The sequence below is a fragment of the Kitasatospora sp. CB02891 genome (assembly GCF_002803145.1).
GTDB lineage: Bacteria > Actinomycetota > Actinomycetes > Streptomycetales > Streptomycetaceae > Kitasatospora > Kitasatospora griseola.
In genome coordinates, this window is sequence record NZ_NNBO01000010.1 from 115344 (window position 1) to 172449 (window position 57106).

At 72.6% G+C, this 57106-nt stretch carries 53 protein-coding genes (2 of these 53 only partly in view); 13 read left to right on the forward strand and 40 right to left on the reverse strand.

The window, feature by feature from the left end; all coding sequences use genetic code 11:
• A protein-coding gene (locus CG736_RS22355) for an AIM24 family protein (protein WP_100587982.1) crosses the window boundary here: on the forward strand, nt 1–165 show its 3' end. Its footprint begins 615 nt before the window's first position; only the last 165 of its 780 coding nucleotides appear in the window; its start codon lies off the left edge, out of view; its stop codon occupies nt 163–165.
• Between the two features lie 162 nt (nt 166–327).
• Here CG736_RS22355 and CG736_RS22360 read toward each other — a convergent pair whose 3' ends face one another.
• Genes CG736_RS22360 through CG736_RS22385 form a run of 6 tightly spaced genes read right to left on the reverse strand, consistent with a single transcriptional unit; the run spans nt 328 to nt 5374 of the window.
• A complete protein-coding gene (locus CG736_RS22360; RefSeq protein ID WP_100587983.1) occupies nt 328–1503 on the reverse strand; it encodes a cytochrome P450 in 1176 nt (391 codons plus the stop codon).
• Entirely contained in the window at nt 1500–2117 is a 618-nt protein-coding gene (locus CG736_RS22365; protein WP_100587984.1) for an ATP/GTP-binding protein, read from the reverse strand. Before CG736_RS22365 ends, CG736_RS22360 begins: the two co-directional genes overlap by 4 nt.
• Nucleotides 2095–2454, reverse strand: a complete 360-nt coding sequence (locus CG736_RS22370) for a DUF742 domain-containing protein (RefSeq protein WP_043916061.1) — start codon at nt 2452–2454, stop codon at nt 2095–2097. Before CG736_RS22370 ends, CG736_RS22365 begins: the two co-directional genes overlap by 23 nt.
• Nucleotides 2451–2870 carry a roadblock/LC7 domain-containing protein gene (locus CG736_RS22375; RefSeq protein ID WP_043916060.1) on the reverse strand — a complete coding sequence of 140 codons (420 nt, stop codon included), beginning with the start codon at nt 2868–2870 and terminating at the stop codon, nt 2451–2453. The genes CG736_RS22370 and CG736_RS22375 overlap by 4 nt, the downstream gene beginning before the upstream one ends.
• Entirely contained in the window at nt 2867–4339 is a 1473-nt protein-coding gene (locus tag CG736_RS22380; protein ID WP_157815691.1) for an ATP-binding protein, read from the reverse strand. Before CG736_RS22380 ends, CG736_RS22375 begins: the two co-directional genes overlap by 4 nt.
• Before the next feature lie 42 nt (nt 4340–4381).
• A complete protein-coding gene (locus tag CG736_RS22385) occupies nt 4382–5374 on the reverse strand; it encodes an MBL fold metallo-hydrolase (protein ID WP_100587986.1) in 993 nt (330 codons plus the stop codon).
• Between the two features lie 193 nt (nt 5375–5567).
• On the opposite strand from CG736_RS22385, the gene CG736_RS22390 reads away from it, so the two are divergent.
• Nucleotides 5568–6083: a MarR family winged helix-turn-helix transcriptional regulator gene (locus tag CG736_RS22390; protein ID WP_100587987.1), complete on the forward strand. Its 516-nt coding sequence runs from the start codon at nt 5568–5570 to the stop codon at nt 6081–6083.
• Nucleotides 6084–6093: 10 nt separating this feature from the next.
• Here CG736_RS22390 and meaB read toward each other — a convergent pair whose 3' ends face one another.
• Together meaB and CG736_RS22400 are read right to left on the reverse strand one after the other, a co-directional pair.
• On the reverse strand, nt 6094–7047 hold the full coding sequence (gene meaB / locus CG736_RS22395) for a methylmalonyl Co-A mutase-associated GTPase MeaB (RefSeq protein ID WP_100587988.1): 954 nt from the start codon (nt 7045–7047) through the stop codon (nt 6094–6096).
• 77 nt (nt 7048–7124) lie between these two features.
• Nucleotides 7125–8315, reverse strand: a complete 1191-nt coding sequence (locus tag CG736_RS22400) for an acetyl-CoA C-acetyltransferase (RefSeq protein WP_100587989.1) — start codon at nt 8313–8315, stop codon at nt 7125–7127.
• 252 nt (nt 8316–8567) lie between these two features.
• Here CG736_RS22400 and mce point away from each other — a divergent pair, with 252 nt between their 5' ends.
• The 3 genes from mce to CG736_RS22415 all read left to right on the forward strand — a co-directional run bounded on the left by mce (nt 8568) and on the right by CG736_RS22415 (nt 15331).
• Nucleotides 8568–9002: a methylmalonyl-CoA epimerase gene (gene mce, locus CG736_RS22405; protein ID WP_100587990.1), complete on the forward strand. Its 435-nt coding sequence runs from the start codon at nt 8568–8570 to the stop codon at nt 9000–9002.
• A gap of 365 nt (nt 9003–9367) precedes the next feature.
• Nucleotides 9368–14293 (forward strand): hypothetical protein, encoded by a 4926-nt coding sequence (locus CG736_RS22410; RefSeq protein ID WP_100587991.1) that lies wholly within the window; start codon nt 9368–9370, stop codon nt 14291–14293.
• A gap of 108 nt (nt 14294–14401) precedes the next feature.
• Nucleotides 14402–15331, forward strand: a complete 930-nt coding sequence (locus CG736_RS22415) for a cellulose-binding protein (protein WP_043916053.1) — start codon at nt 14402–14404, stop codon at nt 15329–15331.
• 75 nt (nt 15332–15406) lie between these two features.
• Here CG736_RS22415 and CG736_RS22420 read toward each other — a convergent pair whose 3' ends face one another.
• Entirely contained in the window at nt 15407–16210 is an 804-nt protein-coding gene (locus CG736_RS22420; protein WP_100587992.1) for an alpha/beta fold hydrolase, read from the reverse strand.
• Between the two features lie 96 nt (nt 16211–16306).
• Here CG736_RS22420 and CG736_RS22425 point away from each other — a divergent pair, with 96 nt between their 5' ends.
• Complete coding sequence (locus CG736_RS22425) at nt 16307–17314, forward strand: ABC transporter ATP-binding protein (RefSeq protein ID WP_100587993.1); 1008 nt, start codon at nt 16307–16309, stop codon at nt 17312–17314.
• A 1-nt stretch (nt 17315) separates the two neighbouring features.
• A complete protein-coding gene (locus tag CG736_RS22430; protein ID WP_100587994.1) occupies nt 17316–18083 on the forward strand; it encodes an ABC transporter permease subunit in 768 nt (255 codons plus the stop codon).
• A 7-nt stretch (nt 18084–18090) separates the two neighbouring features.
• Here the strand turns inward: CG736_RS22430 and CG736_RS22435 are convergent, their stop codons facing one another.
• Entirely contained in the window at nt 18091–18405 is a 315-nt protein-coding gene (locus CG736_RS22435; protein ID WP_043916049.1) for a hypothetical protein, read from the reverse strand.
• Between the two features lie 402 nt (nt 18406–18807).
• Between CG736_RS22435 and CG736_RS22440 the strand changes: the two genes are divergently transcribed.
• Nucleotides 18808–19932 carry an LLM class flavin-dependent oxidoreductase gene (locus CG736_RS22440; RefSeq protein ID WP_100588115.1) on the forward strand — a complete coding sequence of 375 codons (1125 nt, stop codon included), beginning with the start codon at nt 18808–18810 and terminating at the stop codon, nt 19930–19932.
• Nucleotides 19933–20003: 71 nt separating this feature from the next.
• Here the strand turns inward: CG736_RS22440 and CG736_RS22445 are convergent, their stop codons facing one another.
• Nucleotides 20004–20396 carry an SCO5389 family protein gene (locus CG736_RS22445; RefSeq protein WP_043916048.1) on the reverse strand — a complete coding sequence of 131 codons (393 nt, stop codon included), beginning with the start codon at nt 20394–20396 and terminating at the stop codon, nt 20004–20006.
• Between the two features lie 533 nt (nt 20397–20929).
• On the opposite strand from CG736_RS22445, the gene nucS reads away from it, so the two are divergent.
• The 4 genes from nucS to CG736_RS22465 all read left to right on the forward strand — a co-directional run bounded on the left by nucS (nt 20930) and on the right by CG736_RS22465 (nt 24277).
• Nucleotides 20930–21589 (forward strand): endonuclease NucS, encoded by a 660-nt coding sequence (gene nucS, locus CG736_RS22450; RefSeq protein ID WP_043916047.1) that lies wholly within the window; start codon nt 20930–20932, stop codon nt 21587–21589.
• Between the two features lie 72 nt (nt 21590–21661).
• On the forward strand, nt 21662–22309 hold the full coding sequence (locus CG736_RS22455) for a hypothetical protein (protein ID WP_100587995.1): 648 nt from the start codon (nt 21662–21664) through the stop codon (nt 22307–22309).
• 13 nt (nt 22310–22322) lie between these two features.
• The gene (locus CG736_RS22460) at nt 22323–23513 is read left to right on the forward strand and encodes a nucleotidyl transferase AbiEii/AbiGii toxin family protein (protein ID WP_100587996.1); all 1191 of its coding nucleotides are present in this window, start codon (nt 22323–22325) and stop codon (nt 23511–23513) included.
• A 122-nt stretch (nt 23514–23635) separates the two neighbouring features.
• Nucleotides 23636–24277 (forward strand): hypothetical protein, encoded by a 642-nt coding sequence (locus tag CG736_RS22465; RefSeq protein ID WP_100587997.1) that lies wholly within the window; start codon nt 23636–23638, stop codon nt 24275–24277.
• On the opposite strand, the gene CG736_RS36410 is transcribed toward CG736_RS22465, so the two are convergent.
• From CG736_RS36410 to CG736_RS22490, 4 genes are all read right to left on the reverse strand, one after another.
• The gene (locus CG736_RS36410; protein ID WP_157815692.1) at nt 24274–26475 is read right to left on the reverse strand and encodes an ATP-binding protein; all 2202 of its coding nucleotides are present in this window, start codon (nt 26473–26475) and stop codon (nt 24274–24276) included. The genes CG736_RS22465 and CG736_RS36410 overlap by 4 nt on opposite strands.
• Nucleotides 26476–26581: 106 nt before the next feature.
• Nucleotides 26582–26917, reverse strand: coding sequence for an STAS domain-containing protein (locus CG736_RS22480; RefSeq protein ID WP_043916044.1), 336 nt, complete (start codon nt 26915–26917; stop codon nt 26582–26584).
• Nucleotides 26918–27423: 506 nt separating this feature from the next.
• Entirely contained in the window at nt 27424–28080 is a 657-nt protein-coding gene (locus CG736_RS22485; RefSeq protein WP_100587998.1) for a response regulator transcription factor, read from the reverse strand.
• Nucleotides 28077–29267 carry a sensor histidine kinase gene (locus tag CG736_RS22490; RefSeq protein WP_100587999.1) on the reverse strand — a complete coding sequence of 397 codons (1191 nt, stop codon included), beginning with the start codon at nt 29265–29267 and terminating at the stop codon, nt 28077–28079. Before CG736_RS22490 ends, CG736_RS22485 begins: the two co-directional genes overlap by 4 nt.
• Before the next feature lie 123 nt (nt 29268–29390).
• Here CG736_RS22490 and CG736_RS22495 point away from each other — a divergent pair, with 123 nt between their 5' ends.
• Complete coding sequence (locus tag CG736_RS22495) at nt 29391–29921, forward strand: hypothetical protein (protein WP_100588000.1); 531 nt, start codon at nt 29391–29393, stop codon at nt 29919–29921.
• A 7-nt stretch (nt 29922–29928) separates the two neighbouring features.
• Here CG736_RS22495 and CG736_RS22500 read toward each other — a convergent pair whose 3' ends face one another.
• From CG736_RS22500 to argS, 25 genes are all read right to left on the reverse strand, one after another.
• Nucleotides 29929–30501 (reverse strand): cob(I)yrinic acid a,c-diamide adenosyltransferase, encoded by a 573-nt coding sequence (locus CG736_RS22500; protein WP_100588001.1) that lies wholly within the window; start codon nt 30499–30501, stop codon nt 29929–29931.
• Between the two features lie 165 nt (nt 30502–30666).
• On the reverse strand, nt 30667–31167 hold the full coding sequence (locus CG736_RS22505; protein ID WP_035866161.1) for a DUF2550 domain-containing protein: 501 nt from the start codon (nt 31165–31167) through the stop codon (nt 30667–30669).
• Between the two features lie 127 nt (nt 31168–31294).
• Nucleotides 31295–31678 (reverse strand): F0F1 ATP synthase subunit epsilon, encoded by a 384-nt coding sequence (locus CG736_RS22510; RefSeq protein ID WP_100588003.1) that lies wholly within the window; start codon nt 31676–31678, stop codon nt 31295–31297.
• Between the two features lie 219 nt (nt 31679–31897).
• Complete coding sequence (gene atpD, locus CG736_RS22515; RefSeq protein WP_100588004.1) at nt 31898–33343, reverse strand: F0F1 ATP synthase subunit beta; 1446 nt, start codon at nt 33341–33343, stop codon at nt 31898–31900.
• A 2-nt stretch (nt 33344–33345) separates the two neighbouring features.
• Complete coding sequence (locus tag CG736_RS22520) at nt 33346–34260, reverse strand: F0F1 ATP synthase subunit gamma (RefSeq protein ID WP_100588005.1); 915 nt, start codon at nt 34258–34260, stop codon at nt 33346–33348.
• A 32-nt stretch (nt 34261–34292) separates the two neighbouring features.
• The gene (atpA, locus tag CG736_RS22525) at nt 34293–35867 is read right to left on the reverse strand and encodes a F0F1 ATP synthase subunit alpha (protein WP_043916035.1); all 1575 of its coding nucleotides are present in this window, start codon (nt 35865–35867) and stop codon (nt 34293–34295) included.
• A gap of 154 nt (nt 35868–36021) precedes the next feature.
• Nucleotides 36022–36837, reverse strand: a complete 816-nt coding sequence (locus CG736_RS22530; RefSeq protein WP_100588006.1) for a F0F1 ATP synthase subunit delta — start codon at nt 36835–36837, stop codon at nt 36022–36024.
• A complete protein-coding gene (locus CG736_RS22535) occupies nt 36834–37391 on the reverse strand; it encodes a F0F1 ATP synthase subunit B (protein ID WP_043916033.1) in 558 nt (185 codons plus the stop codon). The genes CG736_RS22530 and CG736_RS22535 overlap by 4 nt, the downstream gene beginning before the upstream one ends.
• A 41-nt stretch (nt 37392–37432) precedes the next feature.
• A complete protein-coding gene (gene atpE / locus CG736_RS22540; RefSeq protein ID WP_100588007.1) occupies nt 37433–37663 on the reverse strand; it encodes an ATP synthase F0 subunit C in 231 nt (76 codons plus the stop codon).
• An 80-nt stretch (nt 37664–37743) separates the two neighbouring features.
• Nucleotides 37744–38556 carry a F0F1 ATP synthase subunit A gene (gene atpB, locus CG736_RS22545; protein WP_369880280.1) on the reverse strand — a complete coding sequence of 271 codons (813 nt, stop codon included), beginning with the start codon at nt 38554–38556 and terminating at the stop codon, nt 37744–37746.
• A gap of 279 nt (nt 38557–38835) precedes the next feature.
• Nucleotides 38836–39258, reverse strand: coding sequence for a hypothetical protein (locus CG736_RS22550; protein WP_043916030.1), 423 nt, complete (start codon nt 39256–39258; stop codon nt 38836–38838).
• A gap of 280 nt (nt 39259–39538) precedes the next feature.
• Complete coding sequence (locus tag CG736_RS22555) at nt 39539–40870, reverse strand: glycosyltransferase family 4 protein (RefSeq protein WP_100588008.1); 1332 nt, start codon at nt 40868–40870, stop codon at nt 39539–39541.
• Between the two features lie 150 nt (nt 40871–41020).
• Nucleotides 41021–42283: a serine hydroxymethyltransferase gene (gene glyA / locus CG736_RS22560; protein WP_100588009.1), complete on the reverse strand. Its 1263-nt coding sequence runs from the start codon at nt 42281–42283 to the stop codon at nt 41021–41023.
• Nucleotides 42284–42490: 207 nt separating this feature from the next.
• Nucleotides 42491–43126, reverse strand: coding sequence for a protein-tyrosine-phosphatase (locus CG736_RS22565; RefSeq protein WP_100588116.1), 636 nt, complete (start codon nt 43124–43126; stop codon nt 42491–42493).
• A 32-nt stretch (nt 43127–43158) separates the two neighbouring features.
• Nucleotides 43159–43806: an L-threonylcarbamoyladenylate synthase gene (locus CG736_RS22570; protein ID WP_043916028.1), complete on the reverse strand. Its 648-nt coding sequence runs from the start codon at nt 43804–43806 to the stop codon at nt 43159–43161.
• A 240-nt stretch (nt 43807–44046) separates the two neighbouring features.
• On the reverse strand, nt 44047–44913 hold the full coding sequence (prmC, locus tag CG736_RS22575; protein ID WP_100588010.1) for a peptide chain release factor N(5)-glutamine methyltransferase: 867 nt from the start codon (nt 44911–44913) through the stop codon (nt 44047–44049).
• An 18-nt stretch (nt 44914–44931) separates the two neighbouring features.
• A complete protein-coding gene (prfA, locus tag CG736_RS22580; protein WP_100588011.1) occupies nt 44932–46008 on the reverse strand; it encodes a peptide chain release factor 1 in 1077 nt (358 codons plus the stop codon).
• Between the two features lie 134 nt (nt 46009–46142).
• The gene (gene rpmE, locus CG736_RS22585) at nt 46143–46370 is read right to left on the reverse strand and encodes a 50S ribosomal protein L31 (protein WP_035866123.1); all 228 of its coding nucleotides are present in this window, start codon (nt 46368–46370) and stop codon (nt 46143–46145) included.
• Nucleotides 46371–46495: 125 nt separating this feature from the next.
• A complete protein-coding gene (locus tag CG736_RS22590) occupies nt 46496–47608 on the reverse strand; it encodes an LCP family protein (RefSeq protein ID WP_100588012.1) in 1113 nt (370 codons plus the stop codon).
• 142 nt (nt 47609–47750) lie between these two features.
• On the reverse strand, nt 47751–49892 hold the full coding sequence (gene rho / locus CG736_RS22595; RefSeq protein ID WP_100588013.1) for a transcription termination factor Rho: 2142 nt from the start codon (nt 49890–49892) through the stop codon (nt 47751–47753).
• 503 nt (nt 49893–50395) lie between these two features.
• Nucleotides 50396–51313 (reverse strand): homoserine kinase, encoded by a 918-nt coding sequence (gene thrB, locus CG736_RS22600; protein WP_100588014.1) that lies wholly within the window; start codon nt 51311–51313, stop codon nt 50396–50398.
• Between the two features lie 282 nt (nt 51314–51595).
• A complete protein-coding gene (gene thrC / locus CG736_RS22605) occupies nt 51596–52693 on the reverse strand; it encodes a threonine synthase (RefSeq protein ID WP_100588015.1) in 1098 nt (365 codons plus the stop codon).
• An 8-nt stretch (nt 52694–52701) separates the two neighbouring features.
• Nucleotides 52702–53994: a homoserine dehydrogenase gene (locus CG736_RS22610; RefSeq protein ID WP_100588016.1), complete on the reverse strand. Its 1293-nt coding sequence runs from the start codon at nt 53992–53994 to the stop codon at nt 52702–52704.
• A 132-nt stretch (nt 53995–54126) separates the two neighbouring features.
• Nucleotides 54127–55518 carry a diaminopimelate decarboxylase gene (lysA, locus tag CG736_RS22615; protein ID WP_100588017.1) on the reverse strand — a complete coding sequence of 464 codons (1392 nt, stop codon included), beginning with the start codon at nt 55516–55518 and terminating at the stop codon, nt 54127–54129.
• A 97-nt stretch (nt 55519–55615) separates the two neighbouring features.
• On the reverse strand, nt 55616–57106 hold the 3' portion of the coding sequence (gene argS / locus CG736_RS22620) for an arginine--tRNA ligase (RefSeq protein ID WP_100588018.1). The gene runs 165 nt beyond the window's last position; only the last 1491 of its 1656 coding nucleotides appear in the window; its start codon lies off the right edge, out of view — the gene reads right to left on this strand; the stop codon is at nt 55616–55618.

Consider the following 57106-nt stretch of genomic DNA (forward strand, 5'->3'; position numbering starts at 1 on the left):
CAGTTCGAGTTCATCGGCGCGGGGCAGGTGCTGATGCAGTCGTCCGAGACGGTGCTGGCGGAGAAGTCGGTCGGCGTCGTCGGCGAGAGCAGCGTTCCGCACCAGCAGCCGACCACGCAGGCGATTCCGGGTCTTGGGGAGCTGGGACGACGGTTCGGGCTGTAAGCGAGACCTGGCGAGCAGACAGGGGCGCGGGGAACTGCGCGAAGCGGAAGGCACCCGCCGCAAGATCGCGACGCAGGACAATGACTTGCACTTGATCGCGACCTTGCGGACGTGATGTGCGCTTGTCGCGCAGCTCCCCGCGCCCCTGGTGGTGCATCCCCCTCACAGGGCCGTGAATGTCACCGGGAGGGAGACGAGCGCCCGGTGGACCGGGCCCTGGCGCCAGCGGATCCGGTCGGTGGGGACGGCCAGGCGGAGGTCGGTGAGGCGGCTGATGAGGTATTCGATCGCGGTGACGGCCATCAGGACGGCGGGCTGGCGGGCGGGGCAGCGGTGCGGGCCGGCGCCCCACGCGAGGTGGGCGTAGGAGCCGCCGAGGGACTCGCTCTCGGAGGCGGGGAGCGCGGCCTGCGCGTTCGCGGAGGCGTAGGAGATCAGCACGGGCTGGTCGGGGGCGATGGCGGTGCCGTGGAAGACGATGTCGTGCCGGGCGTAGTGCGGGGCGAAGTTGGACAGCGGCGGGTCGGTCCAGAGCACCTCGTTGACGGCGTCGTGCGCGCTGAGCGCGCCGCTGTGCAGGGAGCCGGCGTAGCGGTCGTCGGAGAGCATCCGCAGCAGCGCGTTGGCGGCGAGGTTGGCGGTGGGTTCGTGGCCGGCCATCAGGGTCAGGGTGATGTGCCGGACGACCTCGTCGTCGGCGAGTCGCGCCGGGTGGTTGATGAAGGCGGAGATCAGGTCGTGCCGGGGTGCGGTGCGGCGTTCGGCGACCAGGCCGGTGACGACGGCGACCAGGTCGGCGTACGCGGCGATGGCGCCGGTGGAGGACTCGAAGGAGCGGTTCATCGCGGCGCTGATCCGGTCGAGGTCCTGGTCGGGGATGCCGTACCAGGAGCAGAGGATCAGCAGCGGCAGCCGGTAGGCGTACTGGGCGAGGATGTCGGCCTTGCCGGCGTGCGCGAATTCGGCGATGAGCTGTTCGGCGACGGCGGTGGTGTCGCGTTGCAGCAGGTGGGGTTCGATGATGCCGACGCTGTCGGTGATGACCTGCCGGTAGCGGGCGTGGACGGCGCCGTCGTTGAAGAGTGCGGTGGGGCGCCAGCCGAGCATCGGCATGATCGGGGAGTCGGCGGGCTGGGTGGCCTGCCAGACGCGGGAGTCGCGGGTCCAGGTCTCGGTGTCGCGGAGGACTTCCAGGGCGACGTGGTAATCGGTGACCAGCCAGGCGTCGATGCCGGGGGCGAGTTCGACGGGGGCGAGCGGTCCGCGGTCGCGCAGCCGGGCGTAGTGGGCGTGCGGCTGGGCGGCGAACTGCGGGCCGTAGAGGGCGGTGCGGGTCATGGGGCGGTCTCCTGGGGGAGGCGGTCCAGGACGTGCTCGGTGAGGGCGATCAGCGCGTCCAGGCAGCCTGCGCGTTCCCGGGCGTCGCACTCGATCAGCGGCGTGGCGGGGTCGAGGTCGAGTGCGGCGCGGATCTTGTCGAGCTCGATCGGCGGGGTGTCGGGGAAGCGGTTGACGGCGACCGTGTAGGGCAGTCCGGCTTCCTCGATGAGGTCCATGGCGTCGAAGGCGTCGGCGAGGCGGCGGGTGTCGGCGAGGATCAGCGCGCCGAGGGCGCCGCGGGCGAGGTCTTCCCAGAGCGGCAGGAAGCGGCGCTGGCCGGGGGTGCCGAACAGGTAGAGGACGAGGTCGCCGGCGGGCAGGGTGAGCCGTCCGAAGTCGACGGCGACGGTGGTGGCGGTCTTGCCCGGGGTCCGGCTGATGTCGTCGACGGGGACGCCGTGGGCGGTCATGGTCTCCTCGGTGTGCAGTGTCGGGATCTCCGACAGCGAGCGCACGAAGGTGGTCTTCCCGACCCCGAACGGCCCGGTGACCATGAGTTTCATCAGGATCGGGTCGGTGGCGGGGAGGTACACGGGGCTGCTGCCCGTGCTACTTGAGGGCGCGGAGTCCACTGAGGAGCCTTTCGGCGAGGTCCCGGTTGACCGGCTGGGCGGAGGGGATCGGCGCGCGCACCTTGAGGGCGCCGCGCTCGGCCAGGTCGGCGGCGATGAAGACGGTGGCGCTGACCGGGAGCCTGAGGTGGGCGGCCGCCTCGGCGACGGTCAGTGCGCCGGGGCGGACCAGCTCCCATAACTGGCGGTGTTCGCCGCCGAGTCCGGCGGGCAGGTCGGCGGCGGCGTGCAGGATGCTGAGCCGGTCGAGGCTGTGCCGGCCGGCGGCGGCGGTGCGGCCCTGGGTGGCGAGGTAGGCCGGGACGAGCCGGCGACGGGGCCCGCTGGGTGTGGTCATGTCCCGCTCGCCTCCCGGGCGGGGCTGGCGAGGGCTCTGGCGAGCGCGGCGACCTGGACCTGCATCTGGTAGGCGATGGTGCCGAGGTCGGCGCCGGGGAGGGCGAACACCGCGAGCGAGGAGTTGGCGCCGGCCGGGGTGACCACGGCGTAGCCGAGGTCGGACTCGACGACGGTCTGGGTGAGCCGGACCTGCTCGGCCTCGGTGAAGGCGACGGTGAACGCGCGGGCGGCGGCGTGCAGCGAGGCGGTCATCGCGGCGACCCGGTCGGCGTTGTCCCGGCCGAGGTCGGCGGAGTGGCCGGTGACCAGGCCGTCGCCGGTGGCGATGACGGCGTTCTGCACGCCGGGCAGGTCGAGCAGCGGGGTGAGGACCCAGGAGAGGTCCTCGGTGTGGCGGCGGAGCTGGGTGGTCACGGGGTTTCGACTCCTTCGGGTGCGGCGGGTCCGTCGGGGCCCGGGCTGTGGTGGACGGCGCTGCGGCCGGCGAGGGTGCCGGACTGCAGGGCCGACCACGCGGAGCGGGCCCGGTCGGGGGTGCTGCCTGCCGGGGACGGGAGGGCGGGCGGCGCGTCCTGCTGCGGGACGCGCGGGCTGCGGCGCTTGCGGGTGGGCAGCGCGTCGCCCTCGTCGAACACCGGTGTGGTCTGGGTGATCGGGCGGGGGGCGAGCGCGGAGAGCGGGGCGGCCGGGTCGGTCAGCGTGAGCAGGTCGGCGGGCAGCCGCAGGATGGCGCGCACGCCGCCGTACGGGGACGGCTCGACCCGGCAGCCGAAGCCGAACTGCCGGCAGAGCAGGCCGATCACGGCGAAGCCGGCCTGCGGCGGGTCGCCGAGTTCGGTGAGCAGCACCTCGGCCTGGCCGCCGAGCAGGTCGCCGGCCCGTTCCAGCTGGTCGGGTTCCATGCCGACTCCCATGTCGTCGACCACCACCAGGGCGCCGGAGCTGCCCTGTTCGATGGAGACCACCACCCGGGTCTCGGGGTGCGAGTAGGCGGCGGCGTTGCCGAGGATCTCGGCGAGCGCGATGGCGACGGGTTCGGCGGCCCGGGCGGCCACCGCGAGGCGCGGTTCGCGCAGGTGGTTGGTGATCTCGATGCGGGCGTAGCCGGCCACCCGGGACTGTGCGCCGACGCAGAGTTCGGCGAGCGGCGAGTCCTCCCGGGTCATGCCGGGCCAGGCGCCGGAGAGCACCGCGAGGGACTGGACCCGGCGCAGCGTCAGTTCGTTGCGGAAGTCGAGCGCCAGCAGTCGCGGGTCGTCGACGCTGAGCTGGATCTCCTCCAGCAGCGAGCGGACCTGGATCAGCAGGGCCTGGATCTTGGACGCGGCGCCGCGCAGCGCGGCCCGGGCGGCGGCGTCGGTGCGGTCGCGTTCGGCGAGCACGGCGCGGACGGCGGCGGTGAGCGCGCTCTCCAGGGCGTGCTGGAGTTCCTCGGTGCCGCCGGTGACGTCGAGCGGCCCGGGGACGGGCGTCCTGGGGTGGGTGAGCGCGGTGGTGGCGGCGGGCAGCCGCTCGTGCGCGAGGTGGCCGAGTTCGCGCACCGCGGCGGCGTACCGGGCGTCGGCGACGGTGCGGTGGGCCTCCGCGGTGCGGGCCGCGATGTCGGCGGCGTGGGTGCGTTCCTCGGCCGCGTCGGCCCGGGCGGAGGCCGCGCCGGCGCGGTCCTCCGCGGCCCGGGCGGTCGCCTCCGCCGCGCGGGCCGTGCCGTCGGCGGCGCGGGAGCGCTGCTCGGCCGCGTCGGCGCGGGCGCCCGCGGCGCGGGCCGAGGTCTCGGCGTCGCCGGCGCGCAGTTCGGCGGCCCGGGTGGCCCGGACGGCGCGGCGGAGGAGCCACAGCAGGGGCGCTGCGGCCGCGGCTGCGCCGGCCAGGACGTACACGATCACGACCATCGGATCCTCGGGGGTGTCGTCGTCGCGGGTCGGGGGTCAGGCGGTGCTGGCGGCGGTCTCGGCGCCGCGCTGCCGGGCGAGGCCGGCCATCCGGCCGAAGACCTCCATCATGGCGGGCGGCTCGCTGCCGTCGAGGTGCCGGTACTCGGTCGCGATGGTGATCAGCAGCCGCTCGGGCAGGCCGAGTTCGGGGTAGCGGCGTTCGTCGATGACGGTGCGCGCGGCCTCGGCAGCCGGGACGCCGGCGGCGTGCAGGGCGTGCGCGCGGTCGCGGACGTGGCCGAGGTACTCGGCGTGGGCGCGCAGGTCGTGCCGGGTGAGCAGCGGGCCGTGGCCGGGGACGATCTTCTCGGCGCCGGTGGCGAGGATGCGTTCGACGGCGTCGATGACGTTGCCGAGCGGGCCGGCCCAGTGCACGGCGTGGTCGCCGGGGCGGTCGGCGGTGGAGCCGAAGACGATGTCGCCGGTGAACACGGTGGAGCGGGTGGGCAGGTGGACCATCAGGTCGCCGCTGGTGTGGGCCGGCGGGAGACTGCTGACCTGCACCGGGATGTCGCCGACGCGCAGTTCGAGTTCGCCGGTGAAGACGGTGTCGGGCCGGATCGGCGGGGTGTCGGCCCAGTCGAAGCACCCGAAGTGCTCGTGCAGGTAGGAGCCGGTGTCGGTGGCCGGGTCGAGGCTCTGCAGCAGGGCGTGCTGTTCCTCGGGGGTCGGCTCGTAGGCGATGTGGTGCAGCGCCTCGTGGGTGGTGATGAGTTCGGCGTCGGGCAGGACGCCCGCGCCCCACATGTGGTCGCCGTTGGCGTGGGTGACGACGATCCGGTCGACGGTGACGCCGCGCGGGAGGACGGCGCGGGTGCGGTCGAGGAACTGGCCGGCCAGCGTGCGGTCGTACGGAGTGTCGATCCACAGTGCGGCGTTGCCGGAGGCGACCAGGCCGCAGTTGGCCAGGCCCCATCCGCGCTGCTCCGGCTGCCAGGCGTACACGCCGTCGGCTATCGAATGGAAGTTCGCGCTCCGCGTCGTCATGGGCGCGATTATGCCTAACATACCGTCACCGGCCGAGTGCGCCCCGAGAATTGAACATGCTCGTTTCAATTCGGCCAGGCGGGAGGGCGGTTGTGCGGGTACGGAGCATTCCGATCTTCGAAACGGCGACCATACACCGGCCCGCCCGTGTGAACTTGTACAAGATTGAACAACACGAGCTATACTCGGTCCCATGGATACACCTGTGACCGGAGCGCCGGCGGTCTCCCTCTCCCCCGCCGAGGAGGACACTCCGTGGCTCGACACGCGTGAGCAGCGGTTCTGGCGCGCCCACCTGGAGGTCGGGAAGCTGCTCGAACACCAGTTGAGCCGGGAACTGCAGGCGCACAACCTCGCCATCAACGACTACGAGATCCTCGTGGTGCTCTCCGAGTCCCCCGAGCGCCGGATGCGGATGACCGACCTGGCCGCCGCCACCATGCAGTCCAAGAGCCGCCTCTCCCACCAGATCACCCGGATGGAGACGGCCGGCCTGGTGCTGCGCCAGGAGTGTCCCGGCGACCGCCGCGGCCTCTACGCGCACCTGACCGACTTCGGCTGGGAGACGCTGCGCAAGGTCGCCCCCGACCATGTGCGCAGCGTCCGCGAGCACTTCGTCGACCGCCTCACCGACGAGCAGCTGGACGCCATGTACGACGCCCTCGCCCCGATCGCCGAGCACCTGCGGGCGCTGCGCGGCCGGAGCTGAACACCGCCGCTCAGCCGGTGAGTTCGGCCACCAGCCGGTCGGCGGCCGTGTACGGGTCGAGGGTGCCCTCGGCGACCTGACCGGCCAGCGCGTCCAGGTGGCGGTCGCCGCGCAGGTCCCCGATCCGGGCGCGCAGCGCGGCCAGCGTGATCGCCTCGACCTCCTGGGCGGCCCGGCGCCGGCGGCGGGCCGCCAGCTCGCCGGTCTCGGCCAGCCAGCCGTGGTGCTTCTCCAGCGCGTCGACCAGCTCGTCCACGCCTTCGCCGCGGGCGGCCACGGTCTTCACGATCGGCGGCCGCCAGTCGCCGGGCTGCCGGGACTCGCCGAGGCCGAGCATGTGGTTGAGCTCCCGGGCGGTGGCGTCCGCGCCGTCCCGGTCGGCCTTGTTGACCACGAACACGTCGCCGATCTCCAGGATGCCCGCCTTCGCGGCCTGGATGCCGTCGCCCATGCCGGGCGCGAGCAGCACCACCGAGGTGTCGGCCTGCGCGGCGATCTCCACCTCGGACTGGCCGACGCCGACGGTCTCCACCAGGATCACGTCGCAGCCCGCCCCGTCCAGCACCCGCAGCGCCTGCGGGGCCGCCCAGGACAGGCCGCCCAGGTGGCCGCGGGTGGCCATCGAGCGGATGAACACCTCCGGGTCGGTGGCGTGCTCCTGCATCCGCACCCGGTCGCCGAGCAGCGCCCCGCCGGAGAACGGCGAGGACGGGTCGACGGCGAGCACCCCGACCCGCTTGCCGAGCCGGCGGTAGGCGGTCACCAGCGCGGAGGTCGAGGTGGACTTGCCCACCCCGGGCGAGCCGGTCAGGCCCACCGTGTACGCCCGCCCGCTGTACGGGGCCAGCGCGGCCATCACCTCGCGCAGCTCGGGGGCGGCGTTCTCCACCAGGGTGATCAGCCGGGCCACCGCCCGGGGGCGGCCCTGCCGGGCCTGCTCGACCAGCGTCGCCACATCGGCCATCGGGTTGCTCCTCGCAGCAGAAAAGACGGGATCCCCGTGAGGCGGCGGCTGCCGCCTCACGGGGACTTGACGATCGGTCAGCCCTGCGCGGGGACCTTGACGATCAGGGCGTCGCCCTGGCCGCCGCCGCCGCACAGCGCGGCCGCGCCGACGCCGCCGCCGCGGCGCTGCAGCTCCAGCGCCAGGTGCAGCACCACGCGGGCGCCGGACATGCCGATCGGGTGACCCAGCGCGATCGCGCCGCCGTTGACGTTGACGATCCCGTCGCTGACGCCGAGGTCCTTCATCGACTGGTGGGCGACGGCGGCGAACGCCTCGTTGATCTCGATCAGGTCGAGGTCGGCGACCTCCAGGCCCTCCTTGGCGAGGGCGTGCTTGATCGCGTTGGACGGCTGCGACTGCAGCGAGTTGTCCGGGCCCGCGACGTTGCCGTGGGCGCCGATCTCGGCGATCCAGCTCAGGCCCAGCTCCTCGGCCTTGGCCTTGCTCATCACCACGACCGCGGCGGCGCCGTCGGAGATCTGCGAGGAGGTGCCGGCCGTGATCGTGCCGTCCTTGGTGAAGGCGGGGCGCAGCCGGGCCAGGCCCTCGGCCGTGGTGTCGGCCCGGATGCCCTCGTCCTGGCTGAACAGCACCGGGTCGCCCTTGCGCTGCGGAATCGCGACGGGGACGATCTCGGCCTCGAACACGCCGTCGGCCTGCGCCTTGGCGGCCCGCTGGTGGGAGGCGGCGGCGATGGCGTCCTGCACCTCGCGGCCGATGCCCAGACGGGTGTTGTGCTTCTCGGTGGACTCGCCCATCGGGATGTTCTCGTAGGCGTCGGTCAGACCGTCGTGCGCCATCGCGTCGAGCATCTCGATCGCGCCGTACTTGAAGCCCTCGCGGGACTTCGGCAGCAGGTGCGGGGCGTTGGTCATGGACTCCTGGCCGCCGGCCACCACGATGTCGAACTCGCCGGCCCGGATCAGCTGGTCGGCCAGGGCGATGGCGTCCAGGCCGGACAGACAGACCTTGTTGATGCTGAGCGCGGGCACGCTCATCGGGATGCCGGCCTTCACGGCGGCCTGCCGGGCCGGCATCTGGCCGACGCCGGCCTGCAGCACCTGGCCCATGATCACGTACTGGACCTGCTCGCCGGTCACACCGGCCCGCTCCAGTGCCGCCTTGATCGCGAAGCCGCCCAGCTCCGCGCCGGAGAAACTCTTGAGCGAGCCGAGCAGCCGACCCATCGGCGTGCGCGCACCTGCGACGATCACAGAAGTAGTCATGGACGAGCCCCTTCGCGCGTCGGACCAGAGGGTATGGGGATGCGGTCAATGTACTGATCGGTCACCTCCGCGTCACCGCCGCGAGGATGTGATCAGCGCTACTGGCACCTTCAAGTGAACACCGTGCCAGTTCCGGGAAGTTCCACCACGGGAAACTCCGATGTGAGCAGACTCGCAAGGCGTGCCGCTGGCGTGCGGTCGCCGCGATGCGCTGCACTGAGTGCCACCCTTCACACGCCTTCGGAGGCCCCCGTGCTGACCCGCATCGACCACATCGGCATCGCCTGCTTCGACCTGGACCGGACCGTCGAGTTCTACCGGAACACGTACGGGTTCGAGGTGTTCCACTCGGAGGTCAACGAGGAGCAGGGCGTCCGCGAGGCCATGCTGAAGATCAACGACACCGGGGACGGCGGCGCGTCCTACCTGCAGCTGCTGGAGCCCACCCGGGAGGACTCCACGGTCGCCAAGTGGCTGGCCAAGAACGGCGAGGGCGTGCACCACATCGCCTTTGGAACCGCGGACGTCGACGGGGACGCCGCGGCGATCCGGGGCAAGGGCGTACGGGTGCTGTACGACGAGCCCCGGCGCGGTTCGATGGGCTCGCGGATCACCTTCCTGCACCCCAAGGACTGCGGCGGCGTGCTGACCGAGCTGGTCACCGCCGCGGAGCCGGGCGAGCACTGACCGCAGGCCGTACGGGCCCCGGTCGGGGCCGGTACGGGGCCTGGCCGGGGGGCGAACAAGCAGTAACGAACCGGTCGGTAACTTCCGAAAAGGACCTCGCCCCCATTCCCCCCGGCACGGCTCCCACTACAATGCCCAGGTGCGCAGGTACCTCCGGTCCGCGCACCGCAGGGGAGTCCACGACGCGGGCACGGCCGAACGGTCGCCGTTCGGATCTGTCACCATTCTCCAGAGGCAACAGATCGCTCAGGAGTCCACCCGGACGGCGGAGCGATGGCAAGGACCGCCCGGTCCGGCCCCGGCACCTGCCCGGGAGCGGAACGGACCGGTCGAGGACGCGACCAGGAGATGGGCGGGACCGCGGAGTGCGGGGCTACGACCGCGTTGAGGATCACCTCTCCAAGTTCGAGGCCGAGCTGGAGAAGGCCCGCAAGGAGCGGGACAAGACGATCGAGCACGCCGACGACCTCGCCTACCAGGTGGAGGTGCTCCGGGCCAAGCTCCACGAGGCCCGTCGGCAACTCGCCCAGCCGCGAGCCTTCGACTCCGTCTCCGGCCAGGCCGAACAGCTGCTGCGGAACGCCGAGATGCAGGCCGAGGCGCTGCGCGCCGACGCCGAGCGCCAGCTCCGCGAATCGCAGGCCGCCACCCAGCGGATGATGGCCGAGGCCGCCGAGCGCACGGCCCAGCTGGAAGCCGAATTCAACGCCAGGCGCCGCCGGTTGGAGGAGGAACTCGCCGAGTTCCGGGCCGCCGCCGAACGCCACGTCAACGAAAACGTCAACTGGGCGGAGCAGACCCGCGCCGGAACCGAGCAGGAGGCCCAGCGCCTGCTCCAGGAGGCCCGCGCCGAGGCCGACCGGATGATGGCCGCCGTCCGCGCCGAGGCCACCGCGCTCGCCGACCAGGCCCGCGCGCAGACCGCCGCCGACGTCGACGCCGCCCGCGGCGAGGCCCAGGCCCGCGCCGAGGCCGCCCTGCTGCGCGCCCAGTCCGACGCCGAGCGCCTGCTGCGCGCCGCGTCCGAGCAGGCCCAGCAGACCGGCGCCCAGGCCGAGGAACAGCGCGTCGCCGCCACCGCCGCCGCCCAGCAGCAGCTGGCCGAGGCGCACGCCGCCGCCGAGCAGAAGCTCGCCGCCGCCGAAGCCGAGATCACCGCCCTCAAGCGGCAGGCCCTCGCCGACCAGGAGCGCGCCGAGGCCGCCCTGGTCGGCGCCCAGGCCGAGATAGAGCGGCTGCGCGCCGAGGCCCTCGCCGAGGCCGAGCGGGCCCGCACCGAGGCCGCCCGGATGCGCGAGGAGGCCCTCGCCGCCGCCGAACGCCTCCAGTCCGAGGCCACCGCCGAGGCCGAGCGCAAGGTCGCCGACGGCGACGCCGCCAGCGAACAGCGCTCGCAGACCGCCAAGGCCGAGATCGCCAAGATGGTGGCCGCCGCCACCCGCGAGGCCGAGCTGATCAAGGCCGCCGCGTCCACCGCCCAGGCCGAGGCGGACGCCGCGAAGGCCGCCGCCGCCGAGGAGAGCGAACGCCTGCGCGGCGCCGCCGAGTCGGTCGCCAACGAGCTGCGCGCCGACGCCGAGAAGGAGATCGCCGAGCACTGGACGGCCGCCGAGCGCAAGGCCGTCGAGCTCCACGAGCAGGCCGCCGCCGAAGCCGAACGCCTGCGCGCCGAGGCCGCCGAGACCGGCCGCGCCGAGGGGGCCAAGGACGCCGCGCTGCGCCTGGCCCGGGCCGCCAAGCAGGCCGAGGAGGTGCTCGCCCGCGCGACCACCGACGCCGAGGCCACCCGCGGCGAGGCCGCCGCCGAGGCCGAGCGGCGGGTCGAGCACGCCAAGTCCGAGGCCGGCACGCTGCTGGAGCAGGCCCGCCAGGCCGTCGAGCAGGCGCAGAACGCCGCCATGGAGGACGCCGCCTCGATCCGCGAGCAGCTGGAGCGGATGCAGGCCGAGGCCGCCCGGGCCCGCGAGCAGGCCGAGGAGCACCGCTCCGCCGCCGCCGCCGAGGCCGAACGGGTCCGCTCCGAGGCCCGCCGGCAGGCCGCCGTGCAGATCGAGGAGTCCGCCAAGCAGGCCGAGGAACTGCTGACGGGCGCCAAGACCGACGCGGACGCGCTGCGCTCCGGCGCCGCCGACGAGGTCCAACGGCTGCGCACCGAGACCCGCGAGCAGGCCGCCGCCGTCCAGGGCCGGGCCGAGCAGACCCTGACCCGGGCCCGCACCGAGGCCGAGAAGCTCACCTCCTCCGCCGCGCAGGCCCGCGACGAGGTGCTGGCCGCCGCGAAGACCGCCGCCGAGGCCACCCGCGCCGACGCCGAACGGGACGCCGCCCAGACCCGCGAGCAGGCCGAGGCCGCCGCCGCGACCGTCCGCGCCGAGGCCGACGCCACCGCCGAGGCCACCCGCGCCGACGCCACCCACTGGGCCGAACAGCACCGCGACGAGACCGAGGACGCCTGCCGGGCCGTGCGCGAGGCGGCCGAGCAGGTCGCCCGTACCGTCACCGAGCAGGCCGAGGCCGCCGCCCAGGCGCTGCGCGACGAGGCCACCGCCGCCCGCGAGGCGGCCCGCGGCGACCTGGAGCGCGACCGGGCGCTGACCGCCGAGAAGCTGACCGAGGCCACCACGATCCGGGAGGCCGCCGACGGCGAGGCCGCCTCCGTCCGCAAGGCCGCCGCGCAGGACGCCCAGCGGGTCCGCGCCGAGGCCGACCAGCAGCTCACCGCCGCCCGCACCGAGGCCGGGACGCTGGCCGCCGAAGCCGCCGCCGACCGGGCCGAGGCCACGCAGCTGCGCGAGGACGCCGACGCCTACGACCGCGAGCTGCGGGAGACCGCGGACCGCGACACCGCGGAGCTCCGCGCCACCGCCGAGCAGGAGGTGGCCGAACTCCGCGCCGTCGCGGACCGGGAGACGGCCGAGCTGCGCGCTGTCGCGGAGCAGGAGACCACCGAACTGCGCGAGCAGGCCGCCGTCTTCGACCGCGAACTGCGGGAGAGCGCGACCGTCTTCGACCGCGAACTGCGCGCCATCACCGAGCAGGAGACGGCCGAACTCCGGACCGTCACCGAGCAGGAGGTGGCCGAGCTCCGGGCCGGCGCCGAGCGGGACACCGCCGAACTGCGCGCCGTCGCCGAGCAGGAGGTGGCCGAGCTCCGGGCCGGCGCCGAGCGGGACACCGCCGAACTGCGCGCCGTCGCCGAGCAGGAGACGGCCGAGCTCCGCGCCACCGCCGAGCGGGACACCGCCGAACTGCGCGCCGTCGCCGACCGCGAGACCACCGAACTGCGCGAGCAGGCCGACGCCTACGACCGCGAACTGCGGGAGACCGCCGACCGCGACACCGCGGAGATCCGCGCCACCGCCGAGCAGGAGGTCGCCGAACTCCGCGCCACCGCCCAGCGCGAGACCACCGAGCTGCGCCGGGACGCCGCACAGGCCTCCGAGGAGTTGCGGGCCGAGGGTGCGACGCAGGCCGCCGAGCTGGTCGCACAGGCCGAGCAGGACGCCGCCGAGGTCCGGCAGTCCGTCGCGGGCCTGCACGAGACGGCGACCAAGCAGATCACCGCACTGCGCGCCACCGCCGAGCAGGAGGTCGCCGAACTCCGCGCCACCGCCGACCGCGAGACCGCAGAGCTGCGCGAGGCCGCGACCACGTACGACCGCGAACTGCGGGAGACCGCCGACCGCGACACCGCCGAGCTGCGCGCCGTCGCGGACCGGGAGACGGCCGAGCTGCGCGCCACCGCCGAGCAGGAGGTCGCCCAGCTCCGCGCCACCGCCGACCGCGAGACCACCGAACTGCGCGAGCAGGCCGCCGCGTTCGACCGGGAGCTGCGCGAGACCGCGGCCGCCTACGACCGCGAGCTGCGGGAGACCGCGGACCGCGACACCGCGGAGATCCGGGCCGTCGTCGCGCAGGAGGTCGCCGAGCTCCGCGCGACCGCCGACCGCGAGATCGCCGAACTGCACGCCGCGGCGGCCGAGTTCGCCGAGCAGCAGCGGGCCGCGGCGGAGGCCGGGGCGCAGCGCACGCTGGCCGAGGCGGACGAGCTGGCGGCGGCCGCACTGGCGGACGCCGAGGAGCGGTCGACGGCGCTGCGCGGCGACGCCGAGGAGTACGCGCTGGCGACCCGCACGCTGGCGGAGGAGTTCGACGCGGACATCCGGTCCCGTGCGGAGTCCTTCGACGCGGAGCTGCGGGAGGCCGCCGAGGCGTACGACAAGGCGACCCGCGAGCAGGCCAAGTCGGTGCTGGAGAAGGCGTTCACGGACGCCGAGCAGCTCGCCGAGCAGGCCCAGTCGGAGGCGCTGGCGGCGGCCGCGGCGGCCGAGGAGCAGGCCGACGCGCTGGTGACGGCGGCCCGCAAGGAGGCCGAGCGGCTGGTCGCGATCGCCGACGCGCAGGGCAAGGCCGAGGTGGAGAAGGCGCGTTCGGACGCGGACGCGCTGCTGAAGGAGGCCCGTCGGGACTCGACGGCGATCCGGGACCGCGCGGAGGAGCTGCGCGAGCGCACCGATTCCGAGATCGAGGCGCTGCACGAGCGGGCCCGCAAGGAGAACGCGCAGGCGATGAAGTCCGCCGGCGAGCGGGTGGACGCGCTGGTGACGGCGGCCCAGGAGCAGCTGACCGAGGCCGAGGAGCAGGCGCAGGCGCAGGTCGCGGAGGCCGAGGAGCGGGCGGCGAAGCTGATCGAGGCGGCCGAGACCCGGGCCTCGGACCTGACGTCGGAGGCGTCGGCGGAGGCCGGCCGGGTGCGGATCTCGGCGGTGCGCAAGGCCGAGACGCTGCTGAAGGAGGCGGAGAACAAGCTCGCCGACTCCACCACCCGGGCCGAGGCGCTGATCATCAAGGCGGAGGCGAAGCTCAAGGCCGCCGAGATGGAGTCCGAGGAGAAGCTGGAGGCGGCGGCCGACGAGGCCTCGTCCCGGCTCAAGCGCGCCGACGACGAGTCGGAGAAGCGGATCCGGCGGGCCGGTTCGGACGCCGAGGAGCAGCTGCGGCTGGCCGCCGAGGAGGCGGAGCGACTGCTCGCGGAGGCAAAGGCCGAGGCGAAGCGCGTGACCGACGAGGGCCAGCGGGAGTTGGACGAGTTGGTGCGCCGCCGCAAGGACATCAACACCGAGATCTCTCGGGTCCAGGACGTGCTGTCGGCGTTGGAGGCGTTCGAGGCGCCCGCGCCGGTGGCTCAGAGCAACGGGGGCAGTAAGAAGGACGGAGGGCCCAAGGCCGGTGCCGGGGTGGGCTCTCCACGATCGGGAGGCAATCGCTCCGGGGGCGCGCCACCCGATTGAGCGGACATTGTCCGCGAACCAACGGCGTTTCGTCGTTGACACTCCGGTACCGTGTCAGGATTCCCTCAACCATCTCAGCGGTTTGACGACAGGAAGCCCAGAAATCCCATGAGCGACAGTCACTCCCCGCACGGCTTCGACCTGGTACGCCGTGGGTACGAGCGCGCCCAGGTCGACGAGCGGATCGCCAAGCTGGTGGCCGACCGAGACAGCGCGCTTTCCCGGATCAGCGCGCTGGAGAAGCGCATCGAGGAGCTCCACCTCGAGACCCAGACCGCGCAGGCCGCGGTCACCGAGGCGGAGCCGTCGTACGCCGGCCTCGGCGCCCGCGTCGAGAAGATCCTCCGCCTCGCCGAGGAGGAGGCGAAGGACCTGCGCGACGAGGCGCACCGCGCCGCCGAGCAGCACCGCGAGCTGGCCGAGGCCGCGGCGCAGCAGGTCCGCACCGAGGCCGAGAACTACGCCAAGGACCGCAAGGCCAAGGCGGAGGACGAGGGCCTGCGGATCGTCGACAAGGCCAAGTCGGACGCGGCGCAGCTGCGCGCCGAGGCCAACAAGGACGCGCAGAACAAGCGCGAGGAGGCGGACGCCCTCTTCGAGGAGACCCGCACCAAGGCCGCGCAGGCCGCGCTGGAGTTCGAGACCAACCTGGCCAAGCGCCGGGAGCAGTCCGAGCGCGACCTGGCGGCCCGTCAGGCCAAGGCGGAGAAGCGCCTCGCCGAGATCGAGCACCGCGCCGAGCAGCTCCGCCTGGAGGCGGAGAAGCTGCGCACCGACGCGGAGCGCCGTTCCCGCCAGACCATCGAGACCGCGCAGCGCCAGGCGGAGGACATCGTGGCCGACGCGAACGCGAAGGCCGACCGGGTCCGCAGCGAGTCGGAGCGCGAGCTGGCGGCGCTCACCAACCGCCGCGACTCGATCAACGCGCAGCTGACCAACGTCCGCGAGATGCTGGCCACCCTGACCGGTGCGGCGGTCGCCGCGGCCACGCTGCCGACCGACGACTCGCTGGGCGTCCCGGCGCAGCAGTCGCGCTGACGTCCCGTCGGGGCCGCTGGGGTCCGACCGACCGTGAAGGGCCCGGAGCCTGCTGCTCCGGGCCCTTTCGGCGCATCAGGAGCTGTGCTGCTTCAGGCGCTTGAGGAAGGCCCGGACGGCGGCGTTGAAGGTCTCCGGGGCCTCCAGCGAGGAGAGGTGGCCGACCGCCGGAATGACCGTCAGCTCGGCGTCCTGCAGGGCGTCGGCCATCATCCGGGCCTCGCCGAGCGGGGTGACGGTGTCGAGCTCGCCGACGATGACCGCGGCGGGCACGTCCAGCGCGGCCAGCGCCTCCAGCGAGTCGGGGCGGGCGGCCATCGCGCGCTGCGCCCAGGCGACTGCGGCCGGGTCCGCCTCGGCGATCATCCGGCGGACGGTGTCGACGAGTTCGGGATCGGTTCCGGGGGCGAGCAGGTTCTTCGCGGTGTTCTCCTCGATCAGCAGGTCGACGCTGCCGTGTTCGAGGACGGCGGCGGCGATGCGTTCGCGGTTGGCGCGGGCGGCGTCGGTGTCGGGGGTGGCCCTGGTGTCGGCGAGGACCAGGCCGGCCAGCCGTTCGGGGTGGCGGCGGGCGAAGGCCATCGCCACGTACCCGCCCATGGACAGGCCGCCGAGCACGGCCTGTTCGATGCCGAGGTCGTCCAGCAGGTGCGCCAGGTCGTCGGCGGCGGTGTCCAGGGACGGCGGCTCCTCGCCGAGCGGGGCGGCGCCGAAGCCGCGCAGGTCCGGCGCGACCACCCGGGCATCGTCCCCGGCCGGACCGGGTACGCGTTCCAGTTGTCCCTCCCACATGCGCGCGGAGAGTGGGAAGGCGTGCAGCAGGACGAGCGGGGTGCCGGTGCCGTTCTCGCGGACGACCGGTGCGCTGGGGGAGGTCATGGCTCCACCGTAGGGCCCGGGGGCCGCGCCCCGGACGACGATCGTCCAAATCATCCGTTTTTTGTCCTACCCTGGCGGCAGACCTAGGAGTGGCACATGATCGAGTTGCACCATCTGACGAAGCGTTACGGCGACAAGTTGGCCGTGGACGACCTGAGTTTCCGGATTCCGGAGGGCGTGGTCACCGGCTTCCTCGGTCCGAACGGCGCCGGCAAGTCCACCACCATGCGGATGATCCTCGACCTGGACCGGCCGACGGCCGGCAAGGTGACCATCGACGGCCGCAGTTACGCCTCCGTCCAGGACCCGCTGCGCGAGATCGGCGCGCTGCTGGAGGCGAAGGGCGTGCACCCGGGGCGGACCGCCTACGACCACCTGCTGTGGATGGCGCAGTCGAACCGGATCCCGCGCGAGCGGGTCGACCAGGTGCTCGAAGTGGTCGGCCTGACCGCGGTCGCGAAGAAGCGCGCCCGGGGCTTCTCGCTGGGCATGGGGCAGCGGCTGGGCATCGCCTCGGCGCTGCTCGGCGATCCGAAGATCCTGATGTTCGACGAGCCGGTGAACGGGCTCGACCCCGAGGGCATCGTCTGGATCCGGAAGTTGATGAAGGCGCTCGCCGCCGAGGGCCGCACGGTGTTCGTCTCCTCGCACCTGATGAGCGAGATGGCGCTGACCGCCGACCACCTGGTGGTGATCGGCCGCGGCCGGCTGCTGGCGGACCTGCCGATGGCCGAGTTCATCCGGCAGAACTCGCGCTCCGCGGTGCGGCTGCGCACCCCGCAGCCGGAGCAGCTGCTGGACGCGCTGCGCGGCGCCGGCCTGACCGCCGAGCCGGGCCCGGACGGGGCCTGGGAGGTGGTCGACGGCGACCCGGCCCTGCTCGGCGACCTGGCCGCCGCGCACGGCGTCACGCTGCACGAGCTGAGCCCCCAACAGGCTTCGCTGGAGGACGCGTTCATGCAGATGACCGCCGACTCGGTGGAGTACCGCACCGACGTCGCCGCCACCACGGGCGCCACCGGCGCCGCCACCCCGCAGCCGGCGCAGCAGCAGCCCGGATGGGGCGCCGGCTGGGACGCCCGCCAGGCCGGAAAGGAGAGCTGAGATGGCCGCGTTCCCCGCAGTCGTGCAGTCCGAGTGGACGAAGGTCCGCAGCATCCGCTCCACCGTGTGGACGCTGGTCCTCACCTTCCTGATCGTGGTCGCCATGGGCTTCGCGATCTCGCTGCTGACCAAGCTGAACTACGACCAGTTCACCGAGCACAACACCGCCCCGTTCGACGCGACGACCACCTCGCTCGCCGGGATCTCGCTCGGCGAGCTGGCGATCGTGGTGTTCGGCGTGCTGGCGGTCGGCAACGAGTACGCCAGCGGCATGATCCGGGTGTCGCTGGCGGCGGTCCCGCAGCGCGGCGTCCTGATGGGAGCGAAGACCGCGGTGCTGGGCGTCCTCGCGTTCCTGGTCTCGCTGGTGACGGTGTTCGTCGCGTTCTTCCTCGGGCAGGCGGCGCTCGGCCAGTACTCCACCGGCCTCGGCGAGCCGCACGTGCTGCGAGCGGTGTTCGGCGCGGCCTGCTACCTGACGCTGCTGTGCCTGTTCTCGATCGGCGTCACCATGATGCTGCGCAACCAGGTGCTGTCGCTGGGCATCCTGATCCCGTTCTTCTTCCTGGTCTCGCCGATCCTGTCGATCGTCCCCAAGGTGAAGGACGTGGTCCGCTACTTCCCGGACCGGGCCGGCTCCGCGGCGCTCCAGGTCTACCCGACCGGGGACCACCCGTACGGCCCGTGGACGGGCCTGCTGATCTGCGCGGCGTGGGCGGCGGCCGCCCTGCTCGGCGGCTACCTGGTCCTGAAGAAGCGCGACGCCTGACGGTTCGTCAGTACTTCGGAGCGCCGCGGCCCCGCAGCAGGTTGGAGCCGCGGCGCTCCCGCGCTCCCCAGCACGCCCGGTGCCAGTGCCGCCGGTCGTCCACTCCGCTGCTGTGGTCCGGCCACGCCACCACGTGCCCCACGCCCGGCGGGATCTCCTGGTCGCACCCCGGGCACCGGTAGTACCGCCCGGCCGTCCCGGCCACGGTCTGCACGACCCAGTCCTCGCCCCGGTACGACTCCACCCGTCGCAGCGACCCGCCCATCGGCGCGGCGCTCTCTCGGTCCTCGGACTTCTGGATCCGGTTGCGTCGCGGTGACACGTGACTACCCCTCGTTCCGGCGCGTTGTCCTTCCAGGGTACGGGCCGCCGCGTCACCGGTGGGCGGCCGTGGCCGGGACGTTTCGTCCCAGGGGTCACGCGCGCCCCACCGACCCCTCCTGCTCCACTAGCACGGATCACCGTCCGGCTTCAGCGATTCGACGGTAATCCACCCTTCCCTTGGGCAAATTGAGGGTTCGGCGTGCCATTGGCACATGACATGGGTTACTCACGAGGTGACACGGCGGGGCTCGCGAACCCTGCGCGCACCGAGGAGGCACGCCCCATGACGAAGACCACCGCCCGACCGCACGCCCGCTCCGAACGGCGACCGACCGGCCGAGGAGTGGCGACGGCCACCCAGCCGGCCCCGGAGCAGGGGCCGGGGGCCGACACGGACGCGATCCGGGTCGGCGCCTTCCTGCTGTCCGCGCAGTTCCCCGGGCAGAGCCACGGGGAGGTGCTGGACCGGACCGTCTCGGCGGCGCTGACCGCGGAGCGGGTGGGCCTGGACGCGGTGTGGCTGGCCGAGCACCACTTCGTGCCGTACGGGGTCTGCCCGGACGCGGCGACGCTGGCGGGGATACTGCTGGGCCGCACCCGGCGGATCGGGGTGGGCACCGCGGTCAGCGTGCTCAGCACCCGCCACCCGGTGGCGCTGGGCGAGCAGGCGGCGCTGCTGCACCTGACCTCCGGCGGCCGGTTCACCCTCGGGGTGGGCCGCGGCGGGCCGTGGATCGACCTGGCGGTGTTCGGCGGCGGCCTGGAGGCGTACGAGCGGGGCTTCCCGGAGCGCCTGGACCTGCTGCTGCGCTGGCTGCACGGGGCCCGGGTGGGCGGCTCGGGGCCGCAGTTCGACTTCCCGGAGGTGGCGGTGGTGCCGCGGGCCGTCGAGCCCGCCCGGCGGACGGACCTGACGGGCTGGCTGGGCCTGGACGGGCCCGCCCCGGCCGCCGCGGTGATTCCGCGGCAGCGCCAGGAGCCGCCCCAGCAGCCCCAGTCGGGCCCGCCGGTGGTGATGGCGTGCACCTCCCCGGCCGGGGTGCGGACGGCCGCCGAGCGGGGCCTGCCGATGCTGCTGGGCATGCACTCGGGCGACGAGGACAAGCGGGACATGCTGGCCGCCTACCGGGCGGCCTGGCGGGCCGCGGGGCGCGGCGAGGAGCAGCTGGCACGGGTGCAGCGGGAGCACGTGGCGGCCGGCGTGGTGCAGGTCGACGACCGGGCGGGGGCGGCCCGGGCCAGCCTGCTGCGGGCGATGCCGGACTTCTTCGCGTACGGGCTGGGCGCGCACCGCACGGTGGACGGCCGGGAGCGGTCGATGCGCGACCCCCGCGCGTACACCGAGTTGCTGTGCGACCTGCACGCGGTGGGCACGCCCCGGCAGTGCGCGGACCGGCTGCTGGCGACCGCCGAGGGCACCGGGATCCGGCGCTTCGCGCTGCTCGCCGAGGGTTCCGGGGACACCGCGGCGACGCTGCACAACCTGGACCGGATCGGCGACGAGGTGCTGCCGCAGCTGCGCTGAACGCATGCCCGCGGGCCGCCCCGGCCGGTCAGGTCCGGGGCGGCCCGGTGCCGGGCGACGCCGAGTCGGCGTCAGCAGTCGCGCAACTCCGGCGACTGGTTGAGCAGTTGGGCCCGGACCGAGGTGAATCGGGCGAGCCGGTCGGCGGTGTCGGGGCCGGGGGCGAAGACCGCGACCCGGTGGCAGTTCTGGAAGGCCAGCTGGACGCCGAAGTGGCGCTGCAGGGCTCCGCGGATGGCGTCGCTGGCCATCGCCCGGAGCAGCTGTCCGCGCTCCTGCTCACTCGGCGGGGGGACCTCGTTGTCGGCGAAGTCGGTTCCGTCGACCTTGAGTTGGGCCACCAGCGAGCTGATCATGTCCCAGGCGTAGGGCAGCGAGGTGCGGACACAGTCGACGAACTCCCGCTCGTCGACCTCGCCTCGTTCGGCCTTCTCCAACAGGGCCGGTGAGACGTCGAGCGACATGGGTTCTCCTCTCACGGTCCGCCCCGACGGATTCGACGGGGCGGTCGTACCGGGGTGCTGAGGGTGCGTTGGACGTACGGTGGACCACGCGCGATGTTCGAATGCCGACGGCGCGACGGGGCTGGGGGATGCCGCCGCGTAATCGAGGTCCTGGCCAGGGGGTCAGACCAGCGTGTCAGTCCTTCCCGGACCCGGCTGGAGAATCCGGGGATTGCCACCCGAATCGCCGTGCCACAGCCGAGATTGGCCGGAATCAGTTGTGCACCGACCCTGTACGCCGAGCTGGCCCGGCTCACCGGTGGTGGCCGTGCGATCACCATGTTTCGCCCCTCCCGGCCGACCCACACCCGGTCTGCGGACACTCGCTTCAAACGGCCTCCGGGCCCGCCTCCCGACAGCCGCCTGTCTCGGGAATCGCGCCCCCTCGACCCACTGCACGCCGGCGCACCCCTCCCCTTCGCACGCCCCCTCCCTGCGCCCGCCAAAATCGAACAGGGACAGGGGCACTCCCGGCGGGCCGTAGGCTTGTCCCCATGCGTCTTGTAATCGCCAAGTGCACCGTGGACTACGCGGGCCGCCTCGCTGCACATCTGCCCTCCGCCGTGCGCCTGGTGATCGTGAAGGCCGACGGGAGCGTCAGCATCCACGCCGACGACCGGGCCTACAAGCCGCTGAACTGGATGTCCCCGCCGTGCTCCCTGAAGGAGACCGAGGGGGTGTGGACGGTCACCAACAAGGCCGGCGAGAAGCTGATCATCACCCTGGAGGACGTCCACCACGACTCCAGCCACGAGCTCGGCGTCGACCCCGGCCTGGTGAAGGACGGCGTCGAGGCCCACCTGCAGGAGCTCCTCGCCGACCGGATGGAGGTCCTCGGCGCCGGCTGGCAGCTGATCCGCCGCGAGTACCCCACCGCGATCGGCCCCGTCGACATCCTCTGCCGCGACTCCGACGGTGCCACCGTCGCCATCGAGATCAAGCGCCGCGGCGAGATCGACGGCGTCGAGCAGCTCACCCGCTACCTCGACCTGCTCAACCGCGACCCGCTGCTCGCCCCGGTCAAGGGCGTCTTCGCCGCCCAGGAGATCAAGCCGCAGGCCCGCGTGCTGGCCACCGACCGCGGCATCGGCTGCGTCGTCCTCGACTACGACGAGCTGCGCGGCATCGACGACGACAAGCTCAAGCTGTTCTGACCCCGGCGGCGACGAACCTGCGGCGGGCCCCCCGGCGGGCCGCCGCCCGCGCCCGCCTGCCAGGATCACCGCATGCCCGTGCGAAGCGCTGAACCGGTCGGCCGGTACGAGACCCATCTCACGCTGGCCCCGGCCGAGGTCGACGCACTGGCCGCATGGGCGGCCGCGCACGGCCTGGAGTTCACCCACATCCTGCTGGCCCGCGGCCGGCACCCCTCGCAGCCGATGCTGTCCTGGCAGAGCGACGGCACCCTGGCCGCCCAGCACCGCCGCGCCGCCGCCGAGACGGCCCGCCTGCGCGCCGCCGGGTTCACCCCGGTCCGGGTGAAGATCGAGGCCGCGCCCTGGACCCCGGGCGTCCCCGGCACCGACGCGGAGGCCGAACAGGCCGACGCCGCCTGCTACTTCGAGCACCACGTGAAGGTCCGACTGGCCCCGGACGTCCCTCGCGACGCCCTGGTGCGGGCCGCCGACGGCCACCACGCCCACGTCTCCTGGAACGCCCGTCGCACCGAACCCGGCGGCCACCGCCAGTACTTCGTCACCCAGCGCTGCCACCGCCTCGGCCTGACCACCGCCGGCGCCCGCCTGGACCGCCTCACCGCCGCGCTGACCGCCGCGGGCTTCCCGCCGCTGAAGGTCACCCGCGAGTACGTGGTCCACGACTCGGCGCTCACGCTGGACTCCGGCTGGCTCGACGACGCCCCGACCACCGCCTGATCGAGGAGCTCCCGTGACCGACCACCGCCTGCTGCCCGAGGACCGCCGCCACCGGCCGAGCACGCACCTCGCGATCGACGACCCGCGGGCCGCCCAGTCCGCGGTCTTCGACCCGGCCCTGAAGCAGTTCGACAACGCCTACCGGGCCGGCGACCCGCAGTTCACCGACCCCGACCTCGCCGCCGCCTGGTACGCGGCCCGCCGCACCGCGATGGACACCGTCCTCGCCGCCGTCGCCGCCTCCGCCTGGGCAGACCACCTGGTGCTGCGCGGCTCCGTGGTGCTGAAGGCCTGGTTCGGCGACGCCGCCCGCGAGCCCGGCGACCTGGACTTCGTCGTCACCCCCGCCGACCGGATGCTCGACGACCCGCGCACCGGGGACCTGTTCGACGACCTCACCCGCGCCGTCTGCGCCACCACCGGCCCCGTCCGCTTCCTGGCCGAGCAGACCGCCACCGAGGACATCTGGACGTACGAAAGGGCCCCCGGCCGTCGCCTGATGCTCGTCTGGACGGCCGACGGCCTGCCCGACGGCACCGTCCAGCTCGACTTCGTCTTCAACGAGGACCTGCCCCTTCCCGCCGAACCCCTGGAGGTCGCCCCCGGCGCGGTGCTGAACGTCGCCGGACGCGAACTCTCGCTCGCCTGGAAGCTCCTGTGGCTCGCCACCGACCGCTACCCGCAGGGCAAGGACCTGTACGACGCCGCCCTGCTGGCCCGCTCGACCGGCCTGCGCTACCAGGTGCTGCGGGACGTCTTCGTCACCGGCGAGGCCCACTACGCCGAGGAGCCGGTGGGCCCGGACAGCGTCCCTTCCGAAACCGACTGGTCGAACTTCGCCGCCGAGTACCCGCAGTTGGCCGGCGAGGAGTCCGACCACGCCCGCCACCTGGCCGAGGCCCTCGCGCCGACCTTCGCGGAGGTCCCCGACGCCGACCGCGCAGCCTGGTGGCGCGAGGGCTGGCTCGGACCCGTCCGCCGCCTGCACGCCGAACAAGGCTTCGCCGCCGCCCAGGCCTGGCTGGCCGCCCGCCAGGCACCGCTCCAGCTGGCCCACCGCCTCACCGCCGAGGCCCTCGGCCCCGCCGCCCCCGAGCACCTCGGCGCGGCCATGCTCGACTGCCCTGCCTGGTCCTGGTACGCCGACCAGGCCGCGGGCGGGTGGCTCTCCGCGGAGACCGTCGACGCCTGGCTCCGCGACTGACCCCGCCGCCCTTCCAGTGGATCTGCCCGCCCGGGCCCCCCGATTCGGTTGGGCGTGCCCACGCTGCCGGAATCCCTGAACGGCAGGGGGCCGCGAGGCCCCCACCGAAGGGAGCCGTCAGCGTGCACCACGTCATCCGCAGGTTCGCCCCGCTCGCCGTCGCCGTCGCGACGACCGCCGTCGCGACCGTCCTTCCCGCGCCGCCCGCGCATGCCGCGCCCGCGCTGTTCGGCCCGGCGGCGCTCGGCATCCGGTTCGGTCCGGAGGGCGACCCGGGCCGGTGCGGCGGACGCCAGGGCGAGCAGTGGCACCCCGACGGCGAGTGGACCGACGAGATCGTCCTCGACACCGACGACCGCCCGGGCGGCTGCCTGCTCGCCTTCGGCCTGTTCGACCCGCAGAACCAGCTGGGCTCGGCCTCCGTCCGGTACGCCTGGACGACCTTGCCCGGCACCGGCCCGGGCCAGTGCGACAACCAGGGCGACTACCGGATGCCCGCCTCGCCCACGGCCCGCGCCTTCGGCCCGTCGATCCGCGTCGACACCGACAGCCGACCGGGCGGGTGCGTCCTCACTTTCATCGTGGCGGACACCCCGTCCGTCTCCCTCGACGTCCAGTACGCCGGGAACGGCGACGTCCGCCAGTGCGGCGGCGCACTCCCCAACGACCGCTTCACCGCCGCCCCGGGCCACCCGGTGCCGCTCACCGTGGACACCGACGACCGCCCCGGCGGCTGCCGGCTCCGGCTCCGGCTCAACGTCTAGCCGGCCGGGCTGCCCGACGGATCCGGGGAGGTCGCCGGCGGGGAGCTCGGCGGAGTGCTGGACGGCGGCGGGCTGGCGGGCTGGGTGGCCGGCTTGGTGTTCTGCGGCGGCGGACTCGTCTGCGGCGGCGAGGTCCTGGTGCTGGTCGCCGTCGCGGTCGACTTCGTGCCGGTCGGGCTGCTGCTCGGCCGGTGGGTGGCGGAGGGGCTGTCACTGGCCGACTCGGTCGGGCTCTCGGACGGCGTCGCGCTGTCGCTCGCCGACGGCCGGGGGCTGGCGCTGGGCCGGGGGCTGGTGGTCGCGTCCGGCACGGGGATGTCGTCCGCGGAGCTGCCGGGCCGCTTGCCGGCGGGGGCGTCCTCGCTGCTGACGGCCACGCCGATCGCGGTGCCGAGCACGCCGAGCGCCATCACCGCGGCGCCCGCCGCCAGGGCGGTCTTCCGGGCCCCGGCCGGGGCCCGCTTGCGCAGCCGGGCCGGCACCTGGGCGATCGCCCGGATGGTGCGCCGCCCGCGCACCGGCTGGGTGTCGCCGACGGTGAGCGCCGCGGTCTCCTCCAGCCGGATCACGTCGAGCATCCGCCGCGCCACCGCCCCGCCGCGCTGGTCACCGGCGGCGGCCCGCAGCGCGAGCGCCGCCTCCAGCTCGCCGACGGCCCGCTGCGGATTGCCGACGCACAGCGCGTACACGCCCAACTCGTGGTGGAACCAGCCCTGTTCGGCGGTCGCACCGAGCATCCGGGCGGCCTCCAGGCCGAGCTGCAGGGCCCGCTCCCAGGCGCCCCAGCGCAGCGACAGGGCGAGCGCGGGCGCGGCGGCCCGGGCCAGCCGCAGCACCTGCTCGGGGCGGTCGGCGTTCCGCTCGGCGCGCAGCACCGCGAGGATCACCTCGGCCTCGGCCGCGATCTGGCGGGTCGTCACCGAGGCGTGCCCGACCCACCAGGACAGGTGCTCGGCCGCGCCGTGCGCGACCCCGCCGGCGGCGAACGGGGCCGGCTGCCCGTCCGCGTCGGATTCCAGTTCGGGCAGCAGCACGGCCACCACGCCCTCGGTGAGCCGGTGGTGGCCGCCCACCGACACCGCCAGGCCGTGGTCCACCAGCTCCTGCAGCGCGCTCTCGCCGAGACCGACGTCGATCAGCGCGGGCAGGTGCGGCGCGGTCGGGCACTCCCCCTCCAGCGCCAGCGCCAGCCGCAGCACCCGCCGGGCCGGCTCGCTCAGCCCCTGCAGCAGCAACCGGGCCGGCGCGGCGCTCTCCCCGACCGACGGCAGCGGCACCCCGGCCCGCAACTCGGTCTCCAACTCGGCCGGATCGCCCGGGAGTTCGTACTCCTGCGCGAACCCGAAGACGCTCCGCCGGTCCTCCTGCGCGGCGACCAGCGCGTCCACCGCGACGTCCCGCTGCCGCAGCAGCGCCGCCGCCCGGACGAAGCGCAACGGCAGGCCCTCCGACTCGAACCACAGGTCCACCGCCCAGGCCCGCTCCGCCTCGTCCAGCTGACGGCCCGCCAGCCGCGCCGCGAGGGTCAGGCACGCCGGCCGCGACAGGCCCGCCACCAGGTGCTCCCGCAGCCGCGAACCGGGCGGCGACGGCGGCGCGTCCGGCGCGGTGCTGATCAGGAACGCGCACTCGGGGGCGATCGCCAGCAGCTCCTCCAGCTCCTCACCGGCCGGCTCCACATCGTCGATCACCACCACCGCGGCCACCCCGGCCAGCAGTTCGACCAGCTGCTCCCGGTCGGGCCGGAAGTCCGGCGCGTGGTGGGTCGCCGCGAACAGGTCCTGCAACAGGTCGGCGGACGTCCTGCGGTAGCCGCTCAGCCGCACCACGCCGTCCGGCGCCAACTCCCCCGCGACCTCGGCGACCGCCGCGAGCAACGCGGAGCGGCCCGAACCGGCCTGCCCGACCAGCCGCACCGAACGGCCCTCCCGGAGCTGCCCGAGCACCGCCGCGACGTCGCCGTCCCGGTCCAGCAGCGGCAGGTCGCCGGGCCCGGCCCCCAACGCGAGCGGCCCCACCGCGGCGGTCGGCCCCAACTCCGGCCGCGCCTGCACCGACCCGCGGATCCGCCGAGGCTGCGGCAGCCACTCGTCCGGACAGTGCCGCGCCTCCGACCCCTCCGGACCCCCGACCACCACCAGCCGCTCACCGCTGACCAGTTCCCCACCCCGCGGGCGTATCCCACTCGGCTGACCCACGTCGCTGCTCCCCGCCACTCGGACACCTGACCGGAGACTTTCCCACATGACCGAACCGGGTCAACACACCGGGTAGTTGTGGGGAGGGGAGAACTCAGACGGGCGATCAGCCCAGCGCGGGCAACGTCGTCCCCACCGGGTCCTGAACCGCCCCCTCCACCGCCAGGATGCGGTGCAGTCGGGTCGCCACCAGCAGCCGCTGGAGTTGCATCGGCACGTCCCGCAGGACCAGCCGCCGCCCGGCCCGGCCGGCCCGGCGGTGGGTGCCCATGATGACGCCGAGGCCGGTCGCGTCCCAGGATTCGAGCCGGCCGAGGTCGAGGACGAAGTCGCCCTCGCCGCCGTCGACCGCGGCGTGCAGCAGCGCCTTGGCATCGGCGGCGCTGCGCACGTCGAGCCGCCCTTCGACGGCCAGTCCGGTGTGGTCGCCGCTGATGCGCACGCTGTCCTCCTCCTCGGCCGTGTGCCGTTGTCCGTCCGCCGCGTTGCGCCTGCCGCCCGTCCCGTGCCCCAGGGATCGACCGCGCCATGTTCCGGGCCGGTTGTGCACCGGCCCCTTCCTGAATCTGACGGTCGACCAGTTCCGCAGGTTGCTGTCACCCGGCGGACTGCCCCTCAACTTCACCCGTCCGAGGGAATATACGCAGGAACACCTGGTACCTACGCTCGATTACCGCCCAAATCACCCGTCTGCGCGGTGCTCCGTGAGCAAACTCACCCAGAGGGTGCGGGCGGCCCGTGCGGGGCCGGTCGTGCGGTCATCTGGTCCTCCCGGGGGCACGCGGAGGGCTCGCCCGGGCCGGGGCGGCACCGACCGCCCGACGGGGAGCCACATCGCTCTGCGCCGGACTCTAGTAGCAGCACGCGCCCCGTGGTGCGTTCCGACAGTGTGATCTGCACCGGAACGGGTGTGATCTGCGCCCCTCCCCCGGGTTGCGCCGTCGGCCGTCACCGCTCCCCGGGAACGGGCACTCCCCACTCCTGCGCGAGGATCGCGGCCTGCACCCGGCTGCGCTGCCCGAGCTTCGCCAGGATCCGGGTGACGTGGGTCTTGGTGGTGGCCTCCGCCGTGCCGAGCCGGTGGGCGATCTCCGCGTTGGACAGGCCCGCCCCGAGGCAGCCGAGCACCTCGCGTTCCTTGGGCGTCAGCGCGCCGAGGGCCGTCGCGTCCGCGGCCTGCGCCGCCGCGGGCCGGGCGAACGAGGCGATCAGCCGCCGGGTGACGGACGGCGCGAGCATGCCGTCGCCGCGGGCGACCGTGCGGACGCCCTCGACCAGGGTGTCCGCCTCCAGGTCCTTGAGCAGGAACCCGGCGGCGCCGGCCCGCAGCGCGCCCCACACGTACTCGTCGAGGTCGAAGGTGGTGAGCACCAGCACCTGCGCCGCCCCGGCCTCCACCACCCGGCGGGTCGCGGCGACGCCGTCCAGCCGGGGCATCTGGACGTCCATCAGCACGACGTCGGGCCGCAGTTCCAGCGCGAGCCGCACCGCCTGTTCGCCGTCCGCGGCCTCGCCGACCACCTGCAGGTCGTCCTCGGCCCGCAGGATCATCACCAGCGCCGCCCGGACGGCCGCCTGGTCCTCCGCCACCAGTACCCGGATCATTCCCGCTCCCCGCTCGCCGTCCGCGGCAGCACCGCCCGGACCCGCCACGTCTGCCCGTCCGGCCCGGCGTCGAACTCGCCGCCGAGCAGCTGGGCCCGCTCTCCCATGCCGACCAGCCCGGCCCTCGCCCCGGGCACCGCCCGGCCCTCGCCGGCCCGGTACGGGGACTCCACGGTGATCTCCAACTCCCGCTCCCCGTACCGGATGCACAGCCGGACCGGGCCGGGTGCGGCGTGCTTGACGGCGTTGGTCAGCGACTCCTGGACGATCCGGTACGCGGCGAGTTCGACCGGCGCGGGCAGTTCGCCCGGCTCGCCGTGCTGCTCCGCCCCGAACCGCAGCCCGGCCGACCGCCCGGCCGCCGCAGCCTGCTCCAGCAGCACGTCCACCGCCGCCAACCGCGGCGCGGCGTAGGGCTCTTCGGGCGTGGCCTCGCGCAGCAGGCCGATCATCCGACGCATCTCGGCGAGGCCCTGCACGCTGTTCTCGCGGATCACCGCGAGCGCCTCCACCAACGGCTCGTCCGCCGCCCGCACCTGACGGCGCGCCACCGCCTGCGCGCCGGTGGCGTGGATGGCGATCGCCGACAGGTGGTTGGCGATCACGTCGTGCAGTTCGCGGGCCATCCGGGCCCGCTCGGCGACCACCGCGCCGCGCCGGTCCAGCTCCGCGAGCAGCGCGGTCTGCTCGGCGCGCAGCCGCTCCGCCTCGGCGACCTCCCGGTGCCGGCGCAGCAGGTCCGCCGTCCACACCGGGGAGAGGAAGATCAGCCCGCAGAACACGGCGACCAGCAGCGCCTCGGGCAGCGAGGCGTACCGCCACGTCAGGCCGGTCAGCACCACGGTGGTGGCGGCGCCCGACAGCTGCAGGACCCGGCTCATCCGCGCCGGGCCGTACAGCACGGCCGCGTACAGCAGGTCGGTGTACAGCAGCATCGTCGGCACCAGCGAGCCGAAGTACACGGCGACGCCGAACACCACGCCGCCGACGCTGACCGTCCACACCGTCCACCGGCGGCGCACCAGCGACAGCCCGGCCATCGCCGCCAGCGGCAGCACCGACGCCCACGCCGACCACTCGGGCCGCCGGTCGTACGCGCCGACCGCGATCAGCAGCAGGCCGCCGAGCAGCCCGGCCACGGCGATGGCCACGTCCTGCCCGCGCTCGGAGAGTCTCACCCGACCCATCCCAGCACCCCTTCCGGCCCGCCGGGACGACCGCTCGGACGACCCGCCGTCCGACGAACGTCTGACACCCCGGTCCACCGGCCGGACGACGACGGCGCACCCGCGCGCGAGGAGGATCGAAGCATGGTTTCCCTGATCGTGGCCGGCGAGGCCGGCTTCTGGGTGGTGCTGGCGGCGGGGCTGCTGGCCCGCTACGCGCTGCGTCTGCGCCGCACCGGTCTGGCGTTGCTGGCGCTGCTGCCGGTGGTCGATCTGGTGATCCTCGGCGCCACCGTCGCCGATCTGCGCGGCGGCGCCACCGCCGACTGGACGCACGGCCTGGCCGCCGCCTACGTCGGCTTCTCGGTCGCCTACGGGCACCGCCTGGTCCGCTGGGCCGACGGCCACGCCGCGCACCGGCTGGCCGGCGGCCCCAAGCCTCCCGGCATGCCCAAGTACGGTGCGCCGCGGGCCCGTTACGAGTGGGGCGTGTTCCTGCTGACGCTGCTGGCCGCGGCCGTCACGGTGGCGCTGGTCGCCGCCGTCCAGTGGCTGGTCGGCGACGCCGCGCGCACCGCGGCGCTGGATCCCTGGTACCCGAGGATGGCCCTGGTGGTCGGCATCAACCTGGTCGTCGCCGCCAGCTACACGGTATTCCCCAAGCGGGCGAAGTAGCCGGAGGTCAGCGGTTCTCGCCGGGCACCCACAGCACGTCGCCGCGCTCCTTGTTGGCCGTGCGCGCCAGGATGAACAGCAGGTCGGACAGCCGGTTCAGGTACTTCGCGGTCAGCGGGTTGATGTCGTCGCCGTGCGTCTCGATCGCCGCCCAGGTGGCCCGCTCGGCCCGCCGCACCACGGTGCACGCCAGGTGCAGGTACGCGGCGCCGGGGGCGCCGCCGGGCAGGATGAAGCTGCGCAGCTTCTCCAGCTCCGCCAGGAACCGGTCGCAGTCCCCCTCCAGCCGGTCGATGTAGGACTGCTCGACCCGCAGCGGCGGGTACTTGGGGTCCTCGACGATCGGCGTCGCCAGGTCCGCGCCCACGTCGAACAGGTCGTTCTGGATCCGGGTCAGCACCGTCACCAGTTCGCCGTCCAGCGCCCCGGCGGCCAGTGCCACGCCGATCGCCGCGTTGGCCTCGTTGGTGTCGGCGTACGCGATCAGCCGCGGGTCGGTCTTGGTGGTCCGGCTCATGTCGCCGAGCGCGGTCGTGCCGTCGTCCCCGGTGCGGGTGTAGATGCGCGTCAGGTTCACCATGCCCGCAGCCTAGCGCGCACGTCCGAAGCGGTGGACGCGAGCCGCGTCACGCTCCCCCGACCGCGGCCCGGGCGAGGTCGGCCCTCCCCGGGGTCTCGTCGCTACGCGACGTTGACCCTCCCCCAGCCTCCGGCCGGGGGGACCCCCACCCCGAGGGTCTCGTCGCTACGCGACGTTGACCCGCTGCCCGGGCGGGGCGGCCTCCAGCCAGGCCAGGAAGCCGGTCAGCGCGTCGTCGCTCATCGCGAGCTCCAACGGCGCGCCCCGGTGCAGGCAGCGCAGCACCACCGAGCCGGACAGCAGGGCGAGTTCCTCCTGCCCCTGCGGGTAGCGGCGGCCCAGCACCTCGATCTCGGTGCGCGGCAGGACCCGTCGCGGCCGGGGCGCGTAGGAGAACACCCGGAACCACTCGATGGAGTCGCCGCTGTACCGGCCGATACCAAAAACCCACCCCTTGCCGTCGGTCTGTGGGACCGGGGCCGAGGTGGGTTGGCCGTTCTCGTCGAGATCCGGCTGCGTGGAGGCGTCCGCCGGCATTTTCAAGCGGTAGGAGCAGTCGAAGGTGCCGCCCACCCGCTGGATGAGGCGGCGGCGTACCGCGAAGCCGACCAGGCCCGCGATGGCGAGGACCACTACCGACGCGCACACCACAAGGGCGAGGACCACGCTCACCTACCTCCTCGCTGCCTTCATCCCCGTTGACGGCCGACGACGGCCGCCCATTCCTACCAACTGATACGACAGTCCCGAGGACACGCTCCAGGCGTCCCCGGGACCGTCGCTGAGACCAGGCTCAGTGATGCGTCTTCAGGCCGCCGGCGGCGACCAGTCGGACCTCGGCGCGACGCTCGGCGTGCGAGTCGGCGTCGGCCTTGGCGTTCTCCAGCGCGCGCTCGGCGCGGGCGACGTCGATCTCGTCGGCCAGCTCGGCGATCTCGGCGAGGATCGACAGCTTGTTGTCGGCGAACGAGATGAAGCCGCCGTGCACCGCCGCGATGATGGTGCCCTCGGAGACGGTGCGGATGGTGACCGGACCGGTCTCCAGCACGCTCAGCACCGGGGTGTGACCCGGCATGATGCCGGTGTCGCCGGAGGCCGTACGGGCAACAACGATGGTGGCCGCACCGGACCACACCTTGCGGTCGGCTGCGACCAGCTCGACGTGCAGCTCAGCCAACGTGGGCTCCTTGGCTCTTGCCGGGCCTCGGCCACCCGGGCGAACGGGCGGCTGAGCTCTCGGCAGTTTCGGTAAGAATAACGGTCACGCGCCCCCGGAACGAAACCAAGGGCGGGTAAATGACCGGGATCACAGCAGTTCCAGCGGTGAGGGGTGGCCCCCGACGAGAGCCGGGGACCACCCCTCAACGGTTGGGTCTGCGGTGCGACCGGTCTGCGGTTACTTCTTCAGCAGCTCGGCGGCGTTGCGCTCGAGGTCGTCGATGCCACCGCACATGAAGAAGGCCTGCTCCGGGATGTGGTCGTACTTGCCGTCCGCGATCGCGTTGAAGGCCTCGATGGTCTCCGACAGCGGCACGGTCGAACCGTCGACACCGGTGAACTGCTTCGCCACGTAGGTGTTCTGCGAGAGGAAGCGCTCGATGCGGCGGGCACGCTGCACCGTGATCTTGTCTTCCTCGGACAGCTCGTCGATACCGAGGATCGCGATGATGTCCTGCAGGTCCTTGTACTTCTGCAGGATCCCCTTGATACGGATGGCCGTGTCGTAGTGGGTCTGCGCGATGTACCGCGGGTCGAGGATGCGGGACGTGGAGTCCAGCGGGTCGACGGCCGGGTAGATGCCCTTCTCCGAGATCGGGCGCGACAGAACGGTGGTCGCGTCCAGGTGGGCGAAGGTGGTGGCCGGCGCCGGGTCGGTCAGGTCGTCCGCGGGGACGTAGATCGCCTGCATCGAGGTGATCGAGTGACCGCGGGTCGAGGTGATGCGCTCCTGCAGGAGGCCCATCTCGTCGGCCAGGTTCGGCTGGTAACCCACCGCGGAGGGCATACGGCCGAGCAGGGTCGACACCTCGGAACCGGCCTGGGTGAACCGGAAGATGTTGTCGATGAAGAGGAGCACGTCCTGCTTCTCGACGTCGCGGAAGTACTCCGCCATGGTCAGCGCGGAGAGCGCGACGCGCAGACGGGTGCCCGGCGGCTCGTCCATCTGGCCGAAGACCAGCGCGGTCTTGTCCAGAACGCCCGAGTCGACCATCTCGTCGATGAGGTCGTTGCCCTCACGGGTGCGCTCACCGACACCGGCGAACACCGACACACCACCGAAGTTCTCGGCGACGCGGTAGATCATCTCCTGGATCAGAACGGTCTTGCCGACACCGGCACCACCGAACAGACCGATCTTGCCACCCTGGACGTACGGGGTGAGCAGGTCGATGACCTTGATGCCGGTCTCGAACATCTCGGTCTTCGACTCGAGCTCGGCGAAGTTCGGGGCCTTGCGGTGGATCGGCCACTTGACCTCGACGGAGGCCTCGAACTCGGCCTTGTCGACGTTCAGCACCTCACCGAGGGCGTTGAAGACCTTGCCCTTGGTGATCTGGCCGACCGGGACGGAGATCGCCGAACCGGTGTCGGTGACCTGCGAGCCACGGACCAGGCCGTCGGTCGGCTGCATCGAGATGCCGCGGACCAGGCCGTCGCCGAGGTGCTGGGCAACCTCAAGGGTCAGGGTCTTCTTGCCCGTGCCGTCGGGGTTGTCCACCTCGACGTGCAGGGCGTTGAACATGTCCGGAATCGCGTCGACGGGGAACTCCACGTCGACGACCGGGCCGATGACCCGCGCGACGCGGCCCGTCGCCGTGGTCGGCTCAACAGTGGTGGTCATACTCATTCGCTCCCGCGGCTAGCGTCGGCGAGGGCGTTGGCGCCGCCGACGATCTCGCTGATTTCCTGGGTGATCTCGGCCTGACGGGCCGAGTTGGCAAGCCGCGTCAGCGACTTGATGAGCTCGCCGGCGTTGTCCGTCGCGCTCTTCATCGCACGCCGGCGGGCGGCGTGCTCGGAGGCGGCCGACTGCAGGAGAGCGTTGTAGATCCGGCTCTCGACGTACCGCGGCAGCAGGGCGTCGAGGACGCCTTCGGCCGACGGTTCGAAGTCGTACAGCGGGAAGATCTCGTTCTTCGCCGGCGACTTGTCGCTGAGCTCGACCTCGTCGAGCTTCAGCGGCAGCAGTCGGGCGTCCACGGCGGTCTGCGTCAGCATCGACACGAACTCGGTCGACACCAGGTGCAGCTCGTCCACGCCACCGGTCTCCGCGGTGAAGGCCTCGATGAGGTCCGCCGCGACGGCCTTCGCGTCCCCGTAGGTCGGCTTGTCCGAGAAGCCCGTCCACGAGTTCGCGACCGCGAGGTTGCGGAACCCGTAGTACCCGACGCCCTTGCGGCCGACGATGTACGTGACCACTTCCTTGCCCTCTTCGCGGAGGCGGGCGGCGAGCGCCAGCGACTGCTTGATGGCGTTGGTCGAGTAGCCGCCCGCCAGGCCGCGGTCCGCCGTCACCAGCAGCACGGCGGCGCGCGAGGCGCTCGGGTTCTCGGTGGTCAGCGGGTGCTTCGCGTTGGACCGGGTGGCCACCGCGGTCACCGCACGGGTGAGCTCATCGGCGTACGGGGTGGAGGCGGCCACCGCGCGCTGCGCCTTGACGATGCGCGACGCGGAGATCATCTCCATCGCCTTGGTGATCTTCTTCGTCGCGGTGACGGAGCGGATGCGGCGCTTGTAGACCCGAAGCTGTGCTCCCATGGGTCGTTACGTCCTTTCCCTCGCTACCGGACTCAGGCCTGCTCGGAGAGCAGCTTGCCGTCCGCCGTGGTGTAACCCTGCTTGAACGAGGTGATCGCCGCGGTCAGCGCGTCGATGGTGCCGTCCTCGAGCTTCTGGGTCTCGGCGATGCCGGTCAGGATGCCCTTGTGCTCCAGGCGCAGGTGGTCCAGGAACTCGCGCTCGAAGCGACGGATCTCGGCGACCGGGACGTCGTCCAGCTTGCCGGTGGTGCCGGCCCAGATCGAGACGACCTGGTCCTCGACCGCGAACGGCTGGTACTGGCCCTGCTTCAGCAGCTCGACCATGCGCGCACCGCGCTCCAGCTGGGCCTTGGAGGCCGCGTCCAGGTCGGAACCGAAGGCGGCGAACGCCTCCAGCTCGCGGTACTGGGCCAGGTCCAGGCGCAGGCGGCCGGCGACCGACTTCATGGCCTTGATCTGGGCGGAGCCACCGACGCGGGAGACCGAGATACCGACGTTCACGGCCGGGCGGATGCCGGCGTTGAACAGGTCGGACTCCAGGAAGCACTGGCCGTCGGTGATGGAGATGACGTTGGTCGGGATGTACGCCGAGACGTCGTTGGCCTTGGTCTCGATGATCGGCAGACCGGTCATCGAGCCGCCGCCGAGGGCGTCGTTCAGCTTGGCGCAGCGCTCCAGCAGGCGGGAGTGCAGGTAGAAGACGTCACCCGGGTAGGCCTCGCGGCCCGGCGGGCGGCGCAGCAGCAGGGAGACGGAGCGGTAGGCCTCGGCCTGCTTCGACAGGTCGTCGAAGACGATGAGGACGTGCTTGCCGTCGTACATCCACTCCTGGCCGATGGCCGAACCGGTGTACGGGGCGAGGTACTTGAAGCCGGCCGGGTCGGAGGCGGGAGCAGCCACGATGGTGGTGTACTCCAGCGCGCCGGCCTCCTCCAGGGCGCCGCGGACGGACGCGATGGTGGAGCCCTTCTGGCCCACGGCGACGTAGATGCAGCGGACCTGCTTCTCCGGGTCGCCCGAACGCCAGTTGTCGCGCTGGTTGATGATGGTGTCGACGGCGACGGCGGTCTTGCCGGTCTGACGGTCACCGATGATCAGCTGGCGCTGGCCGCGGCCGATCGGGGTCATCGCGTCGATGGCCTTGATGCCGGTCTGCAGCGGCTGCTTGACCGACTTGCGGGCCATGACGCCGGGGGCCTGCAGCTCCAGGGCGCGACGGCCGGTGGAGGCGATGTCGCCCAGGCCGTCGATCGGGTTGCCCAGCGGGTCCACGACGCGACCGAGGTAGCCGTCGCCGACCGGAACCGAGAGGACCTCGCCGGTGCGGCGCACGGTCTGGCCCTCTTCGATGCCGCCGAACTCACCGAGGATGACGACACCGATCTCGCGGGTGTCGAGGTTCAGCGCGAGGCCGAGCGTGCCGTCCTCGAACTTCAGCAGCTCGTTCGCCATGACCGAGGGCAGGCCCTCGACATGCGCGATGCCGTCCGCAGCGTCAGTGACCTTGCCGACCTCTTCCACAGAAGCGGCGTCCGGCTGGTACGACTGGACAAAGTCGGCCAGCGCGTCCCGGATCTCCTCCGGACGGATCGTAAGCTCCGCCATCAGGCTTCCCTGCTCTCCTAGTTTGCGATCCTCGGCCCGCCATTGAGGGCCGCAAGTGCTCGACTCTCGGCCGGGTCGAGTGAACCGGCCGTACGTTTTGCCGGCCCACCTGGTGTGGACCGACGCCCGACCGAGGGTCGGATAGTGCTGGTGCTCAGCCTTCGAGGCCCTGGCGAGCGCCTTCGAGGCGGCTCGCGACCGTGCCGTCGATGACCTCGTCGCCGATCTGGACCCGGACACCGCCCTGGACCCCGGGGTCCACGTCGATGTTCAGGTGCACCGAACGGCCGTGCAGGCCGGCCAGGGCAGCGGCGAGCCGCTCCTTCTGGCGGTCCGACAGCGGCACGGCGGTGGTGACCAGGGCCACCACGCGGCCACGCCGGGAGGCGGCGAGCTTGGAGTAGGACTCCAGGCCACCCTCCAGGCTACGGCCCCGGGGGACCGTGACCAGGCTGGTGACCAGGCGGACGGTGCCCGCGTTGGCCTTGCCGCCGAGGAGCTTGCGGATCAGCTCCTTCTTGGCGGCCGTGTCGGCCTTCGGCTCGGTCAGCGCGGCACGCAGCTCGTGCGAGCCCGCCACCACCCGGCCGAACCGGAACAGCTCGTCCTCGACGTCGTCCAGCGCGCCCGCCTTGTCGGCGGCGATGACCTCGGCGTACGCGGTCAGCTGCTCGGCCGCGTCGGCCAGGTCACGCGAACCCGACCAGCGCGAGCGGACCAGGCCGGAGACCAGGTCGACGGTCTCGCCGGAGACCTGACCGGCCAGCAGCGAGGTGACCAGCTGGGCCTTGTCCTGACCGGACCGGGACGGGTCGGTCAGCACGCGGCGCAGCGACACCTCACGGTCCAGCAGCGCGGTGACGGCAGCGAGTTCCTCGGCGAGCTTGGCCGCGTCCACCGAAGTGTTGTCGGTCAGGCTCTCGAGGTTCTCGCGACCGGCGGCGAGGGCCTCGCGGCTCGCGCCGATCACTTGGACGCACCCTGGGCAGCGGCGGCCTTGGACTCCAGCTCGTCCAGGAAGCGGTCGATGACACCGCTCTGGCGGGCGTGGTCCTCCAGGGACTCACCGACGATGCGGGAAGCCAGCTGGGAGGCCAGCGAGCCCACGTCCTGGCGCAGGGCGGCGGTCGCCTGCTTCTTGTCGGCGTCGATCTGCGCGTGGCCGGCGGCGACGATGGCCTCGCGCTGACGCTGGCCCTCCTCGCGCATCTCGGCGATCAGGACAGCACCCTGCTCACGGGCGTGCTCGGTGATCCGAGCGGCCTCGTGTCGCGCCTCGGCCAGCTCGGCACGGTACTGCTCAAGCATGGCCTGGGCCTCGGCCTGAGCGGTCTCCGCGCGCTTCATGCCGCCTTCGATGGCGTCACGGCGCTCCTCCAGCACCTTCTCGATGCTGGGGAGGAGCTTCTTGCCGAGAAGACCGAAGACGATGAAGAAGCAGAGCAGGCCGATGATGACCTCGGGCCACGCGGGGAGAAGAGGGTTCATCTTCTCTTCAGCCGCGAGGAGAACCTCGGGGGTCATATCAGAACCTTTCGTCGGAATTGACTACCGGTGCGCCTGGCTCACTGGCCGTAGACGAACGGCATGACGATGCCGATCAGGGCGAGGGCCTCGGTCAGGGCGAAGCCGATGAACATGTTGGAGCGGATCAGGCCGGCAGCCTCGGGCTGACGGGCCATCGCCTGCACGCCGTTACCGAAGATCAGACCGACACCGATGCCGGGGCCGATCGCAGCGAGGCCGTAGCCGATGGAAGCAACGGAACCGGACACACCAGCGGCGAGAGCGGACATCTCAGCTAATCCTTTGCGGGGATGGGATACCGGTGGGTGTTGGCCACCGGGAGTTCAGGGCGCGGCCGGGGCCGCGGGGCTCAGTGCGCCTCTTCCAGGGCACCGGCGATGTAGCTGCTGGCGAGCATCACGAAGATGTACGCCTGCAGGAACTGCACCAGCAGCTCGAAACCGGTCAGACCGACGGCCACCACGAAGGACACCGAGCCGTACAGGGCGCCGATGCTGGGGCTCAGCAGGTACCACGAGGCCACCGAGAAGACGACGATCAGCAGGTGACCGGCGAACATGTTCGCGAAGGCTCGGACCGCGAGGGTGAAGGGGCGCACGAAGATGTTCGAGAAGAACTCGATCGGCACCAGGATGAACATGACCCAGCCGGGGATGCCCGACGGCCAGCAGAGGTTCTTCATACCGCCGACGAAGCCGTGCTTCTTGAAGGTCAGCGTCATGTAGGTGATCCACACGATCGCCGCGAGCCCGACCGGGAACGCGATGCGCGACATCACCGGGAACTGGGCGAACGGGATGATGGACATGATGTTCATGATCCACACGAAGAAGAACATCGAGACCAGCATCGGGACGTACTTCTCGCCCTTTTTGCCGATCGTCTCGAGCACGATGCTCCGCTTGACGAAGTCGTACCCGATCTCGCCGACCAGCTGGAGCTTGCCCGGAAGCAGCTTCGGCTTGGCGAACGCGGCCCAGAAGAAGCCGACCACCAGGAGTGCGCAGATGATCGACAGCAGCATCGGCTTGGTGAAGTCGACGCCACCGACCGTGAAGATCGGCTTGAAGTCGAACTCGTTCAGGCCGGGGGCCGGGAAGCCGCAGCCGGAGTTCAGGTGGCAACCGGCCTCGGAGGCGAGCTGGACGTCAGCACCCACCACAGACTCCTTCGTTCTGACGCATGGTTACGGCAACCTCGGTGTGTCGGCGTGGCCTGCGGCCACGGTGCGGCACTGGAACTAGTTGGATTTCTCGCGGACCCGACACGGCGTGTATCTCCGCCGCGGGATCTTCGAAAGCTTCGTGGAGCCGGGGGGCGATCCGTCCGATTCTCGGAGAGACCTGGCCGCATCCCGTACTCCGCCGTTGGGACGGACGATAGCAGTCCGTCAGGAGGGCATAAACACCGCCCCCCTCGCGAGGGGGACAGCCGGCCCCGCTCACGGTTGACGCCCGGATTTCGGCTTGCCGTCGGGTTCCACGTAATAGATCTTCGCCTTCAGCGCGCCCCTCACCTGGAACGCCGTCCAGATGATCGCGAGGCCGAGCAGGGTGAACCCGAAGACCTTGCGGTCGAAGAACGTCAGATGCTTGGCCACCGCGAGCAGGATGCCGATCGCGAAGATCTGGGTCGTGTAGACCAGCAGCCCGGCGGCCATCATCATCTGCGGGTTGTTCCGGGTCAGACGGTCGAGCGCGAGTTGGCCGAAGCTGAAGAAGCCCAGCACCACCACGGTCGCGAGCAGCGCGCCGAGCAGGCCCTTCCCCTGGGCGACGGCGAAGGAGATCGCCATGGCGATCACTCCGGCGGCCGCAGTGGGAATTGCGGCGCCACGGAGGATCCGGGCGTCGTGGGACGGCATGTCGGCAGCTCCGCAGGCATGTCGGTGGCAAGGGGCAGTGAACTCAGGGCGAGAACCACGCCGCGGACCGCCCGTTTCGGCGAGCCCGTCGAGGGAGACCGACCAGGGACGGAAGTCCTCCACCTGTCAGGTCTTTCGGCGTGTTCTCGGTACTCGTGAACGGTATCACAAACTATTTGATGAGAGCTTTACCATGAACGTGTGGCACCTGTCACACCGCGGGCGCGCGAGTGCCGCCGAACGGGTGCCGCCGAACGGCCCAACGGGAGTTGACGATTCGTCAGTCCTGCCGCTCACCCCGTCGGCCGGACGCCGTCGCACCCGTCCCGATTCGTCCCAGCAGGGCCTTGTCCTCGGCCGACAGCTCGGCCATCGCGGACGCCTCGGCGCCGTCCTCGGCGTCCTCGACGCCGGTCTCCGCCCCGACCGGCCCTGCGGCCCGCTCGCCGCTGCGGTAGCGGGGCGGCACGAACGGCTGGACGGCCTTCGGGGCGCGCGGGCGGAAGCGCGGCATCAGCAGCACCGCGAGGCCCACCAGGCACAGGCCCGCCATGGCGAGGACCACCGTGCGGCCGGTGTTGGTGACCGACACCGCGACGGTGCCGAAGGCGATCAGCGCGGCCCAGAAGTACATGATCAGCACGGCCCGGCTGTGCGAGTGCCCGACCTCCAGCAGCCGGTGGTGCAGGTGCTGCTTGTCCGCCGCGAACGGCGACTTGCCCGCCCAGGTGCGGCGCACCACGGCCAGCAGCAGGTCCGCCAGCGGCAGCGCGATGACCGTCAGCGGCAGGATCAGCGGGATGTAGATCGGCACCAGGGCGTGGATGGCGCTGGTCTGCGAACCGGTCCGGGCCGAGATCAGGTCGGGGTCGACGCGGCCGGTGATGGAGATCGCGGCGACTGCCAGCATCAGGCCCAGCATCATCGAGCCGGAGTCGCCCATGAAGATCCGCGCCGGGTGCAGGTTGTGCGGCAGGAAGCCCAGGCACATGCCGATCAGCACGGCGGTGAACAGCGCGGCGGGAGCGGCGTCGTTGATCCCGTAACCCAGCCAGAGCCGGTACGAGTACAGGAAGAACGCGATCGCGGCGATGCACACCATGCCCGCCGCCAGGCCGTCCAGGCCGTCGATGAAGTTCACCGCGTTCACCATCACGACGACCAGCGTGACGGAGATGAGCATGCCCTGGGTGGGGGTGAAGGTGACGGTGCCGTAGCCGGGCACCGGGATGGAGATCACCGTGACGCCCTGCCAGACCATCACGCCGGCCGCGATCATCTGACCGCCGAGCTTCACCAGCGCGTCCACGCCCCACTTGTCGTCCAGGACGCCCAGCACGAACATGATCCCGGCCCCGGACAGCAGCGCCTTGACGTCCGCGCTCTGGACGAACAGCCGCCCCAGGTTGGTGAGTTGGGAGGCCGCCAGCAGGCCCGCCAGCAGGCCGCCGAACATCGCGATGCCGCCCAGCCGCGGAGTCGGTTCGCGGTGCACGTCACGCGCCCGCACGGCGGGCATCGCGCCGGCCGCGATCGCGAACTTCCGCACCGGGCTGACCAGCAGGTAGGTCACCGCCGCGGAGACGAACAGGACCAGCAGATACTCACGCACCACTGGCCTCCAGGGTCGCGGTCCGACGGACGAGTACGCAGGGTACTCCCGCGCAGGTTCGGGGTTCGAGGTGCGTCGCCACGCTGCACACCTTATTGACTCCGACGCCCGGGCCCCGCATCGCGGTTCGCCTCCGCGGCCGGCGAATGCTCAGCGACGCCCGGCGAAGGCCTGCGCGAGCTCCCGGACCCGGCCCCGGACCGAGGCCGGATCGGCCCCGGCGAGCACCCGTCCGAGCAGCTCACCGACCTCGCCGAGCTCCGCCTCCGCCATTCCCTGGGCGGCGCACGTCCCGGTGCCCAGCCGGATCCCGGAGGTCTCGGTGGGCGGCGCGGGGTCGTACGGGACGGCGCACCGTCCGAGCATCAACCCGGCCGCCGCGCACCGGCGTTCCGCCTCCACGCCGGTCAGGCCGAGGCCGCCGACCTCGGCGGTCACCAGGTGGGTGTCGGTGCCGCCGGTGAGCGGCGCGGCCCCGGCGGCGGCCAGCGCGGCGGCCAGCGCCCGCGCCCCGGCCACCGCCCGGCGGGCGTACTCGGCGAAGCCGGGGGTGCCGGCCTGGGCCAGTGCCACCGCCTTGGCGGCCACCTCGTTCATCGCCGCCCCGCCCTGGCAGAACGGGAACACCGCCCGGTCGATCCGGTCGGCCAGCTCGCGGGTGCACAGCAGCAGGCCGCCGCGCGGGCCGCGCAGCAGCTTGTGGGTGGCCACCACGGTGACGTCCGCGTACGGCACCGGGGAGGGCGCCAGGCCGGCCGCGACCAGGCCGGCGCTCTGCCCGGCGGTGGCGATCAGGTAGGCGTCGACCTCGTCGGCGATCTCCCGGAAGGCCGCCCAGTCGAGGTGCCGGGGGTAGGAGATGCCGCCCGCGACGATCGCCTTGGGACGGTGCTCGTGGGCCAGCCGGCGGACCTGCTCCAGGTCGACCAGGCCGTCCTCCTCGCGCACCCCGTAGCCGTGGAACTGGAACCACCGGCCGGAGAAGTTGGCCCGCGAGCCGGCGCTCAGGTGGCCGCCGTGCTCCAGCGACATCGCCAGCACCGCGTCGCCCGGCCGCAGCAGCGCCGCGTAGGCCGCCAGGACGGCCGAAGTCGCGGACCGGGGCTGGACGTTGGCGTGCGGGGCGGCGAACAGCTCACGGGCCCGGTCGACCGCCAGCAGTTCGACGGTGTCGGCGGGCGCGCAGCCGGTGTGGTGGCGGCGGCCGGGGTAGCCCTCGGCGTACTTGTCGACCAGCGGGCCGGCCAGCGCCGCCAGCACCGCGGGGGTGGCCAGGTTCTCGCCGGCCAGCAGCTGCAGGGAATCGGCCCGGCGCTCGTCCTCGGCGGTGAGCAGGTCGGCGATCAGCGGGTCCGCCGCACGCAGGGCCTCGGCGGCCTGCCAGTGGGTCTGTCGGGCATCGGCAACCGTCATGCTGCAGCTCCCGGGTGGGGGGTCCCCCCAACCGAAGGCGAGGGGGCCGGTGCGGGCGGAGATTCCTCCAGCCTAGGTCGGCCCCGGGCGCCGGGCCCGCCCCCACGCGCGGGACTGGGCCTTTCGGCCGCGCCCCGGTCACCTGCATCGCTCGGGCACACAGGCTTCACAATTTCTCCACCGAAACTTTAGTGGAGGGCGCTCAACTCACCGGTCCACGCCGGTCAGTGCGGTCACCACCGGGTCCAGCGCGTCGAATATCTCCTCGCCGCAGTTGCGGAACATGCCGATCGGCGCCCCGTAAGGGTCCCTCAGCTCGTCCGATTCCGGTGAGGCGGCCAGCAGCCAGCCGCGCAGGGCGGCGGCCGAGCGGACCAGCGCGCGGGCGCGTTCGGTCAGTCGCGCGCCGTCCCTGGGGTCCGGCAGGGTCCGCGGATCGACCCTTTGCACCAACCGGGTGAACTCCTTCAGCGTGAAGGTGCGCAGACCCGCCGCGTGCCCCATCGAGATCACCTGCGCACGGTGGTCCAGGGTCGCGGTCAGCACCAGGTCGGCGTCGATCACGTGCTCGTCGAGCAGCTCCCGCCCGGCGAAATCGCCGCTGTCCGCGCCGTACTCGCCCAGCACGGTGGCCGCGTGCGCCTCCATCGGGGCGCCCTCGTGGCCCCAGGTGCCGGCGCTCTCCACCACGATCCGGCGACCCACCCGGACGCCGAGCCGGGAGTCCAGCTCCAGCCGGGCCAGCCGCTCGGCGATCGGCGAGCGGCAGATGTTGCCGGTGCAGACGAAGAGGATCTTGAAGGTGTCCAGCGGGAGCGGCCCGGACGCCGGATACGGCGCCAGGGCGCTCCCCGCTCCGTACAAGGGGGCGGCGGTCAACTGCCGGCCTCGACGTCCGGAGCGACCTCCCTCAGCTGCTCGACGCTGATCGCGCCCGCCCGCAGCACCACCGGCACCTTGCCGGTGACGTCGACGATGGTGGAGGCCGTCGCGTAGTCGGCCGTCCCGCCGTCGAGGTAGATCGACACCGCGTCGCCGAGCTGCGCCTCGGCCGCGTCGCAGGTGGACGGCGAGGGGCCGCCGGTCTTGTTCGCGGAGGACACCGCGAGCGGGCCGGTGGCGTTCAGCAGCTCCAGCGCGACCGGGTGCAGCGGCATCCGGACCGCGACGGTGCCCCGGGTCTCGCCCAGGTCCCAGCGCAGCGACGGCTGGTGCCGGGCCACCAGGGTCAGGCCGCCCGGCCAGAACGCGTCCACCAGCTCCCAGGCCTGCTCGGAGAAGTCGGTGACCAGCCCGTGCAGGGTGGTCGGCGAACCGACCAGCACGGGCGAGGGCATGTTCCGCCCGCGACCCTTGGCCGCCAGCAGCGCGCCCACCGCGTCCGGCGAGAACGCGTCGGCGGCGATCCCGTACAGCGTGTCGGTCGGCACCACCACCAGCTCCCCGCGGCGAATCGCCGTGGCGGCCTCACGCAGCCCGCTGGCGCGGTCCTGGGCGTCGGAGCAGTCGTATCGGCGGCTCATCGGAGCAATCCCCTTCCGGTGATTTCAGTGGTGGTCTACAGCGAAGCGCGTCGCGCAGTCGTACTGCGCCTGATGATCACAGCGAGGCCCTTCGGGCCGCTGCACCGCGCCTGACGTGCACAACGACGCCCTTCGGGCCGTCGTCCTGCGTCTGATGTTCACAACGACGCCCTTCGGGCCGTTGTACCGCGCCTGACATTCACAACGGCGCCCTTCGGGCCGTCGTCCTGCGCCTGATGTTCACAACGACGCCCTTCGGGCCGTTGTGAAGCGGGGCCGGTTGTTCAGGTCCCGGTGGTCGGCGGCGTCCGTCCAGCCGCCCTCCTCGCGGAAGATCCACGGGACCTGGCCGCCCTGGGTGTCCGCGTGTTCGATCACCACCGCGCCGCCGGGCCGCAGCAGCCGGGCGGCGACCCGCTCGATGCCGCGGATGGTGTCCAGGCCGTCCTCGCCGGAGAACAGCGACATCTGCGGGTCGTGGTCGCGGGCCTCGGGGGCGACGTACTCCCACTCGGTGAGCGGGATGTACGGCGGGTTGCTGATCACCAGGTCGAACCGGCCGTCCCAGGCCCGGTCGTCGGCGAACGCCTTGGTGGCGTCGCCCTGGTGCAGGTGGACCCGGGCCCGGTCGGGGCTGGCCTCGACGTTGCGGCGGGTGTAGGCGATCGCGCCCTCGTCGAGCTCGAACGCGTGCACGGTGGAGCGCGGCAGTTCCTGGGCGAGGGCCAGTGCGATCGCCCCGGAGCCGGTGCACAGGTCGACCACCAGCGGCTCGGCGACGTCCATCGCGCGGACCGCTTCTATCGCCCACTCGACCACCGTCTCGGTCTCCGGCCGGGGCACGAACACCCCGGGGCCGACCTCCAGTTCGAGGTAGCGGAAGAACGCCCGCCCGGTGATGTGCTGCAGCGGCTCGCGCTGCTCACGCCGGGAGATCGCCTCCCAGTAGCGGGCGTCGAAGTCCCCGTCCGGCACGGTGTGCAGCTGGCTGCGCTTCACGCCGTGGATGTGCGCGGCCAGCTCCTCGGCGTCGAAGCGCGGCGAGGGCACGCCGGCCGCGGCCAGGCGCTGGGTGGCCTGGGCCACCTCGGCGAGCAGCAGGTTCATGCCTCGGGTTCCTTAGGCTCAGTTCTCCTGCGCGGCGGCCAGCTTGGCCGCGGCGTCGGCGTCCACACAGGACTGGATCACCGCGTTCAGGTCGCCGTCCAGCACCTGGTCCAGGTTGTACGACTTGAAGCCGGTGCGGTGGTCGGAGATGCGGTTCTCCGGGAAGTTGTACGTCCGGATGCGCTCGGAGCGGTCGACCGTGCGGACCTGGCTGCGGCGGGCGTCGGACGCCTCCCGCTCGGCCTCCTCCTGCGCGGCGGCCAGCAGTCGCGAACGCAGGATGCGCATCGCCTGCTCCTTGTTCTGCAGCTGGCTCTTCTCGTTCTGGCAGGACGCGACGATACCGGTCGGCAGGTGGGTGATCCGGACCGCGGAGTCGGTGGTGTTGACCGACTGGCCGCCCGGGCCCGAGGACCGGTAGACGTCGATCCGCAGGTCGTTGGCGTGGATCTCCACCTCGACCTCCTCGGCCTCCGGAGTGACCAGCACGCCCGCGGCGGAGGTGTGGATGCGGCCCTGCGACTCGGTCGCGGGCACCCGCTGCACCCGGTGCACGCCGCCCTCGTACTTCAGCTGCGCCCAGACGCCGTGGCCGGGCTCGGCGTTGCCCTTGGTCTTCACGGCCACCGAGACGTCCTTGTAGCCGCCGAGGTCGGACTCGTTGGCGTCGATGATCTCGGTCTTCCAGCCGACCCGCTCCGCGTACCGCAGGTACATCCGCAGCAGGTCGCCGGCGAACAGCGCGGACTCCTCGCCGCCCTCACCCGCCTTGACCTCCAGGATGACGTCCTTGTCGTCGTTGGGGTCGCGCGGCACCAGCAGCAGCCGCAGCTCCTCGGTGAGCTCCCCCTGGTGCGCCTCGGACGCCTTCGCCTCGGCGATGAAGTCCGGGTCCTCGGCGGCCAGTTCGCGCGCGGCGACGATGTCCTCGCCGGCCTGCTTCCAGGCCAGGTAGGTCCGGGTGATCGGGGTCAGCTCGGCGTACCGCTTGGCCAGCTTGCGCGCGTTCGCCTGGTCCGCGTGCACGGACGGGTCGGCCAGCCTCTTTTCGAGGTCGGCGTGCTCGACGAGGAGCTCTTCGACTGCCTCGAACATCGGGTGGTCCTACTTCCGTGAGTGCCGAACAGGGGGTGCCCAGCAGGGGTGGTGGGCGGGAGAGACGCGAACGGCGCCGGCCCGGACGCCCCCGTGAGTACACGAGGACGCCCGAGACCGGCGCCGTGGAAGCGCTAGGCCGACTTGTTGCCGGAAAGCTTCTTGCCGAAGCGCGCCTCGAAGCGGGCCACGCGGCCACCGGTGTCCAGAATCTTCTGCTTGCCGGTGTAGAACGGGTGGCAGTTCGAGCAGACCTCGGCGCGGATCTCACCGCTGGTCTCGGTCGAGCGAGTGGTGAACTCGTTGCCGCAGGTGCAGGTCACCTTGGTGACCACGTACTCCGGGTGAACGTTGGACTTCAACGGATTCTCCTAGCTGATCGGGAGGGCACCGGGTCGGCGGACATGGACGTCCGCACGTGAACCGGGACCGACGGACCAGTGTGCCAGCACTGCCCGCTTCTTCCCAAACCGGGAGGCGGAGCGCGCTATTCCGCACCCCCGTGCGCCGGCACCGAGCCGGGGTGCGCCGAGGCCGTCGCGGACGGCGAACCGTCCGCCGGATTGGTCGGCTGCTCGGAGACCACCGGCGTCGGCACCGGCTGGTCGACCCGCAGCGCCGCCCAGAGCTGCTGGGCCTCCGGGTTCTTCGGCAGCACCCGGTTCGGGTCGCTGGGGGCGTACGCCACGGGCAGCGTGACCATGGTCAGCTGGTCCGGGCCGATCCGCTTCAGGGTCTGCGCCAGGCCCACCAGCGAGCTCACCGAGGCCAGGTCGGAGTCGGTGGTGAGCGACCGGGTCAGCTTGTCGCCGAGGCTCCACACCGCCATCGGGTCGGTGGCCAGGCCCAGCGTGTCGATCCGGCCGAGCATGGCCTTCACCATCTGCTTCTGGAGCTCGATCCGCCCCAGGTCGCTGCCGTCGCCGACGCCGTGCCGGGTGCGGACGAACGCCAGCGCCTGCTGCCCGCCCAGGTGGTGGGTGCCGGCCGGCAGCTGCAGTCCGCTGTCCGGGTCGCTTATCGGCACCGTGGTGGTGACGTCCACCCCGCCGATCGCGTCGATCATCGAGGCGAAGCCGGCGAAGTCCACCTCGACGAAGTGGTCCATCCGCATCCCGGTGAGCTGCTCGGTGGTCTTCACCGCGCAGGCCGGGCCGCCGACCTCGAACGCCGAGTTGTACATCGCGCTGCGGACCGCCGGGACGGGCTTGCCGTCGAGGCCGGTGCAGGCGGGCCGGGCGACCAGGGTGTCGCGCGGTATGGAGACCACCGAGGCGGCCGTGTGGGTCTGGTTGACGTGCACCACCATGGCGGTGTCGGAACGGGCGGTGTCGCCGGTGTCACCGCCCGCCAGGTTGCCGTTGGCGCCGGCCCGCGAGTCGGAGCCGAGCACCAGCAGGTTGAACGAGCCGTCGGTGGAGGCGGGCGGGCGGGCGCTGCCCAGCTGCCCGGAGATGTCGACGCCGTGCAGGTTCCGGTTCAGCTTCCAGTAGGCGAGCCCGCCGAGCCCCGCGGCCACCAGGATGACGGCCACCAGCGCGAACAGCGTGATCCGCAGCCTGCGGCGACCCGTGGAGCGGTCCTTCCGATGTTCGGCCATATCGCCTCATTTCACCTGCAGTGCGACCTTTCGAGCATAAGTGACGCACCGGTAGGGCGAACCGGTTCTGAAGCCCGCATGAGAAAAGCCCGAGACCCCGCACCGCGGGAAGCGGTACGGGGTCTCGGTGGGACTGCTGCGATCAGTCGCCGGAACCGGGGGTGTTCTTGGCGATCTGCATCAGGAACTCGGCGTTCGTCTTGGTCTGCTTCATCTTGTCCAGCAGCAGCTCGATCGCCTGCTGCGAGTCCAGGGCGTGCAGCACCCGGCGGAGCTTCCAGACGATGGAGAGCTCCTCGTGGCCGAGCAGGATCTCCTCCTTGCGGGTGCCGGAGGCGTCCACGTCGACGGAGGGGAAGATGCGCTTGTCCGAGAGCTTCCGGTCGAGCTTGAGCTCCATGTTGCCGGTGCCCTTGAACTCCTCGAAGATCACCTCGTCCATCCGCGAGCCGGTCTCGACCAGCGCGGTGGCCAGGATGGTCAGCGAGCCGCCGTTCTCGATGTTGCGCGCGGCGCCGAAGAACTTCTTCGGCGGGTACAGCGCGGTCGAGTCGACACCACCGGACAGGATGCGGCCGGAGGCGGGCGCGGCCAGGTTGTAGGCACGGCCCAGGCGGGTGATGGAGTCCAGCAGGATCACCACGTCGTGGCCCAGCTCCACCAGGCGCTTGGCGCGCTCGATGGCGAGCTCGGCGACGGTGGTGTGGTCCTCGGCCGGGCGGTCGAAGGTCGAGGAGATGACCTCGCCCTTCACCGACCGCTGCATGTCGGTGACCTCTTCCGGACGCTCGTCCACCAGGACGACCATCAGGTGGCACTCGGGGTTGTTGTGGGTGATCGCGTTGGCGATCGCCTGCATGATCATGGTCTTACCGGTCTTCGGCGGGGCCACGATCAGACCGCGCTGGCCCTTGCCGATCGGCGACACCAGGTCGATGATCCGGGTGGTCAGCACGCCCGGGTCGGTCTCCAGGCGCAGCCGCTCCTGCGGGTACAGCGGGGTCAGCTTGCCGAACTCGGGGCGGCCGCGGCCGCTGTCCGGGTCCATGCCGTTGACGGAGTCCAGGCGCACCAGCGCGTTGAACTTCTCGCGGCGCTCGCCGTCCTTCGGCTGCCGGACGGCGCCGGTGATGGCGTCGCCCTTGCGCAGGCCGTGCTTGCGGACCTGGGCCAGCGAGACGTAGACGTCGTTCTGGCCGGGCAGGTAGCCGGAGGTCCGGACGAAGGCGTAGTTGTCGAGGATGTCCAGGATGCCCGCGACCGGGATCAGGACGTCGTCGTCGCTCAGCGGGACCTCGGGGCCACCGGCGCCCTCGAAGCCGTCGCGGCGACGGCCCCGGCGGTCACGGTAGCGGCCGCGGCGGCCGCGGCGGCCGTCGCCGAACTCGTCGTCGTCGTAGCCGCCCTGCTGCTGGGCGCCGCCGCCCTGCTGCTGGCCCTGGGCCTGGCCCTGGCTCTGCTGCTGGCCCTGCTGGCGGGACTGGCCGCCGTCCTGCTGCTGGCCGCCGCCCTGCTGCCGGTCGGCGCGGTCGCGCTCGCGGCGGTTGCGGCGGTCCCGGCGGGACTCGCGGATCTCGTTGTCGCCCTCGGCCGTGCCGGCCTCGGTGCGCTCGGCACGCTCGGTGCGCTCGCCGCCCTCGCGGCGGTCACGGCGGTCCCGGCGCTCGCGGCGCTCGGAACGGCCCTCGCCCTCGGCGGCCTGGCGCTGGCCCTCGGCCTTGGCCTCGGCGGCCGGCCGGTCCTGCTCGGCGGTGGCGGCGGCCGCGGCCGCGGCCTCGGCGGTCGGCGCACCGGCGGCGGCGGTGGCGCGGCGGCGCGGACGCTCGGTCCGGGTGGTGGCGGCCGCGGTGTCGGCGGCGGCCTGCACCGGGATCTCGATCTGCGCCTGCGGCTGCGGCTCGGTGGCGGCGGCGGTGCGGGCGCGGCGGGCAGCCCGCGGCGGAGCCGCCGATTCGGCCTGCTCCTCGGCGGCCGGGGCGGCCTCGGCGGGAGCAGCCGACTTGGCGGCCTTCTTGGCGGCCGGAGCGGCGGGGGCGGAGCCGCCCGCGAGCAGCGGGTCTCCGCCGCTCTTCTCCTTGATGGCCTCGATCAACTGGCTCTTGCGCATCCGCCCGGTACCGCTGATCCCGAGGGTCGAGGCGAGCTTCTGGAGCTCGGCCAGGACCAGGCCGTCCAGGCCGGCGGCAGCGGTACGACGGCGTCGCGCCGGCGCCGCAGGGGCGGCGGCAGCGTCCGACGCCTCGGCGTCCGGGCGCGCGCCCATCAGATCGGTGGTGTCGCTCACTAAGGGTCCTTCCCTGGAGCGGACGTCGGCCTGTCTGGCACGGCGACCGGTTGTGCTGTCCTGCCCAGCATCTCTGTGCGCTGGTCAGGGGCTGGATTCCCGCGGAAGGCTGGTCCTTCCGGGGAGCTGCGAAGTGCGGTGCACTGTGGTGCGAAGTGGCGCGGACGGCCGGTACCGACCTCGCTGCGCCTGTTTGATGCCCGGGCCCCCGTCGCGCGGCGGCAGTTCGGGCCCCGCCCGGCCGGGCCTCAGTGCAGAGGCTGCGGGTGGGAGTCTGGTGCCGTCACGGCTTCGGGATGGGCCGCAGTCGCGGAGGCAGGCTGCGTACGCGGTGTGGCGGGCTCCCGGAGAATCGTGCTCCCGAGCTTCCGGCCCCCGTGACGGGGGAACGGGATCGGGATGCGTCGCACCGGTCCCCGGAGGGCATCTGGTGCAGCAATGAGGTTAACACTACCGACCCCCTGACACATTCCCCAGCCCTTTGTTTGTCAATCGTGTCCGTCTCACATGTCGAGCGGCAGCACGGTCGCGCCGGTGCGGTCGAGCTCCAGGCGGTGTGCCGCGAACTGCGGTCCTGCGAAGTTCACGAGCTTCTCCGCGCCGGCCTCGTCGGTGAGCGCGAGGACCGTCGGTCCGGCGCCCGAGATGACGGCGGGGACGCCCTCGGCGCGCAGGGCGGCGACCAGGGCGGCGCTGTCGGGCATGGCGGAGGCCCGGTAGTCCTGGTGCAGGCGGTCCTCGGTGGCGGTGAGCAGCAGCTCGGGGCGGCGGGTGAGCGCCTCGACCAGCAGCGCGGCGCGGCCGGCGTTGACGGCGGCGTCGGCGAGCGGGACGGTCCTGGGGAGGAGACCGCGGGCCGTCTCGGTGAGCACCTCGGTGGAGGGCACGAACACGACCGGAACCACCCGGTCGGCGGGGTCGAGCGTGATGGTGCGGGCGGTGCCGTCCTCGGTCCAGGCGACGGTGAAGTTGCCGCGCAGGCAGGCCGCGACGTTGTCGGGGTGGCCCTCCAGCTCGGAGGCGAGGGCGAGCAGCGCGTCGTCGTCGAGGGCGGAGGCGCCGCCGATGGTGACGGCGCGGGCGGCGACGATGCCCGCGCAGATCGCGGCGGACGAGGAGCCCAGGCCGCGACCGTGCGGTATGCGGTTGGCGCAGACCACTTCGAGGCCGCGGGGCTGCCCGCCGAGCCGGTCGAAGGCGGCGCGCAGCGAGCGGACCAGCAGGTGGCGCTCGTCGCGGGGCAGGGTCTCGGCGCCTTCGCCGGCGATGTCCACGCTCAGACCGGAGTCGGCGACCCGGACCACCACGTCGTCGTAGAGCCCCAGGGCGAGGCCGAAAGCGTCGAAGCCGGGGCCGAGGTTGGCGCTGGTCGCGGGAACGCGGACCCGGACGGCGGCGGCGCGGAACGCGGGACCGGCCATGCGGTGGACACTCCTGAAAGTGGGGGCGGCCCGGACGACGGGGCCTGCGGTGGTACGACGGCGGGAGGTCGAGGGGAGCGCGCAGCGTGGCGCGGCCCGCCGGGGTCCAGCGTATCGAAGAGAGGTTCCAGAGCGGTACACCCCGCCCGGCTCGGATCTTCCGTGTTGCCACAAGAAGCGGAAAAGCGCCGGTCGGATGACCTGAAAGCGGTGCAGAAAACCGCTGAGCGGCGGGCCCGATCAGGCCCGCCGCTCAACGGTGTTGACGCCGGATCAGCCGGGTCAGTCCAGCAGGCCCAGGCGGCGGGCGGCCGCCTCCGGGTCGATCGGGACGATCTGCGGCTGCGGCGCGCCGGCCACGGCCCAGTCCGGGTCCTTGAGGCCGTTGCCGGTGACGGTGCAGACGATCCGCTGCCCGGGGTCGACCAGGCCGGCCTCGGCCTTGGCCAGCAGGCCGGCCACCGAGGCGGCCGAGGCGGGCTCCACGAAGACGCCCTCCTGCGCGGCCAACAGGCGGTAGGCGGACAGGATCTGGCGGTCCGTCACCTTGTCGATCAGGCCGCCGGACTCGTCCCGGGCGGCCAGCGCGTAGTCCCAGGAGGCCGGGTTGCCGATCCGGATCGCGGTGGCGATGGTCTGCGGCTTGAGCACCGGGGCGCCGTCCACGATGGGCGCGGAGCCGGACGCCTGGAAGCCCCACATCCGGGGGGTCTTCGAGGAGAGGCCGTCCGCCGCGTACTCGCGGTAGCCCTTCCAGTAGGCGGTGATGTTGCCGGCGTTGCCGACCGGGAGGACGTGGATGTCGGGGGCGTCGCCGAGCATGTCGACGATTTCGAAGGCGGCGGTCTTCTGGCCCTCGATGCGCACCGGGTTGACCGAGTTGACCAGCGCGACCGGGTACTTCTCGGAGAGGTCGCGGGCGAGCGTGAGGCAGTCGTCGAAGTTGCCGTCCACCTGGAGGATCTTCGCGCCGTGCACCAGCGCCTGGCCCATCTTGCCGAGGGCGATCTTGCCCTGCGGGACGAGCACGGCGGACACCATGCCGGCCCGCACCGCGTAGGCGGCGGCGGAGGCGGAGGTGTTGCCGGTGGAGGCGCAGATGACGGCCTGGGCGCCGTCCTCCTTGGCCTTGGAGATGGCCATGGTCATCCCGCGGTCCTTGAAGGAGCCGGTCGGGTTGGCGCCTTCGACCTTGAGGTAGACCTCGCAGCCGGTGCGCTCGGAGAGCACCTGGGCGGGGACGAGCGGCGTGCCGCCTTCGAGCAGGGTGACAACGGGGGTGGAGTCGGTGACCGGGAGGCGGCCGCGGTACTCCTCGATGAGGCCGCGCCACTGGTGGGTGCGGGTGCCTCGGGCAGCGTTTTCGGCAAGGGCGTTCATGGTTGTTCCTACTCCCCTTCGACCCGCATGATGCTGGCCACGTCGCGCACGCTGTCCAGTGCGCGGAGCTTGTCGACCGTCGCCGACAGGGCGGCGTCGGTGGCGCGGTGGGTGACCACGACGAGCGCGGCGTCGCCGTCGCGACCCTGCTGGCGGACGGTGTCGATGGAGACGCCGTGCTCGGCGAAGACCGAGGCGACCTGGGCCAGCACGCCGGCCCGGTCGTCCACGTCGAGGCTGACGTGGTAGCGGGTGACCACCTCGTCCATCGGCTTGGCGGGCAGCTGGGCGTAGACCGAGTCGCCGGGGCCGGTGGTGCCGTTGACCTTGTTGCGGCAGACCGCGACCAGGTCGCCGAGGACCGCGGAGGCGGTCGGCGAGCCGCCCGCGCCGGGGCCGTAGAACATCAGCCGGCCGGCCGCCTCGGCCTCCACGAACACCGCGTTGTAGGCCTCGCGGACGGAGGCCAGCGGGTGGCTGAGCGGGATCATCGCCGGGTGCACCCGGGCGGTGACCGAGCCGCCGTCGGCGGAGCGCTCGCAGATCGCCAGCAGCTTGACCACGCAGCCCATCTGCTTGGCGGAGGCGATGTCGGCGGCGGTGACCTCGGTGATGCCCTCGCGGTAGACGTCCGCGGCGGTCACCTTGGTGTGGAAGGCGATCCCGGCCAGGATGGCGGCCTTCGCGGCGGCGTCGAAGCCCTCCACGTCGGCGGTCGGGTCGGCCTCGGCGTAGCCCAGCGCGGTGGCCTCCTCCAGCGCCTCGGAGTACCCGGCGCCGGTGGAGTCCATCTTGTCGAGGATGAAGTTGGTGGTGCCGTTGACGATGCCCAGCACCCGGTTCACCTTGTCGCCGGCCAGCGACTCGCGCAGCGGGCGCAGCAGCGGGATGGCGCCGGCCACGGCGGCCTCGTAGTAGAGGTCGGCGCCGGCCGCGGCGGCCGCGGCGTGCAGTTCGGCGCCGTCCTTGGCGAGCAGCGCCTTGTTGGCGGAGACCACCGAGGCGCCGTTCCCGAAGGCTTTCAGGATCAGCGATTTGGACGGCTCGATGCCGCCCACCACCTCGATCACCACGTCGATGTCGTCGCGGCCGACCAGGGCCTCGGCATCGGTGGTGAGCAGGTGCTCGGGCACCCCGGGGCGGGGGCGCCCGGCCCGTCGGACCGCGATGCCCGCGAGCTCGACCGGGGCGCCGATGCGCGCGGCGAGGTCGTCGGCTGTCGTCGTCATGATGCGCGCCACCTCGGAGCCCACCACACCACAGCCCAGCAACGCCACCTTCAGCGGGCGCGTACGCATCATCCGACTCCGCTCTGCATTCTTCGTCCCCGCCGGGGTGATTCGGTGTCCCCCGGGGGCTTTCCTGTCCGTACCAGTCTCCGGGACTTTCCGCACGGATCTACGGCCGGTCCACGTTATGAGACGAAAATTTCGTCAGCCGATATCGAGACGCAGAAGATCCTCTTCCGTCTCGCGTCGGACGATCACCCGGGCCGCCCCGTCCGCGACGGCCAGCACGGGGGGCTTGAGGGCGTGGTTGTAGTTGCTCGCCATCGACCGGCAGTAGGCGCCGGTCGCGGGCACCGCGATCAGGTCGCCGGGGGCCAGGTCGGCGGGCAGGAAGGCGTCCCGGACCACGATGTCGCCGGACTCGCAGTGCTTGCCGACCACCCGGACCAGCATCGGCTCGGCCTCGCTGGTCCGGGAGACCAGCGCCACCGAGTACTCGGCGTCGTACAGCGCGGTGCGGATGTTGTCGGACATGCCGCCGTCCACGCTGACGTAGGTCCGCAGGCCCTCCAGCGACTTGACGGTGCCGACCTCGTACAGCGTGAACGCGGTCGGGCCGACGATCGCCCGGCCGGGCTCCACCGAGATCCGAGGGGTCGTCAACTGCGCTGCGGCGCACTCGCGTCGGACGATCTCGCCGAGCGAGACGGCGATCTCCGCGGGCTCGCGCGGGTCGTCGTCGGGGGTGTACGCGATGCCCAGGCCGCCGCCCAGGTCGATCTCCGGCAGCTCGACGCCGTGCTCGTCGCGGACCTCGGCCAGCAGGCCGACCACCCGGCGGGCGGCGACCTCGAAGCCGGCGAAGTCGAAGATCTGCGAGCCGATGTGCGAGTGGATGCCGCGCAGCTCCAGGGAGGGCTCGGCCAGCACCCGGCGGACCGCCTCGGCGGCCAGGCCGCCGGACAGCGACAGGCCGAACTTCTGGTCCTCGTGCGCGGTGGCGATGAACTCGTGGGTGTGCGCCTCGACGCCGACGGTGATCCGGATCAGCACCGGCTGCCGGACGCCCTGCGCCTCGGCGATCTCCGCCAGCCGCTCGATCTCCTGGAAGGAGTCGACCACGATGTGCCCGACGCCGGCCTTCACGGCCTGCTCCAGCTCCCGCACCGACTTGTTGTTGCCGTGCAGCGCGATCCGCTCCCCCGGCATGCCGGCCGCCAGCGCGACCTGCAGCTCGCCCGAGGAGCACACGTCGACGTTGAGGCCCTCCTCGTGCAGCCAGCGCACCACGGCCTTGGACAGGAACGCCTTGCCCGCGTAGTACACGTCCGCGTGGTCGCCGAACGCGTCCCGCCAGGCCCGGGCGCGGGCCCGGAAGTCGGCCTCGTCCAGCACGTACGCGGGGGTGCCGAACTCGGCGGCCAGGGTGCGGACGTCGACGCCGCCGACGGTGGCGACGCCGTCCGCGTCACGGGTGACGGTGCGCGACCAGACCTTCGGGTCCAGGGCGTTCAGGTCGGCGGGCGGGGCCTGGTAGTGGCCCTCGGGCAGCACGTCGCCGTGCCGGGGACCTGCGGGGTGTGCGGAGCGAGACATGTGCGGAACTTCCTCGACCTATGGCGAGGGGCGGCGACCGGTCTCCGTCGACCGGTCCGCCGCCCCCGCTGTGCTGCGCTTGGGGGTTGTGGTGCTTCTACATCCGCTCGGGGGCGGATACGCCGAGCAGGCCGAGGCCGTTGGCGAGCGTCGTTCGCGTGGCGTCGGCGAGCCAGAGGCGGGCGTGCGTGAGGTCGGTGACCTCCTCGTCGCCCTTCGGCAGGATCTGGCAGTTGTCGTAGAACCGGTGGTAGGCCCGGGCCAGCTCTTCCAGGTACGTGGCGACGTGGTGCGGCTCGCGCAGCTCGCCGGCCTTGGCGAGAACGCGCGGGAACTCGCCGAGCTGGCCGAGCAGGGCGTTCTCCCACTCGGAGCTCAGCAGCTCCGGTTTGAAGTCCGCGCTGCGGGTGATGCCCTTCTCCACGGCGTTGCGCTGCACGGAGCACATCCGGGCGTGCGCGTACTGCACGTAGAAGACCGGGTTGTCCTTGGTCTGGCTGGTGACCAGGTCGATGTCGATGGTGATGGTGGAGTCGGTGGACTGCCGGACCAGCATGTAGCGGGCGGCGTCCACGCCGATCCAGTCGATCACGTCGTCGATCGTGATGATGTTGCCCGCGCGCTTGGAGAGTCGGACCTCCTTGCCGTCGCGCAGCATCTTCACGAACTGACCGATCATCACCTCGATGTTGCGGTCCATGTCGTCGCCCGCGCAGGCCGCGATGGCCTTGAGGCGGTTGACGTAGCCGTGGTGGTCGGCGCCGAGCATGTAGACCGAGACCTCCGCGCCGCGGTCCCGCTTGCTCAGGTAGTAGGCGGCGTCGGCGGCGAAGTAGGTGGTCTCGCCGTCGGCCTTGATCAGGACGCGGTCCTTGTCGTCGCCGAAGTCGGTGGTGCGCAGCCAGATCGCGCCGTCCCGGTCGAAGACGTGGCCCTGCTCGCGCAGCCGCTCCATGGCCTGCTGGACGGCGCCGGAGTCGTGCAGCGACTTCTCGGAGAACCAGGTGTCGAAGTGCACCCCGAACTCGTTCATCGACCGCTGGATCTCGGCGACCATCAGCTTCAGGCCCTCGGTGCGGAAGGCCGGCAGCTGCTCGTCCTCGGGCAGCTCCAGGATGCCGGGCACGCCGTCGGTGACGGCCTTGGCGATGTCGGTGATGTACTCGCCGACGTAGCCGTCCTCCGGGACGGGCTGTCCGTTGGCGGCGGCCTTCAGCGACTTGGCGAACTTGGTGATCTGCACACCGGCGTCGTTGAGGTAGTACTCGGTCGACACCTCGGCGCCGGACGCCTTCAGGACGCGGGCCAGCGAGTCGCCGACGGCGGCCCAGCGGACGCCGCCGATGTGGATCGGGCCGGTCGGGTTCGCCGAGACGAACTCCAGGTTGATGTTCAGGCCCTTGAGCGCCTCGTTGCGGCCGTACGCCTCGCCCGCCTCGACGATGGTGCGCGCCAGCTCGCCCTGGGTGGCGGCGTCCAGCGTGATGTTCAGGAAGCCCGGACCGGCGATGTCGACCTTCGCGACGCCGGTGATCTCTCGCAGGCGTGCGGACAGGATCTCCGCGACGGCTCGCGGCGGCTTGCCGGC

Bases quoted from the DNA above. Each gene is read 5' to 3' on its own strand.
- CG736_RS22360 (WP_100587983.1), bottom strand. From the start codon at position 1,503: ATGACCCGCACCGCCCTCTACGGCCCGCAGTTCGCCGCCCAGCCGCAC.
- CG736_RS22370 (WP_043916061.1), bottom strand. From the start codon at position 2,454: ATGACCACACCCAGCGGGCCCCGTCGCCGGCTCGTCCCGGCCTACCTC.
- CG736_RS22385 (WP_100587986.1), bottom strand. From the start codon at position 5,374: ATGACGACGCGGAGCGCGAACTTCCATTCGATAGCCGACGGCGTGTAC.
- CG736_RS22390 (WP_100587987.1), top strand. From the start codon at position 5,568: ATGGATACACCTGTGACCGGAGCGCCGGCGGTCTCCCTCTCCCCCGCC.
- meaB (WP_100587988.1), bottom strand. From the start codon at position 7,047: ATGGCCGATGTGGCGACGCTGGTCGAGCAGGCCCGGCAGGGCCGCCCC.
- CG736_RS22400 (WP_100587989.1), bottom strand. From the start codon at position 8,315: ATGACTACTTCTGTGATCGTCGCAGGTGCGCGCACGCCGATGGGTCGG.
- CG736_RS22415 (WP_043916053.1), top strand. From the start codon at position 14,402: ATGAGCGACAGTCACTCCCCGCACGGCTTCGACCTGGTACGCCGTGGG.
- CG736_RS22420 (WP_100587992.1), bottom strand. From the start codon at position 16,210: ATGACCTCCCCCAGCGCACCGGTCGTCCGCGAGAACGGCACCGGCACC.
- CG736_RS22425 (WP_100587993.1), top strand. From the start codon at position 16,307: ATGATCGAGTTGCACCATCTGACGAAGCGTTACGGCGACAAGTTGGCC.
- CG736_RS22430 (WP_100587994.1), top strand. From the start codon at position 17,316: ATGGCCGCGTTCCCCGCAGTCGTGCAGTCCGAGTGGACGAAGGTCCGC.
- CG736_RS22445 (WP_043916048.1), bottom strand. From the start codon at position 20,396: ATGTCGCTCGACGTCTCACCGGCCCTGTTGGAGAAGGCCGAACGAGGC.
- nucS (WP_043916047.1), top strand. From the start codon at position 20,930: ATGCGTCTTGTAATCGCCAAGTGCACCGTGGACTACGCGGGCCGCCTC.
- CG736_RS22455 (WP_100587995.1), top strand. From the start codon at position 21,662: ATGCCCGTGCGAAGCGCTGAACCGGTCGGCCGGTACGAGACCCATCTC.
- CG736_RS22485 (WP_100587998.1), bottom strand. From the start codon at position 28,080: ATGATCCGGGTACTGGTGGCGGAGGACCAGGCGGCCGTCCGGGCGGCG.
- CG736_RS22490 (WP_100587999.1), bottom strand. From the start codon at position 29,267: ATGGGTCGGGTGAGACTCTCCGAGCGCGGGCAGGACGTGGCCATCGCC.
- CG736_RS22495 (WP_100588000.1), top strand. From the start codon at position 29,391: ATGGTTTCCCTGATCGTGGCCGGCGAGGCCGGCTTCTGGGTGGTGCTG.
- CG736_RS22500 (WP_100588001.1), bottom strand. From the start codon at position 30,501: ATGGTGAACCTGACGCGCATCTACACCCGCACCGGGGACGACGGCACG.
- atpD (WP_100588004.1), bottom strand. From the start codon at position 33,343: ATGACCACCACTGTTGAGCCGACCACGGCGACGGGCCGCGTCGCGCGG.
- CG736_RS22520 (WP_100588005.1), bottom strand. From the start codon at position 34,260: ATGGGAGCACAGCTTCGGGTCTACAAGCGCCGCATCCGCTCCGTCACC.
- atpA (WP_043916035.1), bottom strand. From the start codon at position 35,867: ATGGCGGAGCTTACGATCCGTCCGGAGGAGATCCGGGACGCGCTGGCC.
- CG736_RS22535 (WP_043916033.1), bottom strand. From the start codon at position 37,391: ATGACCCCCGAGGTTCTCCTCGCGGCTGAAGAGAAGATGAACCCTCTT.
- atpE (WP_100588007.1), bottom strand. From the start codon at position 37,663: ATGTCCGCTCTCGCCGCTGGTGTGTCCGGTTCCGTTGCTTCCATCGGC.
- CG736_RS22550 (WP_043916030.1), bottom strand. From the start codon at position 39,258: ATGCCGTCCCACGACGCCCGGATCCTCCGTGGCGCCGCAATTCCCACT.
- glyA (WP_100588009.1), bottom strand. From the start codon at position 42,283: ATGACGGTTGCCGATGCCCGACAGACCCACTGGCAGGCCGCCGAGGCC.
- CG736_RS22570 (WP_043916028.1), bottom strand. From the start codon at position 43,806: ATGAGCCGCCGATACGACTGCTCCGACGCCCAGGACCGCGCCAGCGGG.
- prmC (WP_100588010.1), bottom strand. From the start codon at position 44,913: ATGAACCTGCTGCTCGCCGAGGTGGCCCAGGCCACCCAGCGCCTGGCC.
- prfA (WP_100588011.1), bottom strand. From the start codon at position 46,008: ATGTTCGAGGCAGTCGAAGAGCTCCTCGTCGAGCACGCCGACCTCGAA.
- CG736_RS22590 (WP_100588012.1), bottom strand. From the start codon at position 47,608: ATGGCCGAACATCGGAAGGACCGCTCCACGGGTCGCCGCAGGCTGCGG.
- thrB (WP_100588014.1), bottom strand. From the start codon at position 51,313: ATGGCCGGTCCCGCGTTCCGCGCCGCCGCCGTCCGGGTCCGCGTTCCC.
- thrC (WP_100588015.1), bottom strand. From the start codon at position 52,693: ATGAACGCCCTTGCCGAAAACGCTGCCCGAGGCACCCGCACCCACCAG.
- CG736_RS22610 (WP_100588016.1), bottom strand. From the start codon at position 53,994: ATGATGCGTACGCGCCCGCTGAAGGTGGCGTTGCTGGGCTGTGGTGTG.
- lysA (WP_100588017.1), bottom strand. From the start codon at position 55,518: ATGTCTCGCTCCGCACACCCCGCAGGTCCCCGGCACGGCGACGTGCTG.